General features: G+C 72.6%; 44 protein-coding genes. 18 read left to right on the top strand and 26 right to left on the bottom strand.

What is annotated here, in order from left to right; translation table 11 throughout:
• A partial coding sequence (locus ABZV94_RS20165) for a TIM barrel protein (protein ID WP_356341932.1) occupies positions 1–894 on the bottom strand: 894 nt, incomplete at its 3' end.
• Positions 895–1,022: 128 nt separating this feature from the next.
• Entirely contained in the window at positions 1,023–1,955 is a 933-nt protein-coding gene (locus tag ABZV94_RS20160; RefSeq protein ID WP_356341929.1) for a Ppx/GppA phosphatase family protein, read from the bottom strand.
• A 167-nt stretch (positions 1,956–2,122) separates the two neighbouring features.
• Between ABZV94_RS20160 and ABZV94_RS20155 the strand changes: the two genes are divergently transcribed.
• The gene (locus ABZV94_RS20155; protein ID WP_356341927.1) at positions 2,123–2,878 is read left to right on the top strand and encodes a hypothetical protein; all 756 of its coding nucleotides are present in this window, start codon (positions 2,123–2,125) and stop codon (positions 2,876–2,878) included.
• Between the two features lie 66 nt (positions 2,879–2,944).
• Here the strand turns inward: ABZV94_RS20155 and ABZV94_RS20150 are convergent, their stop codons facing one another.
• Positions 2,945–4,942: a hypothetical protein gene (locus ABZV94_RS20150; protein ID WP_356341925.1), complete on the bottom strand. Its 1,998-nt coding sequence runs from the start codon at positions 4,940–4,942 to the stop codon at positions 2,945–2,947.
• A 263-nt stretch (positions 4,943–5,205) separates the two neighbouring features.
• On the opposite strand from ABZV94_RS20150, the gene radA reads away from it, so the two are divergent.
• Both radA and disA read left to right on the top strand, forming a co-directional pair.
• Positions 5,206–6,615, top strand: a complete 1,410-nt coding sequence (gene radA / locus ABZV94_RS20145; protein WP_356341923.1) for a DNA repair protein RadA — start codon at positions 5,206–5,208, stop codon at positions 6,613–6,615.
• A gap of 80 nt (positions 6,616–6,695) precedes the next feature.
• Positions 6,696–7,820, top strand: coding sequence for a DNA integrity scanning diadenylate cyclase DisA (gene disA, locus ABZV94_RS20140; protein ID WP_059251644.1), 1,125 nt, complete (start codon positions 6,696–6,698; stop codon positions 7,818–7,820).
• An 85-nt stretch (positions 7,821–7,905) separates the two neighbouring features.
• Here disA and ABZV94_RS20135 read toward each other — a convergent pair whose 3' ends face one another.
• On the bottom strand, positions 7,906–8,745 hold the full coding sequence (locus ABZV94_RS20135; RefSeq protein ID WP_356341920.1) for a hypothetical protein: 840 nt from the start codon (positions 8,743–8,745) through the stop codon (positions 7,906–7,908).
• A 181-nt stretch (positions 8,746–8,926) separates the two neighbouring features.
• Here ABZV94_RS20135 and ABZV94_RS20130 point away from each other — a divergent pair, with 181 nt between their 5' ends.
• From ABZV94_RS20130 to cseC, 5 genes are all read left to right on the top strand, one after another.
• On the top strand, positions 8,927–9,802 hold the full coding sequence (locus tag ABZV94_RS20130) for an A/G-specific adenine glycosylase (RefSeq protein ID WP_356341918.1): 876 nt from the start codon (positions 8,927–8,929) through the stop codon (positions 9,800–9,802).
• Between the two features lie 282 nt (positions 9,803–10,084).
• The gene (locus ABZV94_RS20125; RefSeq protein WP_356341915.1) at positions 10,085–10,624 is read left to right on the top strand and encodes a SigE family RNA polymerase sigma factor; all 540 of its coding nucleotides are present in this window, start codon (positions 10,085–10,087) and stop codon (positions 10,622–10,624) included.
• Positions 10,612–11,265: a hypothetical protein gene (locus ABZV94_RS20120; protein WP_356341913.1), complete on the top strand. Its 654-nt coding sequence runs from the start codon at positions 10,612–10,614 to the stop codon at positions 11,263–11,265. The genes ABZV94_RS20125 and ABZV94_RS20120 overlap by 13 nt, the downstream gene beginning before the upstream one ends.
• A 58-nt stretch (positions 11,266–11,323) precedes the next feature.
• The gene (gene cseB, locus ABZV94_RS20115; protein ID WP_356341910.1) at positions 11,324–12,028 is read left to right on the top strand and encodes a two-component system response regulator CseB; all 705 of its coding nucleotides are present in this window, start codon (positions 11,324–11,326) and stop codon (positions 12,026–12,028) included.
• Positions 12,029–12,041: 13 nt separating this feature from the next.
• A complete protein-coding gene (gene cseC, locus ABZV94_RS20110; protein ID WP_356341907.1) occupies positions 12,042–13,394 on the top strand; it encodes a two-component system sensor histidine kinase CseC in 1,353 nt (450 codons plus the stop codon).
• Positions 13,395–13,473: 79 nt separating this feature from the next.
• Here cseC and ABZV94_RS20105 read toward each other — a convergent pair whose 3' ends face one another.
• The 4 genes from ABZV94_RS20105 to ABZV94_RS20090 all read right to left on the bottom strand — a co-directional run bounded on the left by ABZV94_RS20105 (position 13,474) and on the right by ABZV94_RS20090 (position 16,924).
• A complete protein-coding gene (locus ABZV94_RS20105; RefSeq protein ID WP_356341904.1) occupies positions 13,474–14,325 on the bottom strand; it encodes a class I SAM-dependent methyltransferase in 852 nt (283 codons plus the stop codon).
• Positions 14,322–14,750: a VOC family protein gene (locus ABZV94_RS20100; RefSeq protein WP_356341901.1), complete on the bottom strand. Its 429-nt coding sequence runs from the start codon at positions 14,748–14,750 to the stop codon at positions 14,322–14,324. The genes ABZV94_RS20105 and ABZV94_RS20100 overlap by 4 nt, the downstream gene beginning before the upstream one ends.
• Positions 14,747–15,223 carry a helix-turn-helix transcriptional regulator gene (locus ABZV94_RS20095; RefSeq protein WP_356341899.1) on the bottom strand — a complete coding sequence of 159 codons (477 nt, stop codon included), beginning with the start codon at positions 15,221–15,223 and terminating at the stop codon, positions 14,747–14,749. The genes ABZV94_RS20100 and ABZV94_RS20095 overlap by 4 nt, the downstream gene beginning before the upstream one ends.
• Positions 15,224–15,325: 102 nt before the next feature.
• Complete coding sequence (locus tag ABZV94_RS20090; protein WP_356341897.1) at positions 15,326–16,924, bottom strand: MDR family MFS transporter; 1,599 nt, start codon at positions 16,922–16,924, stop codon at positions 15,326–15,328.
• A 125-nt stretch (positions 16,925–17,049) separates the two neighbouring features.
• On the opposite strand from ABZV94_RS20090, the gene ABZV94_RS20085 reads away from it, so the two are divergent.
• Positions 17,050–17,649 (top strand): helix-turn-helix domain-containing protein, encoded by a 600-nt coding sequence (locus ABZV94_RS20085; RefSeq protein WP_356341895.1) that lies wholly within the window; start codon positions 17,050–17,052, stop codon positions 17,647–17,649.
• Between the two features lie 51 nt (positions 17,650–17,700).
• On the opposite strand, the gene ABZV94_RS20080 is transcribed toward ABZV94_RS20085, so the two are convergent.
• On the bottom strand, positions 17,701–18,252 hold the full coding sequence (locus ABZV94_RS20080) for a M23 family metallopeptidase (RefSeq protein ID WP_356341893.1): 552 nt from the start codon (positions 18,250–18,252) through the stop codon (positions 17,701–17,703).
• 454 nt (positions 18,253–18,706) lie between these two features.
• Between ABZV94_RS20080 and ABZV94_RS20075 the strand changes: the two genes are divergently transcribed.
• Positions 18,707–19,324, top strand: coding sequence for an HAD family acid phosphatase (locus tag ABZV94_RS20075; RefSeq protein WP_356341891.1), 618 nt, complete (start codon positions 18,707–18,709; stop codon positions 19,322–19,324).
• A gap of 174 nt (positions 19,325–19,498) precedes the next feature.
• On the opposite strand, the gene ABZV94_RS20070 is transcribed toward ABZV94_RS20075, so the two are convergent.
• The gene (locus tag ABZV94_RS20070) at positions 19,499–22,021 is read right to left on the bottom strand and encodes an ATP-dependent Clp protease ATP-binding subunit (protein WP_014674145.1); all 2,523 of its coding nucleotides are present in this window, start codon (positions 22,019–22,021) and stop codon (positions 19,499–19,501) included.
• Between the two features lie 447 nt (positions 22,022–22,468).
• Here ABZV94_RS20070 and ABZV94_RS20065 point away from each other — a divergent pair, with 447 nt between their 5' ends.
• Positions 22,469–23,146 carry an SCO3374 family protein gene (locus ABZV94_RS20065; protein ID WP_356341889.1) on the top strand — a complete coding sequence of 226 codons (678 nt, stop codon included), beginning with the start codon at positions 22,469–22,471 and terminating at the stop codon, positions 23,144–23,146.
• Here the strand turns inward: ABZV94_RS20065 and ABZV94_RS20060 are convergent.
• The 10 genes from ABZV94_RS20060 to ABZV94_RS20015 all read right to left on the bottom strand — a co-directional run bounded on the left by ABZV94_RS20060 (position 23,125) and on the right by ABZV94_RS20015 (position 31,841).
• Positions 23,125–23,460: an Lsr2 family protein gene (locus ABZV94_RS20060; RefSeq protein ID WP_030651523.1), complete on the bottom strand. Its 336-nt coding sequence runs from the start codon at positions 23,458–23,460 to the stop codon at positions 23,125–23,127. The genes ABZV94_RS20065 and ABZV94_RS20060 overlap by 22 nt on opposite strands.
• 203 nt (positions 23,461–23,663) lie before the next feature.
• Positions 23,664–24,197: an amino-acid N-acetyltransferase gene (locus tag ABZV94_RS20055; protein WP_030651520.1), complete on the bottom strand. Its 534-nt coding sequence runs from the start codon at positions 24,195–24,197 to the stop codon at positions 23,664–23,666.
• Between the two features lie 9 nt (positions 24,198–24,206).
• Positions 24,207–24,665: a BlaI/MecI/CopY family transcriptional regulator gene (locus ABZV94_RS20050; RefSeq protein WP_356341885.1), complete on the bottom strand. Its 459-nt coding sequence runs from the start codon at positions 24,663–24,665 to the stop codon at positions 24,207–24,209.
• A 186-nt stretch (positions 24,666–24,851) separates the two neighbouring features.
• Positions 24,852–25,031, bottom strand: a complete 180-nt coding sequence (locus ABZV94_RS20045) for a hypothetical protein (protein WP_356341883.1) — start codon at positions 25,029–25,031, stop codon at positions 24,852–24,854.
• A 48-nt stretch (positions 25,032–25,079) separates the two neighbouring features.
• Positions 25,080–25,748 carry a hypothetical protein gene (locus tag ABZV94_RS20040; RefSeq protein WP_356341934.1) on the bottom strand — a complete coding sequence of 223 codons (669 nt, stop codon included), beginning with the start codon at positions 25,746–25,748 and terminating at the stop codon, positions 25,080–25,082.
• A gap of 618 nt (positions 25,749–26,366) precedes the next feature.
• Entirely contained in the window at positions 26,367–27,164 is a 798-nt protein-coding gene (locus tag ABZV94_RS20035; protein ID WP_030651508.1) for a type III pantothenate kinase, read from the bottom strand.
• A gap of 4 nt (positions 27,165–27,168) precedes the next feature.
• Positions 27,169–28,146 (bottom strand): carboxylating nicotinate-nucleotide diphosphorylase, encoded by a 978-nt coding sequence (gene nadC, locus ABZV94_RS20030; protein WP_356341880.1) that lies wholly within the window; start codon positions 28,144–28,146, stop codon positions 27,169–27,171.
• 28 nt (positions 28,147–28,174) lie between these two features.
• Entirely contained in the window at positions 28,175–29,872 is a 1,698-nt protein-coding gene (locus tag ABZV94_RS20025; protein ID WP_356341878.1) for an L-aspartate oxidase, read from the bottom strand.
• Complete coding sequence (panC, locus tag ABZV94_RS20020; RefSeq protein WP_356341875.1) at positions 29,869–30,861, bottom strand: pantoate--beta-alanine ligase; 993 nt, start codon at positions 30,859–30,861, stop codon at positions 29,869–29,871. The genes ABZV94_RS20025 and panC overlap by 4 nt, the downstream gene beginning before the upstream one ends.
• On the bottom strand, positions 30,858–31,841 hold the full coding sequence (locus ABZV94_RS20015) for a DUF2520 domain-containing protein (protein WP_356341873.1): 984 nt from the start codon (positions 31,839–31,841) through the stop codon (positions 30,858–30,860). Before ABZV94_RS20015 ends, panC begins: the two co-directional genes overlap by 4 nt.
• Before the next feature lie 185 nt (positions 31,842–32,026).
• Here ABZV94_RS20015 and ABZV94_RS20010 point away from each other — a divergent pair, with 185 nt between their 5' ends.
• Positions 32,027–33,199: a beta-eliminating lyase-related protein gene (locus ABZV94_RS20010; protein WP_356341871.1), complete on the top strand. Its 1,173-nt coding sequence runs from the start codon at positions 32,027–32,029 to the stop codon at positions 33,197–33,199.
• On the opposite strand, the gene ABZV94_RS20005 is transcribed toward ABZV94_RS20010, so the two are convergent.
• Complete coding sequence (locus tag ABZV94_RS20005) at positions 33,196–33,429, bottom strand: hypothetical protein (RefSeq protein ID WP_356341869.1); 234 nt, start codon at positions 33,427–33,429, stop codon at positions 33,196–33,198. The genes ABZV94_RS20010 and ABZV94_RS20005 overlap by 4 nt on opposite strands.
• 162 nt (positions 33,430–33,591) lie before the next feature.
• On the opposite strand from ABZV94_RS20005, the gene ABZV94_RS20000 reads away from it, so the two are divergent.
• A complete protein-coding gene (locus tag ABZV94_RS20000) occupies positions 33,592–34,695 on the top strand; it encodes a DUF5937 family protein (RefSeq protein WP_356341866.1) in 1,104 nt (367 codons plus the stop codon).
• 30 nt (positions 34,696–34,725) lie between these two features.
• Here ABZV94_RS20000 and ABZV94_RS19995 read toward each other — a convergent pair whose 3' ends face one another.
• Both ABZV94_RS19995 and ABZV94_RS19990 read right to left on the bottom strand, forming a co-directional pair.
• The gene (locus tag ABZV94_RS19995) at positions 34,726–35,397 is read right to left on the bottom strand and encodes a response regulator transcription factor (RefSeq protein WP_356341864.1); all 672 of its coding nucleotides are present in this window, start codon (positions 35,395–35,397) and stop codon (positions 34,726–34,728) included.
• Positions 35,398–35,428: 31 nt separating this feature from the next.
• Positions 35,429–36,634 (bottom strand): sensor histidine kinase, encoded by a 1,206-nt coding sequence (locus ABZV94_RS19990; RefSeq protein ID WP_356341862.1) that lies wholly within the window; start codon positions 36,632–36,634, stop codon positions 35,429–35,431.
• Between the two features lie 118 nt (positions 36,635–36,752).
• Here ABZV94_RS19990 and ABZV94_RS19985 point away from each other — a divergent pair, with 118 nt between their 5' ends.
• A complete protein-coding gene (locus ABZV94_RS19985) occupies positions 36,753–37,943 on the top strand; it encodes an SAM-dependent methyltransferase (protein ID WP_356341860.1) in 1,191 nt (396 codons plus the stop codon).
• A gap of 55 nt (positions 37,944–37,998) precedes the next feature.
• On the opposite strand, the gene ABZV94_RS19980 is transcribed toward ABZV94_RS19985, so the two are convergent.
• Complete coding sequence (locus tag ABZV94_RS19980) at positions 37,999–39,150, bottom strand: NADH-quinone oxidoreductase subunit D (RefSeq protein WP_356341857.1); 1,152 nt, start codon at positions 39,148–39,150, stop codon at positions 37,999–38,001.
• Positions 39,151–39,181: 31 nt separating this feature from the next.
• Between ABZV94_RS19980 and ABZV94_RS19975 the strand changes: the two genes are divergently transcribed.
• Both ABZV94_RS19975 and ABZV94_RS19970 read left to right on the top strand, forming a co-directional pair.
• Positions 39,182–39,685, top strand: coding sequence for a PH domain-containing protein (locus ABZV94_RS19975; RefSeq protein ID WP_356341855.1), 504 nt, complete (start codon positions 39,182–39,184; stop codon positions 39,683–39,685).
• A complete protein-coding gene (locus tag ABZV94_RS19970) occupies positions 39,682–41,025 on the top strand; it encodes a PH domain-containing protein (protein WP_356341852.1) in 1,344 nt (447 codons plus the stop codon). The genes ABZV94_RS19975 and ABZV94_RS19970 overlap by 4 nt, the downstream gene beginning before the upstream one ends.
• Positions 41,026–41,097: 72 nt before the next feature.
• On the opposite strand, the gene ABZV94_RS19965 is transcribed toward ABZV94_RS19970, so the two are convergent.
• Both ABZV94_RS19965 and ABZV94_RS19960 read right to left on the bottom strand, forming a co-directional pair.
• Entirely contained in the window at positions 41,098–42,411 is a 1,314-nt protein-coding gene (locus tag ABZV94_RS19965; protein WP_356341850.1) for a hypothetical protein, read from the bottom strand.
• Positions 42,412–42,508: 97 nt separating this feature from the next.
• Positions 42,509–43,636, bottom strand: a complete 1,128-nt coding sequence (locus ABZV94_RS19960; protein ID WP_356341848.1) for an alpha/beta hydrolase-fold protein — start codon at positions 43,634–43,636, stop codon at positions 42,509–42,511.
• Positions 43,637–43,862: 226 nt separating this feature from the next.
• Here ABZV94_RS19960 and ABZV94_RS19955 point away from each other — a divergent pair, with 226 nt between their 5' ends.
• On the top strand, positions 43,863–45,677 hold the full coding sequence (locus ABZV94_RS19955; RefSeq protein ID WP_356341845.1) for a phosphatidylglycerol lysyltransferase domain-containing protein: 1,815 nt from the start codon (positions 43,863–43,865) through the stop codon (positions 45,675–45,677).
• 144 nt (positions 45,678–45,821) lie between these two features.
• Positions 45,822–46,591, top strand: a 770-nt coding sequence (folP, locus tag ABZV94_RS19950; RefSeq protein ID WP_356341842.1) for a dihydropteroate synthase, incomplete at its 3' end; no start/stop codon positions are given.

The raw sequence follows: 46,591 nt of genomic DNA, 5'->3' as shown, positions 1-46,591 counted from the left end.
GCCGAGTTCGTACGTCGTCATGATGCCGTGCAGGGACGCGGCCACGTTGGCGTGGGTCAGGGGCACGATCTTGGCCCTGCCCGTCGTGCCGGCCGCCGCCGCGGCCAGGTGCTTGCGCGTGAACTCCAGGGCCTCGGCGAGGTCGGCCTCGCGCTCGGCGCCGGACATCGCCCGCCGGGTGTTGACCTCGATCACGACATGCCCGTCGAAGCCGGTGTGCACCAGGCGTTCCAGCAGCTCGGCGCACGGCTGGGTGCCCCGGCCGGGGACCAGGTGCTCGTCCTTGGCGGAGCCCCGGCCGTCGGCGAGGTGGACGTGTCCGAGGCGGTCCCCCATGCGGTCGATCATGCCGAGGGCGTCGGTGCGGGCCGTCGCCGTGTGGCTCAGATCGATCGTGAAGTGCCGGTAGTCGTCGTTGGTGACGTCCCAGTCGGGGGCGTAGGCGAGCATCTCGCGGTCGCGGTAGCGCCAGGGGTACATGTTCTCGACGGCGAACCGCACGTCCGTCTCGTTCGCCATCCGCCAGATCCCGTCGACGAACTCCCGGGCGTACTGCCGCTGCCAGCGGAACGGCGGGTGGACGACGACGGTGGAGGCGTCCAGCTTCTCCGCCGCCGCGCGGGCCCGCTGGAGCTTGACCCAGGGGTCGGTGGACCAGACCCGCTGGGTGATCAGCAGGCAGGGGGCGTGGACGGCCAGGATCGGGATGCCGTGGTAGTCGGACAGGCGACGCAGGGCCTCGATGTCCTGGCTGACCGGGTCGGTCCACACCATGACCTCGACGCCGTCGTAGCCGAGGCGCGCGGCGATCTCGAAGGCCGTCGCGGTCGACTCGGGGTAGACGGAGGCGGTCGAGAGCGCGATGCGCACGTCTGCGTCCCTTGGTTCAGCCACGTCCGTCACCTTACGGCGCCGGGGGGCTCGGGTGTCGGGTGCCTATTCGCCGTTGTGAGGTATGCCATTTGTGCGGCTGCGGGTCGTTTGCGGCTTGTCGTGCGGTTCCCCGCGCCCCTTCGGGGCGCTCACGCGGAACCCATGTGGTCGAGGCGCCGCAGGATCACGCCTTCCCTCAGGGCCCAGGGGCAGATCTCCAGGCTTTCCACGCCGAAGAGGTCCATCGCGCCCTCGGCGACCAGGGCGCCGGCGAGGAGCTGGCCGGCCCTGCCGTCCGAGACGCCGGGCAGTTCGGCACGCTGTTCCACCGTCATGCCGGCCAGGCGCGGGACCCATGCCTCCAGGGACTCGCGCTTGAGTTCCCGCTGGACGTAGAGGCCCTCGGCACTGCGGGCGGCTCCGGCGATGCGGGCGAGCTGTTTGAAGGTCTTGGAGGTGGCGACCACGTGGTCGGGGGCGCCGAAGCGGCTGAATTCGCCGACCGTGCGGGCGATCTCCGTGCGGACGTGGCGGCGCAGCGCGCGGACGTCCTCCGGGGCGGGCGGATCGCCGGGCAGCCAGCCGGCGGTGAGGCGGCCGGCGCCGAGCGGGAGGGAGACGGCCGCGTCCGGTTCCTCGTCTATGCCGAAGGCGATCTCCAGGGAGCCCCCGCCGATGTCCAGGACCAGCAGTTTCCCGGCGGACCAGCCGAACCACCGGCGTACGGCGAGGAAGGTGAGCCGGGCCTCCTCCGCGCCGGCGAGGACCTGGAGGCGTACGCCGGTCTCGTCGGCCACGCGCGCGAGGACGTCGTCGGCGTTGGTGGCCTCGCGGACGGCGGAGGTCGCGAACGGCAGCAGGTCCTCGACGCCCTTGTCCTCGGCGGCCTGGAGGGCGTCCCGGACGACGGCGATCAGCCGGTCGATGCCTTCGTCGCCGATGGCACCGCTGTCGTCGAGGAGCTGGGCCAGCCGGAGTTCGGCCTTGTGGGAATGCGCGGGCAGCGGGCGCGCTCCGGGGTGGGCGTCCACCACCAGCAGATGCACCGTGTTCGAACCCACGTCCAGGACACCGAGTCTCATGTACGGAACGCTACTGCCAGAACGTCCGTCCTCGGTCCCCGATGCGGCGCCTGGCCACTTACCCTGGACGGGTGCCAAAGACGAAAAAGGCGAAGGTCAACAAAGCTGACAAAGCCGACAAGACTGACAAAGATCGTAAGGCCGCCAAAACCTCCAGGGAGGCGACGATGGGCGACGAGAAGGGGCTCGACTTCGCCCGCGCCTGGGTGGAGTTTCCCGATCCCGCGGACGAGGAGCAGGTCTTCCACTGCGATCTGACATGGCTGACCTCTCGCTGGAACTGCATCTTCGGCAGTGGCTGCCAGGGCATTCAGGCGGGCCGTGCGGACGACGGGTGCTGCACGCTGGGGGCGCACTTCTCCGACGAGGACGACGAGAAGCGGGTCGCCGAGCACGTGGCGCGGCTCACGCCGGAGATCTGGCAGCACCATGACGAGGGCACGCGGGGCGGGTGGGTCTCCGAGGACGAGGAGGGTTCCCGGCAGACGCGGCCCTTCCAGGGGTCGTGCATCTTCCAGAACCGTCCGGGGTTCCCGGGCGGGGCCGGCTGCTCGCTGCACATCCTGGCGCTGAAGGAGGGGCGGGAGCCGCTGGAGACCAAGCCGGACGTGTGCTGGCAGCTGCCGATCCGGCGGACGTACGACTGGATCGACCGGCCGGACGACACGCGGGTGCTCCAGGTGTCCATCGGGGAGTACGACCGCCGGGGCTGGGGGCCGGGCGGGCACGACCTGCACTGGTGGTGCACCTCGGCGACGTCGGCCCACGGCGCGGGCGAGCCCGTGTACGTGTCCTACCGGGCCGAGCTGACGGAGCTGATGGGCAAGGCGGGGTACGACCGTCTGGTCGAGCTGTGCGAAGCGCGGCTGGCCTCGCAGTTGCCCCTGCTGGCACCCCACCCGGCCGACCCGGAAGTTTCGTAACGCCCTCTCCCACCCACCACCCACCCGACTCGCTCGGCTGAAAGGCTCCGTCTTCCCGGCTCCTGCCTAGCTGTCCGTCGGGGTCGGAGTCTCGGTATCGGTCGGCGTGGGCGTCGGGGTCGGGGAGTCGGAGGGGGGCGGCGTGGTCGGGGTCTGCGTCGGGTCCGTCGGCGGTGGGGACTGCGTGGCGGGGGGCTCGGTGGGCGGTGTGCTCGGCGGGGGCGGCGGGGGTGTCGGCGAGGTGGGGGGCGGGGTCGGGCGGCTCGGTGCCGTGCCGTAGCCGTCGATCGTGACGACCGCGCCCGCCGGCGCCACCGCCACCTGCGCGTGCCAGTGGCCGGACGGCTCGCGCAGATGGTCGACGTACACCTTGACCGTCAACGTCCGGCCGGGCTCCAGCGTTCCGGAGGACCGGCTGAAGTAGAGCCAGCCGGCCGACGTGGACACCGACCAGCGGACCGCGGACGCGCCGGACGCCGTGAGGGTGATCAGGGTCGTGTCGCCGTCGTTGGCGGCGCTGACTTCGAGCTGTCCCGCGCCCTTGCGGCCCTTGCCGCCGACGCTGACGACCTCCACCGAGACGTCGGCCTTGCCGTCCTTGCCCAGGCGGACGCCCGGCTTCACGCTGGCGTTCCCCGCGTTCTCGTATCCGCCGGAGGTGTCGCCGCCGAGCGCCTCGGGACCCTGCGCCTCCCGCGCGGTCGCCGAGCGCCCGTCGTCCTCCCCGGCCGGACCGCCCCGGTAGGCGGCCCAGAGGGCGAGCACCGGCGCGGCGACCACCGTGGCGACGACGGTCGTCGTGACCGCCCGCGCGCGGATGCGGTCGCGGCGGGCCGCGCGGTCCTTGGGGTCCATCGGGAAGCCTCGCCGGTCGAAGCGCGGTACGGCCGCGCCCCGCGCGCGCGGGTGGCGTGCCAGGGCCGCGCGTGGGGCTTCCAGGACGGGCAGCTCGGCCGGGGTGACCGTGGCGCCGGGCCAGTGGCCGGGGACCGCGCGCTCGGCGGTGCGGCGGCAGCGCGGACAGTCGTCGACGTGCCGGACCAGCTCGCGGCGCAGGGCCGTGCTGAGGACCAGCCGGTTGTCGCCGGTGAGGTGGGCCACGCTCGGACAGCCGCCCGTCTCGACCACGGCGAGGGCCGCGCGCGTGCGCTCGACCTCGCAGGCGGCGGAGGCGAGCAGCTCCCGGGCGGCGGCGGGCTCCATGCCGAGGACGGCGGCGACCTCGTGGGTGGCGAGGTGGTGCCGGACGGCGAGTTCCAGGGCCTCACGCTGCTCGGGCGTGGTGCCGGCGGCCTCCGGCCAGGCCAGCAGCGCGAGTTCCCGGCGCCGCTGCTCCTGGACCTCCGCGGGGAGGGCGGCTGACGCGGGCGGCTCCTCGCCGGCGGGCCGGACGGATCCGGCGGCCCCGGCGGCCTGTGCCGACCCGGCGGACACACCGGCCCAGGAAGGCCCCTCGGTCCCCGCGCTCCCGCCGGCCGCGGAGCCGGGCGCCCAGGACGTCCCGGCGGCGCCCGGCGTTCCCGGGGCCCCGGCGTCCCAGGCGGTGCCGGTCGGCCCGGCGCCGCCCCTTGGGCTTCCGTTCCCGGCGGCTCCGGACGCCCTCCGGCCGCCCCCGTCCGCCCCTTTCCCGGCGCCCCCCGCTCCACCACGCACCGCCCCGCCACGCCCCGCCGCGTGCGTGGCCTGACGTTTCTGCTTGGCCTCGGCCAGCTTGCGCAGGCAGGCCCAGCGGGCCAGGGCGTACAGCCAGGCCCTGCGGTCGCCGGGGGCCCCGGGGGCGCGGTGGCCGCGCCGTTCGGCCAGGGCGAGCACGTCGCCGAGGGCGGCGGTGGCCGTGTCGTGGTCGCACAGGACGGACAGGCAGTAGGTGAACAGGCCGTCCAGGTACGGCTCGTAGCGCGCCGGCGTGCGCTGGGCGACGGTGCGCGCGGCGGCGCGGTCGCGCGCTTCCTTCTCCTCACGGTTCTCGCGCGCTTCGCGTCGTGCGTCACGGGGCTCACGTGCCCCGCGATGCGCCCGGTGCGCGCCTGTCGTGCGGGTGGTCGTCTCCGGACTGCTGCTCATCACCCGTGCGACCGTAGGCGGCGGCGGAGTGCCCCTTCCGGCACCTTGAGCACTTTTAATCCGTACGGGTGAAACGATCCCTCATAAGGGGACAGGAACCCTTTATTCCGCGGCTGGATCCCGGTGGTCGGTGGCCGAGAAGGGTTCACCCACACGTGCTCCCCTCTCTACTTCACCCTTCTTCGCCCTCCTTCACCCGCCTTCACCCTCCTTCACCCCCGACCGCCGACCCGGTTGTCAGTGCCCCGGGCTACGGTTTCCGCATGGCTGCCCGTACCAAGACGACCAAGGACCGCCCGTCCTACCGCTGCACCGAGTGCGGCTGGCAGACGGCCAAGTGGCTCGGCCGCTGCCCGGAGTGCCAGGCCTGGGGCACGGTCGAGGAGTACGGCGCGCCCGCGGTGCGGACCACCACACCGGGCCGGGTGACCACTTCCGCGCTGCCCATCGGCCAGGTCGACGGCCGGCAGGCCACCGCCCGCTCGACCGGCGTGCCGGAGCTGGACCGGGTGCTCGGCGGCGGCCTGGTGCCGGGGGCGGTCGTCCTGCTCGCGGGCGAACCCGGTGTCGGCAAGTCCACCCTGCTGCTGGACGTGGCCGCCAAGGCGGCCGGCGCCGAGCACCCCACCCTCTACGTGACCGGCGAGGAGTCGGCGAGCCAGGTGCGGCTGCGCGCCGACCGCATCGGCGCGCTCCACGACCACCTCTACCTGGCCGCCGAGACCGACCTGTCCGCCGTCCTCGGCCACCTGGACGAGGTCAAGCCCTCCCTGCTGATCCTGGACTCGGTGCAGACGGTGGCCTCCCCGGAGATCGAGGGCGCCCCCGGCGGCATGGCCCAGGTCCGCGAGGTGGCGGGCGCGCTGATCCGGGCGTCCAAAGAACGGGGCATGTCCACGCTGCTCGTGGGCCACGTCACGAAGGACGGCGCCATCGCCGGCCCCCGCCTGCTGGAGCACCTGGTGGACGTGGTGCTGCACTTCGAGGGCGACCGGCACGCGCGCCTGCGCCTGGTCCGGGGCGTGAAGAACCGCTACGGGGCGACGGACGAGGTCGGCTGCTTCGAACTGCACGACGAGGGCATCACGGGCCTCGCCGACCCCAGCGGCCTGTTCCTGACCCGCCGGGCCGAGCCGGTCCCGGGCACCTGCCTGACCGTCACCCTGGAGGGCCGCCGTCCGCTGGTGGCCGAGGTGCAGGCGCTGACCGTCGACTCGCAGATCCCCTCCCCGCGCCGCACGACGTCCGGCCTGGAGACCTCGCGCGTGTCCATGATGCTGGCCGTCCTGGAGCAGCGCGGCCGGATCAGCGCGCTCGGCAAGCGGGACATCTACTCGGCGACGGTCGGCGGCGTGAAGCTGTCGGAGCCCGCCGCCGACCTCGCCATCGCGCTCGCCCTGGCCTCCGCCGCCAGCGACACCCCGCTGCCGAAGAACCTGGTGGCGATCGGCGAGGTGGGGCTCGCGGGCGAGGTCAGACGGGTCACGGGCGTGCAGCGCAGGCTCGCCGAGGCGCACCGGCTGGGCTTCACGCACGCGCTCGTACCGACCGATCCGGGAAAGGTGCCGCCCGGCATGAAGGTCCTGGAAGTCGCCGACATGGGCGACGCGCTCCGGGTCCTGCCGCGCTCCCGTCGCCGAGAGGCCCCACGGGAGGCGGAGGACCGCCGGTAGACTTTGCCCAGGTCTCGCCCGTCCGTACGAACCGAGTGCGGCTGCGGGAGCGCGTCAGAACCTGCGACCGGAGGAGTGCAGTGGCAGCCAACGACCGGGCAGCAGCTCCCGGAAAGTCCGGTGGGAGTGCCGGTTCCGATGGCCTGATGCGCGCCTCGCTGAGTGCCGTGGCACCCGGTACGGCCTTGCGTGACGGCCTGGAGCGGGTCCTGCGCGGCAACACCGGCGGGCTGATCGTCCTCGGCTCCGACAAGACGGTCGAGGCGATGTGCACGGGCGGCTTCGTGCTGGACGTCGAGTTCACCGCGACCCGGCTGCGGGAGCTGTGCAAGCTGGACGGCGGCATCGTGCTGTCGTCGGACCTGTCGAAGATCCTGCGCGCCGGCGTCCAGCTGGTCCCGGACCCGACGATCCCGACCGAGGAGACGGGCACGCGGCACCGCACGGCGGACCGCGTGAGCAAGCAGGTCGGCTTCCCCGTGGTCTCCGTCTCCCAGTCGATGCGGCTGATCGCCCTCTACGTGGACGGCCAGCGGCGCGTCCTGGAGGACTCGGCGGCGATCCTGTCCCGCGCGAACCAGGCGCTGGCGACCCTGGAGCGGTACAAGCTCCGGCTGGACGAGGTCGCGGGCACGCTGTCGGCGCTGGAGATCGAGGACCTGGTCACGGTCCGGGACGTGTCGGCGGTCGCGCAGCGGCTGGAGATGGTCCGCCGTATCGCCACCGAGATCGCCGAGTACGTGGTAGAGCTGGGCACGGACGGCCGTCTCCTCGCCCTTCAGCTCGAGGAGTTGATCGCCGGGGTCGAGCCCGACCGCGAGCTGGTCGTCCGCGACTACGTCCCCGAGCCGACGGCGAAGCGGTCCCGCACGGTCGACGAGGCGCTGGCCGAGCTGGACGCGCTGACCCACGCGGAGCTGCTCGAACTCGGCACGGTGGCGCGGGCGCTGGGCTACACGGGCTCTCCCGAGACGCTCGACTCGGCGGTGTCCCCGCGCGGGTTCCGGCTGCTGGCCAAGGTGCCGCGGCTGCCGGGCGCCATCATCGACCGGCTCGTGGAGCATTTCGGGGGCCTGCAGAAGCTGCTCGCCGCGAGCGTCGACGACCTGCAGACCGTGGACGGGGTCGGCGAGGCCCGCGCGCGGAGCGTGCGGGAGGGTCTGTCGCGGCTGGCTGAGTCGTCGATCCTGGAGCGCTACGTCTGATTCCGGGGCCGGGCGCCTACCAGCCCGGTGCCGGATGCCGTAGGGCGACCGCGTGGGGGGCGTTCGCCCGACGAGACACCCGTCCTCAGTCCGCCGACAGCACGAACGACGCCTGGGCCTTTCCGAACCCCGGGGTCCTGGCCTCCAGCAGGTACGTGCCCGGCTTCGCCGAACCCCCGGAGGGCGTCGCGCAGTGGGCCGCGCTCGGTGTGCGGTCCCACTTCACGGTGTAGGTGATGCTCTGGCCGGCGGGCACCCGGAACACCAGGCTGCCGGCGCCCTTGGGGCAGTCGGCCGAGGACCAGAACGTGTCGTCGCCGTCCGCCGGTGTGACCGTCAACACCGCGTTCTTCGGGCCCAGATCGACCTTGCAGTCGGCCGACGAGCTGTTCTTGGCGGTGAGTTCGAAGGTCGGTGTCTGGTCCGGCGAGTAGGAGTTGTGCACACTGCGCAGGCTCAACGCCACCGCTCCGGCCGTGCAGTCGGGCAGCGTGGAGGACGCCGGAAGCGCGTCGCCCGTACCGACGGCGCCGCCGCCGGACGCCGCACCCGAGCCGCCACCGCTGCCCGAGGAGCCGCCGGCCGAACCGCCGTCCCCGCCGTCTCCCCCGTTGCCGCCGGAAGCGGAACCGGAGCCGGAACCAGAACCGGAGCCGCTGCCGCTGGAGTCCCCGCCGCCCGACTCGTCGCGTCCACCGGGGTGTTGGGTGATGGCGGAACCGGACTCGCTCGGTCCGGGCGTGATGGTGTGCGTGGGATTCTTGCCGTTGGACCCGTCCGCGCTCTTCCTGCCGCCCCCGCCGCCGGCGGTGACGATCCACGTGATCACCAGCGCCAACAGGGCGACGACGGACAGCAGTACGGCCCTCCGACGCCAGTAGATGGAGGAGGGAAGCGGCCCGACCGGATTGCGCAGAGATCCCACGGCGCAAACTGTACGAGAGATCGCCGCGCTTGCTTGCGCCACCCGCCGCGCCGGCGCCAACTTTTCCGGATCATCATCCCGGTAACTACCGCGGACGGCACGGTTCTTCATGTTCCGCCACGCTGAGTGACGGCGCCGTCACCCATCGGGCCCGCCAACCCGTGGCAGGATCGGAAGGGCCATGACTGAGAAGCTGCACGCCCCCGTGATCGCCTGGTTCGACGCCCACGCCCGCGACCTCCCCTGGCGCCGCCCGGAGGCGGGTCCGTGGGGCGTGATGGTCAGCGAGTTCATGCTCCAGCAGACCCCGGTGAGCCGGGTGCTGCCCGTCTACGAGGAGTGGCTGGCCCGCTGGCCGCGTCCGGCCGACCTGGCGAAGGAGGCGCCCGGTGAGGCGGTGCGCGCCTGGGGCCGGCTCGGCTACCCGCGCCGCGCCCTGCGGCTGCACGGTGCCGCGGTCGCCATAACGGAACGGCACGGCGGCGACGTGCCGACGGATCACGCCCAGCTGCTCGCGCTGCCCGGCATCGGTGAGTACACGGCCGCCGCGGTGGCCTCGTTCGCGTACGGGCAGCGGCACGCGGTGCTGGACACCAATGTGCGCCGGGTGCTCGCGCGGGCGGTGACCGGGGTGCAGTACCCGCCGAACGCGACCACGGCCGCCGAGCGGCGCCTGGCGCGGGAGCTGCTGCCGGAGGACGAGCGGACCGCCGCGCGCTGGGCCGCCGCCTCCATGGAGCTGGGCGCGCTGGTGTGCACGGCGAAGAACGAGGGGTGCCCGCGGTGCCCGATCGCCGCGCAGTGCGCCTGGCTGCTCGCGGGCAAGCCGGAGCACGCGGGGCCGCCGCGCCGCGGGCAGACGTACGCCGGTACGGACCGGCAGGTGCGCGGCAAGCTGCTGGCCGTGCTGCGCGAGGCGCACGCGCCGGTGCCGCAGGCGGTGCTGGACCGGGTGTGGCACGAGCCGGTGCAGCGGGCGCGCGCGCTCGACGGGCTGGTCGCGGACGGTCTGGTGGAGCCGCTTCCGGGTGGCCTCTACCGGCTGCCGCTCGGCTGACGCACAGCCAAGTCACAGTCACCGGGTGTCCGTTACCGAGACGACGGACGGACCGGGGGGCAAATCGCCCCATAATGGCGCAAATACCTCGCTCGCTCTACCCCGTTCCCCTGTCCGTTACACAACCGACGGATAGCCGATTGCCAGCCGCAGGCTGGTCCGCACAGCCTCGTGACAACCACTCCGTAGCTTCTTCTGCGTGCCCGGCGGACCACCGGGCTCGGGGAGAGCGGGACTTCGGGCAAGAGCCGGAAGCACAACGGGGAACGGAGGCGGTTGATCATGGCCCAGGGCGAGGTGCTCGAATTCGAGGAGTACGTCCGCAGCCGGCAGGACGCGCTGCTGCGCAGCGCCCGTCGGCTGGTCCCGGACCCGGTCGACGCCCAGGACCTGCTGCAGACGGCGCTGGTGCGGACGTACGGCCGCTGGGAGGGCATCGCCGACAAGCGGCTCGCCGACGCCTACCTGCGCCGAGTCATGATCAACACGCGGACCGAGTGGTGGCGCGCGCGCAAGCTGGAAGAGGTGCCGACCGAGCAGCTGCCGGACGCCCGCGTGGAGGACTCCACCGAGCAGCACGCCGACCGGGCTCTGCTGATGGACGTCATGAAGGTGCTCGCACCGAAGCAGCGCAGTGTCGTGGTGCTGCGACACTGGGAGCAGATGTCCACTGAGGAGACGGCCGCTGCCCTCGGCATGTCGGCCGGTACGGTCAAGAGCACGCTGCACCGGGCGCTCGCCCGGCTCCGTGAGGAGCTGGAGGCCCGCGATCTGGACGCACGCGCTCTGGAGCGTGAGGAGCGGGAGCGTTGCGCGGCCTGACCGGGGCCGGGCCCGACCGGGCCCGACGCAGTACACAGGCGGTGATCGCGGTGGGGGCCGCGCTCGCCGCCCTCGCCCTTTTCCTCGCCGCGTGCGGCAGCGGGGGCACGGGGGCGCGGGACGAGGGCCCGGCACACGCCTCGGCGATGGCCGGGGCCGTCGCCTCCCCCTCCCCCAGCCCGTCCGAGAACTACCGGCGGGTGGACCCCGTCGCGCTGGTCAAGGGCGATCCCGAGGTGTCACCGGCGGTCAAGCGGGAGCTGAAACCGTGCAACGGCGATGAGTACCCGGTCGACGTCTCCTACGGCAATCTGACCGGAGCACCCGTGGACGACGTCGTCATCAACGTGCTGACCTGCGCCGACGCGGTCGGCATCGGCTCGTATGTGTACCGGGACGACAGCGGCTCGTTCCGGAACGTCTTCAAGAGCGAGGAGTCCCCGGTCTACGCGGAGATCGACCAGGGAGTCCTGTCGGTGACCCGGCAGTACTACGAGAAGGGCGACCCGATCTCCAGCCCGTCCGGTGAGATCGTGACCCCGTACACCTGGAAGGCGGGACGGTTCGCCCAGGGCAAGCCCACGCGCAACGAGTACAGCAAGTCCGCCGGCGGGGGGCCGACGCCCGTACCGGACAGCTGACCGCCCCGCCCGCACCCCTGACCGCCACACCTACCCCACGAGGACTGAGAGCACCGGGATGGCAGACCAGACCCACGTCCTGTTCGTCGAGGACGACGACGTCATCCGCGAGGCCACCCAGCTGGCCCTGGAGCGGGACGGCTTCGCGGTCACCGCGATGCCCGACGGGCTGTCGGGCCTGGAGGCGTTCCGGGCGAACCGCCCCGACATCGCGCTGCTGGACGTCATGGTGCCGGGCCTGGACGGCGTCAGCCTGTGCCGCCGGATCCGCGACGAGTCGACCGTACCGGTGATCATGCTGTCGGCGCGCGCCGACTCCATCGACGTCGTCCTGGGTCTGGAGGCGGGCGCCGACGACTACGTGACCAAGCCCTTCGACGGTGCCGTGCTGGTCGCCCGGATCCGCGCCGTGCTGCGCCGCTTCGGGCACGCCGGCGGAGCCGCGCAGACGGAGGAGGACGCGTCGACGGCCGGTGGCGGCACGCTCGCCTTCGGGGACCTGGAGATCGACACGGACGGCATGGAGGTGCGCCGGGCCGGGCAGCCGGTGGCGCTGACGCCGACCGAGATGCGGCTGCTGCTGGAGTTCTCCGCCGCGCCGGGCACCGTGCTCTCCCGCGACAAGCTGCTGGAGCGGGTGTGGGACTACGGCTGGGGCGGCGACACCCGGGTCGTGGACGTGCACGTGCAGCGGCTGCGGCAGAAGATCGGCCAGGACCGGATCGAGACGGTCCGCGGCTTCGGCTACAAACTGAAGGCCTGAGCGGAGCGGCGGCATGCGGGGGATTCTGCGGCACCCGGTCCGGCGCATGGAGCGCGCGGGCCTGCGCACCGGCCTCAGGTGGAAGGTCAGCGCGGCCATCGCGCTGGTGGCCGGGCTGGTGGCGATCGTACTGAGCCTGGTCGTGCACAACGCGGCCCGCGTCTCGATGCTGGACAACGCACGCGAACTGGCCAACGACCGGGTCCTGATGGCCCAGCGCAACTACGAGCTGAACCGGGGACCCGTCTTCCCCTACGTCAAGGTCGACGACCCGGAACTGCCGGCCGCGCTGCGCGAGAAGGTCGAGCGGGGCCGCCGGGCGAGCGATGTCTCCGAGCACCACGGGGTGGCGGACATCTGGGCGGCCGTGCCGGTGAAGGACGGGCATGTGCTGTCCCTGCACAGCCATCTGCCCAACCGCAGCACCGACATGCTGCAGGACCTGGACCAGGCCCTGATCATCGGCTCGGTCGCCGTCGTGCTCGGCGGCAGCGCGCTGGGCGTGCTGATCGGCGGGCAGCTGTCCCGCCGGCTGCGCAAGGCGGCGGCCGCCGCGAACCAGGCCGCGGCCGGCGAGACCGACGTCCGGGTGCAGGAGGCCATCGGCGGGGTCGTACGGGACGAGACCGACGAACTCGCGCGCGCGGTGGACGCCATGGCGGACGCGCTGCGGCAGCGTCTGGAGGCCGAGCGCCGGGTGACCGCGGACATCGCGCACGAGCTGCGCACCCCGGTGACGGGGCTGCTGACGGCCGCCGAGCTGCTGCCGCCCGGCCGGCCCACGGAACTGGTCCTGGACCGGGCCAAGGCCATGCGCACCCTGGTCGAGGACGTCCTGGAGGTGGCCCGGCTGGACGGGGCCTCGGAGCGGGCGGAGCTCCAGGACATCATGCTCGGCGAGTTCGTCACGCGCCGGGTGGCGGCCAAGGATCCGGACATCGCCGTACGGGTGGTGCACGAGTCGGAGGTCACCACCGACCCGCGGCGGCTGGAGCGGGTGCTGTTCAACCTGCTCGCCAACGCGGCCCGGCACGGCCGGCCACCGGTCGAGGTCACCGTGGAGGGGCGGGTCATCCGGGTCCGCGACCACGGGCCCGGCTTCCCGGACGAGCTGCTCGCCGAGGGGCCGAGCCGGTTCCGCACCGGCAGCAAGGACCGCGCCGGACAGGGCCACGGCCTCGGCCTGACCATCGCCGCGGGCCAGGCGCGGGTGCTGGGCGCCCGGCTGACGTTCCGCAACATACGGCCGGCGGGAGCGCCCGCCGGCGTTCGCGCGGAGGGTGCGGTGGCCGTCCTGTGGCTGCCGGAGCACGCCCCGACCAACACGGGCAGCTATCCGATGCTGCCCGCGTCCGGCGGCGCCTGAGACCTGTCGTTCGGACCGGCTCGCGGAAAGACCGGGACGGCCCGGCGAGGACCGGCCGCCCGGCGCGGCGTCCGGGTGGTCAGGTGCTCGCCACCACCAGTTCCTCCGCTCTCGACGGCCGCAGCCCGTCCGGCCGTCCGGCGAAGTACCGGCGGGCGAGTTCCTCCGCCGGTACGTGGCGGGCCTCGCGGAACCCGGCCTCGCGGGTCAGGGCCACCATCCGCTGAGGCGTGAAGTAACCGAGGAACGGGGTGCCGGAGGCGCGCGCACCCCGCTCCGCCGCCTCGTGGAAGGGCCGCAGCTCCGGCTCGACGTCCTCGGCCGGCCGCAGGAACGTGGTGGCGAGCGTGGAGCCCGGCGCGAGCGTCGCGACCTGCCGGAAGCTCGCGGTGATGGCGTCCCGCGTGAGGTACATGGTCACGCCGGTGCAGGCGACGACCGCCGGGCGGCCCGGGTCGAGACCGGCCGCGAGCAGCCGCCCCCACCAGTCCGCCTCGAAGTCGACCGGCACCAGCCGCAGCCAGTCGGGCACCTCGTAGCCGAGCGCGGCGAGCCGGCGCCGCTTCCACTCCTGCGGCCCGGGCCGGTCCGCCTCGAACACCCGCAGCCTCGCGGCGATCTCCGGCCGGCGCTGGGCGAACGTGTCCAGCCCGGCGCCGAGGACGACGTACTGGTCGACGCCCCGCGCGGCCTGCTCCACGACGAGGTCCTCGACGAACCGGGCGCGGGCCGCGATGGACGCCCGCACCGGCCGGGTGTCCCGCTCGTCCATGTCGGGGCGGGACCGCCAGTCGTCGCCGGGGTCCGCCAGGCGCAGCCCGATCTCGTCCTCGATGACGTGCGGCGGCGGATCGGCCCGGACGTGCAGCGCCCGCCACAGGGCTACCCGCACCGCCGTGTGGTCGGGCAGCACGGCCGGCTCCGCGGTCACCCGAAGTCCTTGGAGAAGTCCAGCTCCTCGCTGCGCTCGGTCAGCGAGTACCAGTTGCCGCTGTCGTCGCGGAAGATCGCCTCGATGCCGTACGGCCGCTCCTTCGGCTCCTGGATGAACTCCACCCCCCGTGCCTTGAAGGTCTCGTAGTCGGCCCGGCAGTCGTCCGTGTGGAACGCCCCGGCGCCCAGCACTCCCTTGGCGACCAGCTTCTTCATCGCCTCGGCGGACTCCGGGTCCAGGCCGTCCAGGCTCATCAGGGCCAGCTCCAGGTCGGGCTGGTCCTTGGCGCCGACGGTGATCCAGTGCATGTGGCCGAGGGCGAGGTCGGTGCGCACCTCGAAGCCGAGCTTCTCGGTGAAGAAGGCCTTCGTCCGCTGCTGGTCGGTGGTCCACACGGTGCTGATGGCCAGGCCCTTGATCATGGCTGCGCTCTCCTGTCGCGAGGCTGTTGTTCCTGCTCGTCACCGTAGGCAGGACCGGGCGCGGGGCGCTTCTTCGATGTTGCGGTGTTGAAACCGCCGGCCCAGAGCATGGCGTAGCAGCCGGGTATGAGGGCGGCGCCGCGGCCGACGTGCCGCGCGCGGTACTCGCTCGGCGTGAGCCCCGTGCGGGCCTTGAAGCGGGCGGAGAACGTGCCGAGGCTGCTGAAGCCGACCAGGGTGCAGATCTCGGTCACCGTGAGGTTGACGGTGCGCAGCATCTCCTCGGCGCGCTCGATCCGCCGGTGGGTGAGGTACTGGCCGGGCGCCTCGCCGTACGCCTCCTTGAAGGCGCGCAGGAAGTGGTACCGGGAGTACCCGGCGTGCGCCGCCACCACGTCCAGGTCGAGGCCGGGGTCGGCCCAGTCCCGGTCCATGGCGTCCTTCGCCAGACGCAGGCGGCGGATTTTGTCCATGGGCCGATGGTGACACGGGGGTCTGACATCGGGGCCGGCACGGAGACGGCCGAAGGCCCCGGCGCTGCGGACACGCACCGGGGCCTTCGGGCTCAGGCGGACTCAGACGGCCTCGACCACGGCCACCGGCGCCGCCTCGGCACCCTCCGGGGCGGCCTTCGGGCCGCCCTTCAGCGGCACCTCCTTGACGAACAGCGCCGCGATCAGCACCAGCACCGAGACCGCCGCGCCGAGCAGGAAGGCGGCGTGGGTGCCCGAGGACACCGCGTGCTGGTAGGCCTCGCGGACCACCGCCGGGAGCTTCTCCAGGCTCTTCGCGTCCAGCTGCGCCGACTTCTCGGTGATGTTCTTGCCCGCCGCGCCGGTCCGCTCGGCCATGACGTCCTGGACGCGGTGGTTGAACAGGGCACCCATGATGGCCACGCCGAAGGAGGAGCCCAGCGTGCGGAACAGGGTCGTCGAGGAGGACGCCACACCCATGTCCTTCATCTGGACGCTGTTCTGCGCGACCAGCATGGTGATCTGCATCAGGCAGCCCATGCCCGCGCCGACCACGGCCATGTAGACACCGGAGGTCAGACGGGTCGTCTCGGTGTCCATCAGGGACAGCAGGTACAGGCCGACGGTCATCAGAACGCCGCCGACGATCGGGAAGATCTTGTACCGGCCGCTGCTGGTGGTGACCCGCCCGGCGACCATCGAGGTCACGAGCATCGCGCCGAGCATCGGCAGGAGCAGCAGTCCGGAGTTGGTGGCGGAGGCGCCCTGCACGGCCTGCTGGTACAGCGGCAGGAAGAGGGTGGCGCCGAACATCACGAAGCCGGTGATGAAGCCGATGACCGACATCAGGGTGAAGTTGCGGCTCTTGAAGATGTGCAGCGGCACGACCGGCTCGGCGGCCTTGGTCTGCCAGAACACGAACCCGACCAGCGCGGCCACGCCGATGCCGGTCAGCTCCATGATCCGCGCGGACGCCCAGGCGTACTCGGTGCCGCCCCAGGTGGTGACCAGCACGATGGAGGTGATACCGACGGTCAGCAGCAGCACGCCGAGGTAGTCGATGCCCGCCTTGGACCGCTTCTTCGGCAGGTGCAGTACGGCGGTGACGAGCGCGAGGGCGACCGCGCCGAGCGGCAGGTTGATGTAGAACGCCCAGCGCCAGCCCCAGTTGTCGGTGATGGTGCCGCCGACGAGCGGACCGCCGATCATCGCCAGCGCCATCACGCCGGCCATCATGCCCTGGTACTTGCCCCGCTCCCGCGGCGGGATCAGGTCGCCGATGATCGCCATGACGCCGACCATCAGGCCGCCGGCGCCCAGGCCCTGCACGGCCCGGAAGCCGATCAGCTGGCCCATGTCCTGGGCCATGCCGCTCAGCGCCGAGCCGGCAAGGAAGATCACGATCGAGCTGAGGAAGGCGCCCTTGCGCCCGTACATGTCGCCGATCTTGCCCCAGATCGGGGTGGAGGCCGCGGTGGCCAGGGTGTACCCGGTCACCACCCAGGAGAGGTGCTCCAGGCCGCCCAGTTCACCGACGATCGTCGGCATCGCCGTGCCGACGATCATGTTGTCCAGCATCGCGAGCATCATCGCGATCATCAGTGCGAGCAGCACCACCCGCACACTCCGGGGCTGTTTGCCCTCGGCCGCACTCTGGGGCTGTCCGCCCTCCGCCACGACACTTTCGACCGTGTCCGCCATCGTCTTCCCATTCCCCCTGCGGCAGCTACTTACTTGCCGCCCGGCTAGTTACTACACTGCGGAAGGTAGACCCGCAACTAGCCGGTCGTCAAGTAAGTTTTCGCGGGAGCGCGAGGAGTACGAGGATGGGCCTCACCATGGACGGCACCAAGCAGCAGCGCCGCGGCAACACCCGCCAGCGCATCCAGGACGTGGCGCTCGAACTCTTCGCCGAGCAGGGCTACGAGAAGACCTCCCTGCGGGAGATCGCCGAGCGCCTCGACGTGACGAAGGCGGCCCTGTATTACCACTTCAAGACCAAGGAAGAGATCATCGTCAGTCTCTTCGCGGATCTGACGCAGCCGATCGAGGACCTGATCGAGTGGGGCGGGCGGCAGCCGCACACCCTGGAGACCAAGCAGGAGATCGTCCGCCGCTACAGCGAGGCGCTGGCCGGCGCGGAACCGCTGTTCCGCTTCATGCAGGAGAACCAGGCGACGGTCCGGGAACTGCGCATCGGCGACACCTTCAAGGACCGGATGCGCGGCCTGCGCGACATCCTCATCGATCCGGAGGCGGAGCTGGTCGACCAGGTCCGCTCGGTCAGCGCGATGTTCACGCTGCACGCCGGGATGTTCGTGATGCAGGACCTCGAAGGCGACTCCGAGAAGAAGCGGGAAGCCGTTCTCGAAGTCGCCTTGGACCTCATCGCGCAGGCGCACGAGCACGCCCGCGAGAAGGACTAGGGTCTTTTCGTTTGGATCAGCCCGGCACGATCCGAAACGAGTGGCCCTGGGTCAGACCTTCACGCCGTGGGCGCGCAGGAACGTGACCGGGTCGATGCCGGAGCCGTAGTTCGGGGTCGTACGGATCTCGAAGTGCAGGTGCGGACCGGTGGAGTTGCCGGTGGAGCCGGACAGCGCGATGTGCTGGCCGGTGCGGACGACCTGGCCGATCCGGACGTCGACCCGGGACAGGTGCGCGTACTGCGAGTAGGTGCCGTTGCCGTGCTTGATGACGATGGCGTTGCCGTACGCAGGGCCGTCACCGGCGCCGTTGGGGCCGGCCTTGACGACGGTGCCGCCGTGCGCGGCGACGACCTCGGTGCCGGTCGGCACGGCGAAGTCCTGGCCGCTGTGCTTGTGCGCCCAGTGGTTGCCGGCCTGTGCGAAGCCCGCCGAGAGCGTGTACTTCTTCACCGGGTCGACCCAGGAGCCGGCGGACGCGGTGGCGGCGCTCGCGACCCCGGTGCCCAGCACGGCCGTGGCGCCGAGTCCGGCAGCCAGGACGGTCACACGGGCGCGGAGCGAGGACGTACGGGAAGAACGGGACGTGAAGCGCTGGAACATCTGGACCTCGTGAACTCGGGGACTCTTCTGCCACCCGGCGTACAGACGTCCATGGAGACGTTTCACCGAAGCGGCCATCCCTTGGTAACCGAGCACCCCATCAAGCCCAAAACGCCCCAAGTACGGCATCCAGTAGTAGACGCCGCTAAAGCCACCCACTTTCTTGACAACCGCGCTCCCCGGCCCGCACGGCCCTGACAACGCAGTTCTCCACGACGGACCGGCGGGGCAAAAGTCCCTTTTTAGTCGCTTTTGCCCGTCTGACACATCCCACTATCACTGCTAGTACCGGACATTTCGCCTGTGCCGCATATCACCGGCACCCCTTGTCGGCGAATGCAGAAATGTGACGCAGGCCTCTAGGCACCTACCGTCCAGTAACCCTACGGTTCCCCTCGCGCCATCCTCGCCTCAGATCATGCCCCTGACATTCAGAGACGCGAGAGGACCCCTGATGACCAGACGCCCCTGGGCGCGCCGCATCTCCGTGACCGCCGTCTCCGCGGCGGCCCTGGCCGCACTGGCCGCTCCGGCCGCGACAGCCGCCCCGGCCGAGGCAGCGGCCTCCTCCTCCGCCAAGGTCGACCACGCCACCTGGCAGAAGGACTGCCAGGCGGTCATGGACCAGGCCCTCCCGTACCTGAAGGACCGCATCGCCGCCGCCGGGCCCGGCGAGAAGCAGGCGATCGTCTTCGACATCGACAACACGACGCTGGAGACCGACTTCGGCTTCAGCTACCCCCAGCCGGCCAACCGCCCCGTCCTGGACGTCGCCCGCTACGCCCAGGAGCACGGCGTCTCCCTCTTCTTCGTCACCGCCCGCCCCGGCGTCCTGTACTGGCCCACCGAGTACAACCTCGAACACGACGGCTACGACGTCTCCGGTCTGCGTGTCCGCGGCCTGGTCGACCTCTTCAGGGACGTCGCCGCCTACAAGACCGCCCAGCGCGCCGACATCGAGAACGACGGCTACACGATCATCGCGAACATCGGCAACAACGCCACGGACCTCTCCGGCGGCCACGCCGAGAAGACCTTCAAACTGCCCGACTACGACGGACAGCTGTCGTAGGACAAGCGGTACGCGGCTCACCGGCCCGCTGCTGACGGCGGGCCAGGGGGCCGGAGCCCCCAGGGCCTCGGCGTCTCCGCTACGGGCCGTAGCTCGGCACACCGGGAACGCCGAAGGGGCCGGTGCCCGAAGGCACCGGCCCCTCAGTCCGGCTGAACCGCCGGAGGCTGACGCTTACTCCTTGCTCAGGTTGGGCCCAGCCCCACCCGCGGCCTGCTCGATCGGCGGGACGTCCGGCAGCGCCGACTTCTCCTCACCCCGGAAGGTGAAGGTGGCGGCGTCGCCCTCGCCCTCGGTGTCCACGACCACGATGTGACCGGGGCGCAGCTCGCCGAAGAGGATCTTCTCCGAGAGCGTGTCCTCGATCTCGCGCTGGATCGTGCGGCGCAGCGGCCGGGCGCCCAGCACCGGGTCGTAACCCTTCTTGGACAGCAGCTCCTTCGCGGACTGGGAGAGCTCGATGCCCATGTCCCGGTCCTTCAGGCGCTCGTCCACCTTGCTGATCATCAGGTCGACGATCCGCAGGATGTCCTCCTGCGTCAGCTGCGGGAAGACGACCACGTCGTCGACGCGGTTGAGGAACTCGGGCCGGAAGTGCTGCTTCAGCTCGTCCGACACCTTGTTCTTCATGCGCTCGTAGTTGGTCTTCGTGTCACCCGCGGCGGCGAAGCCGAGGTTGAAGCCCTTGGAGATGTCCCGGGTGCCGAGGTTGGTCGTCATGATGATGACCGTGTTCTTGAAGTCCACGACCCGGCCCTGGGAGTCGGTCAGACGACCGTCCTCCAGGATCTGCAGCAGCGAGTTGAAGATGTCCGGGTGGGCCTTCTCGACCTCGTCGAAGAGGACGACCGAGAACGGCTTGCGGCGCACCTTCTCCGTCAGCTGGCCGCCCTCCTCGTAGCCCACGTATCCGGGGGGCGAACCGAAGAGACGCGACACCGTGTGCTTCTCGCTGAACTCCGACATGTCGAGGGAGATCAGCGCGTCCTCGTCACCGAAGAGGAACTCGGCGAGCGCCTTGGACAGCTCGGTCTTACCGACACCGGACGGACCGGCGAAGATGAACGAACCACCCGGACGCTTCGGGTCCTTCAGGCCCGCACGCGTACGGCGGATCGCCTTCGACAGCGCCTTGACGGCGTCGTTCTGGCCGATGACCCGCTTGTGCAGCTCCTCCTCCATGCGGAGCAGGCGGCTGGACTCCTCCTCGGTCAGCTTGAAGACCGGGATGCCGGTGGCCGTGGCGAGGACCTCGGCGATCAGCTCGCCGTCGACCTCGGCGACGACGTCCATGTCGCCGGCCTTCCACTCCTTCTCCCGCTTCGCCTTGGCGGCCAGGAGCTGCTTCTCCTTGTCGCGCAGGGAGGCGGCCTTCTCGAAGTCCTGCGAGTCGATCGCGGACTCCTTGTCCCGGCGGACGGCGGCGATCTTCTCGTCGAACTCGCGCAGGTCCGGCGGAGCGGTCATCCGGCGGATGCGCATCCGGGAACCGGCCTCGTCGATCAGGTCGATCGCCTTGTCCGGCAGGAAGCGGTCCGAGATGTACCGGTCGGCCAGGGTGGCCGCCTGGACCAGGGCCTCGTCGGTGATGGAGACGCGGTGGTGCGCCTCGTACCGGTCGCGCAGGCCCTTGAGGATCTCGATCGTGTGCGGCAGGGACGGCTCGGCGACCTGGATGGGCTGGAAACGGCGCTCCAGGGCCGCGTCCTTCTCCAGGTGCTTGCGGTACTCGTCCAGGGTGGTGGCACCGATGGTCTGCAGCTCACCGCGGGCCAGCATCGGCTTCAGGATGGAGGCCGCGTCGATGGCGCCCTCGGCGGCACCCGCACCGACCAGCGTGTGCAGCTCGTCGATGAACAGGATGATGTCGCCGCGGGTGCGGATCTCCTTGAGCACCTTCTTCAGGCGCTCCTCGAAGTCACCGCGGTAGCGGGAGCCGGCGACCAGGGCGCCGAGGTCCAGCGTGTAGAGGTGCTTGTCCTTGAGCGTCTCGGGCACCTCGCCCTTGACGATGGCCTGGGCGAGGCCCTCCACGACGGCGGTCTTGCCGACGCCGGGCTCACCGATCAGGACCGGGTTGTTCTTCGTACGGCGGGACAGCACCTGCATGACCCGCTCGATCTCCTTCTCGCGCCCGATGACCGGGTCGAGCTTGGACTCACGAGCGGCCTGGGTGAGGTTCCGGCCGAACTGGTCCAGGACCAGAGAGGTCGAGGGGGTGCCCTCGGCCGGGCCGCCGGCGGCGGCGGTCTCCTTGCCCTGGTAACCGGAGAGCAGCTGGATGACCTGCTGCCGCACCCGGTTGAGGTCTGCGCCCAGCTTGACCAGGACCTGGGCGGCGACGCCCTCGCCCTCGCGGATCAGGCCGAGCAGGATGTGTTCCGTGCCGATGTAGTTGTGGCCCAGCTGAAGGGCCTCGCGGAGCGACAGCTCCAGGACCTTCTTGGCACGGGGGGTGAAGGGGATGTGCCCGGACGGGGCCTGCTGGCCCTGACCGATGATCTCCTCCACCTGCTGGCGGACCGCCTCAAGCGAAATGCCGAGGCTCTCCAGGGCCTTAGCGGCGACACCTTCGCCCTCGTGGATGAGACCCAGGAGGATGTGCTCGGTGCCGATGTAGTTGTGGTTGAGCATCCGGGCTTCTTCCTGAGCCAGGACGACAACCCGCCGCGCGCGGTCGGTGAACCTCTCGAACATCGTTAATCGCTCCTCAGAGCGGTCAGGCAGTGGGGGGAACTTCCCCTCCCTGTCCTTCCGCAGCTTAGTCCCGCAAGCGGGGACCGCTCATTCCAACTGCCGACACCGTCGATGGCCTCCTGACCCGTGACGCCGACATCTGCTCCAACCCGATGGTGCGAGACGATGTTCCCGCAGGCCAGGCAGTTACCCCAGTCGCCAGTACGCCGATGGCGAACGTGAGACGGCCTTTCCTGCGTGTCGCCCCCTCCCACTAGGCATGTCTTACCCGCAGGGACTGACACTCCATGCGGCGCGCACCGGTTCCCTCCGCTATGGGCGAACAACCTTGCGCCTCCCCGGGCCCCCACGCGCCCCCTTTTCCGGCACGCTGCGCAGCCGACGGGCCACTGAGCGTAACCCGAAGGGGGGTCCGCCGTTGCTCCTGGCATGGTTGGCTCGGTCCCCATGACCTCCACGGTCCCCCTTCCCCGCCGGCCCGTCGATCCGGGCGCCCCTGACGCCGGTCCCTGCGCCGGCCCGGAGGCCCGGGCCCGGCACTGGTACGAGAACGATCTGGGCTGGCCGACCGTGCCCGGCCGGCCGCTGCGGCTGCGCACGGGGGTGCGGTTCGACGTGCTGGACGTGCCGGCCGAGGCGGGCGCGAAGGCGCTCCGGCATCTCGCGCCGGGCTCCCCGGTGGCCCTGCGGGGCGACCGGATGCAGCTGCTGCTGGCCGTGGGCAGCGCGGAGGAGCTGCCCGCTGTGCTGGCCTGGCTGGAGTGGGGCACGGTGGCCCTGGACCTGCGGGTCCTCGGGGCGGGCGACACGATGGAGGCCCCGTCGCCGCCCGCGGGCACCGCCGCCGTCCGGCCCTGGTCCGGACCGGCCGCGGTCCCGAGCGAGCCGTCCGTGCAGGGGGCCGCTGTGTGGCTGCGGCCCCCCGGTCCGGGACGCGAGGCCGGGGCCTCCCTGCCCGCCATGCCGGCCATGCCGGCGTCGCCCCCCGTGGGGCGCGAGGGGAGCGCCCCCGATCTCGTGCGACTGGTGGACACGGTGGCAGCGCAGTGTCACCGGGTCCGGCTGCGGCGCGCGTGCGCCGCGCGTCCCGCCGGCCGGCGGGATCAGCCGTTGGCCTTCTCGTAGGCCTCGCGGATGGACGCGGGAACCCGGCCGCGGTCGTTGACCTCGTAACCGTTCTCCTTCGCCCAGGCGCGGATCGCCGCGGTGTCCTGGTTGCCGCCGGAAGCGGCACGCGCCTTTCCACGCCCGCCGGAGGCACGGCCGCCGGTACGACGCCCGCCCTTCACATAGGGCTCCAGAAGCGTGCGCAGCTTGTCCGCATTGGCAGTCGTGAGATCGATCTCGTACGTCTTGCCGTCCAGCGCGAACGTCACGGTCTCGTCCGCCTCGCCGCCGTCGAGGTCGTCGACAAGAAGGACCTGAACCTTCTGTGCCACCGCTTTTCCTTTCATCGATAACGTTGAGGGCCAGGGGTGTGCGGCGTCCGCCGTTTCGCCGCCCCTGTTATATGCAGTACTGCAGTACGTCGGAAAGCAAACCGCTTTTGCCGGAAAAACACAAACCCTCGGGAGTGACTCAGTGGGCCACCCCCGCCCGGAAACATGCGCGTTTCGGACATAGGCCACCGGGGCAATGACGATCACAGATGCAGAAGCATCCGGCTGTTGCCCAAGGTGTTCGGCTTCACTCGTTCGAGACCGAGGAACTCCGCGACGCCCTCGTCATAGGAACGCAACAGCTCCGCGTACACATCGGTGTCGACCGGCGTCTCCCCGATCTCCACGAAGCCGTGCTTCCCGAAGAAGTCGACTTCGAAGGTCAGGCAGAAAACGCGGCGAACGCCGAGCCAGCGCGCGGTCTGAAGCAACTTCTCCAGCAACTGATGACCGACGCCGGCGCCCTTGAGGCCGGGCTTCACCGCCAGTGTGCGGACTTCCGCGAGGTCCTCCCACATGACGTGCAGCGCTCCGCAGCCGACCACCTCGGCGTTGTCGTCGCGTTCCGCGACCCAGAACTCCTGGATGTCCTCGTAAAGCGTGACCGTGGCTTTGTCGAGCAGGATGCGGTCGCGGACGTAGGCGTCGAGGAGGCGGCGCACGGCGGGGACATCGCTGGTCCGGGCCCGGCGGACGGTGATGGCTTTTGCGGAGACTTCGGGACGCTCTGCTGACATGAGCGGACGCTATCGCCCGTCGGTCTGCTCCGGCGCGCCGGGGTTCTCCTCTTGCCGGGCTTCGGCGGGTTCCTGTTGGCGGGCTTCGGGGGCTTCCCGGGTTTCTTCCGGCCCCTGGACGATGCGTACGGCGTCCCTGAGGGCCTGGCGCTGTTCCTCGCTCATCATGCCGAAGAAGGCGACGAGAGCGGCGGCCGGGTTGTCGCTCTGCGACCAGGCGTCGTTCATGAGGGCGGCGGCGTACGCGGCTCGTGTCGACACGGCCTCATATCGATAGGCCCGCCCTTCGGCCTCGCGACGCACCCAGCCCTTCTGATGGAGATTGTCCAAAACGGTCATCACGGTGGTGTACGCGATCGAGCGTTCCTGCTGGAGGTCTTCCAGGACTTCTCGAACGGTCACCGGGCGGTTCCACTTCCACACCCGCGTCATGACCGCGTCTTCGAGTTCTCCCAAGGGGCGAGGCACAACTCAGAACAATAGTGGTAGATCCCGGCAATGGCGTGCCGGACGTGCACTAGGGCTACGAATGCGAACAAAAAGGGCGTACGACTCGTGGGGCGCCGGGGCGCGGGGAGTCGTACGCCAAGGCCCGGCCGGGGCCGGCCGGGCCTGCTGATCTGCGCTGATCCGGGGTGCTCGGGCGCAGTGCGCTCAGGCGTCGCCGCCGGCGGAGGCCTTGGGGGCGCCCTCCATGCGGGCGAGGGCGGCGTCGACGGCCGCGTCCTCCTTGGCCTTGGCGGCCCCGCCCTGGGTCTTCACGATCACCCTGACCACACCGATGAAGAAGACGGCCATGACGACCGGCGGCACGAGCGCGGAGACGTAGTCCATGGCTCCAGAGTAGCCAGGCCGGAACGCCCGAAAGGTCAGGGGGCGTCCCTAACCCGCGGCGAGCCGGCGCGGTGCGGACTCCGCCGGGGGTGCCGGCTTGCGGCGCGGGAAGACCTCTCCCGGCGTCGGGATGGGCCGCTTCGGCTCGGCCGGTTCCGGAGCCGGCCGCTCCGAGGGGCCGGGCGCCGGCTTCCCCCCGGGCTCCCGAGCGGGCTCCTGCGGGGGCCTGGACGGGCTGTCGGCCTCCCCTTCGCCCTGCCGGGCCCCGGACTCCCCCACGCCGCCGGCAAGGGCCAGCAGGCGCGTCCTGGCGGGCGGCACGGCCGGCGCCGGCACCTTCCGCCCGCCCTGCGCGAACCGCGCCCGTACGTCCTGCTCGGCCAGCGCCTGACAGCGGTCCAGCAGCGCAGCCGCCACGGGGTTCCCGCGCAGTGCCCGGAGCGCGGCGAGATCGTCCGGCGTCGGCCGGTGCCCGGCTCCGAGGACCTCCTCCAGAAGGGTGAGGTAGCCGGCGGCGGTACCCGGCAGGGCGGCCCGGTAGCGGCCCAGGTCGGCCACCAGGAAGGCACGCAGTCTGGCCCCCTCGCACATCGCCTCGTCGAGCGACTCGGCGAGCCGGAAACAGTCCTGCACGTCCTCGGCGGAGGCGTGGCCGGGGTGAAGGGCGAGGGCGAGGGCGCGGCGGAGCACACGCAGCTCCTCCACGCCGAACGCCATGCCGCCGCGGGATCCGTATGGCGTGGGCATGCGGCGACGCTACCCACTAATCGGACAAAAGTGACGAATCCGGAATGTATTTCCCCGCGTGTCGCTCCGGCTTTCCCTCGTCCGGTTCCACCAGCCACGGCGTCCGCCGGGCCGGGGCGTGATCGGCGGGGCGCTGACGGCGAGGGCGGCGGCGTTTCCGGCCGGCCGCGCATTCCATCGGCGCGGTCAGAACGCCGGCGGGTCGAGCCGTCGGCGTCTGCGGCCGGCGCCACTGACTGGCCGACAACGCCGGCAGGGTCGCCAAGGCAGACCGGTGGTGTGGCCCGGCGGGCCGGGGCGTCATCGGCGGGGCCGCTGACGGCCAGGCCGGCGGCGTTCCCGGCCGGCCGCGCATTCCATCGGCGCGGTCAGGGACGTCGGCGGGTCGAGCCGTCGGCGTCTGCGGTCGGGGTTCGGCACTGCCGCCCGGCGGGCCGCTGCGGTTCGCCGGAACCGGTGGGGTCCCAAGGCCGCCGGGCGCGGCTGCCAGAGGCCCCGTGGGCTGTCGCCGGGCGGGGCCGGTCCGGGCCCCGGTGAGAGTCGTCGCTGCTGGGAGGGCCCGGCGCCTGGGTGGGCGCCGGGCCCCTGTCACAGGCGGGACACGTTTCGTTCGTAGACCAGGCGGAGGCCTATCAGGGTCAGCCACGGCTGGTGTTCGTCGATCACCGAGGACTCCCCCAGCACCATCGGCGCCAGACCGCCCGTGGCGATCACCGTCACGTCGTCCGGATCGTCGGCCAGCTCCCGGGCCATCCGGCTGACGACCCCGTCGACCTGCCCGGCGAACCCGTACACGATGCCCGCCTGCATCGCCTCGACCGTGTTCTTGCCGATCACGCTGCGCGGCCGGGCCACCTCGATCTTGCGCAGCTGTGCGCCCTTCACGCCGAGCGCCTCCACGGAGATCTCGATGCCGGGCGCGATCACCCCGCCGACGTACTCCCCGCGCGCGGAGACCGCGTCGAAGGTGGTCGCCGTACCGAAGTCCACGACGATCGCCGGGCCGCCGTACAGCTCCACGGCCGCGACGGCGTTGATGATCCGGTCGGCGCCGACCTCCTTGGGGTTGTCGGTGAGGATCGGCACGCCCGTCTTCACGCCCGGCTCGACCAGGACGGCGGGTACGTCGCCGTAGTACCGCCGGGTGACCTCGCGCAGCTCGTGCAGCACCGACGGGACGGTCGCGCAGATCGCGATGCCGTCGATGCCGTCGCCCAGCTCCTCGCCGAGCAGCGGGTGCATGCCCATCAGGCCCTGGAGCAGCACCGCCAGCTCGTCCGCCGTGCGGCGCGCGTCCGTGGAGATGCGCCAGTGCTCGACGATGTCCTCGCCGTCGAACAGCCCGAGGACGGTGTGCGTGTTGCCGACGTCGATCGTGAGGAGCATGGCGTCACTCCGCCTCGCGCAGGTCCAGGCCGATGTCCAGGATCGGCGAGGAGTGGGTCAGCGCGCCGACGGCCAGGAAGTCCACGCCGGTCCCGGCATACGCGCGCGCGTTGGCGAGGGTCAGCCGCCCGGACGCCTCCAGCAGCGCCCGCCCGCCGACGATGCCGACGGCCTCCTCGCACTCGCCGGGCGTGAAGTTGTCCAGCAGGATCAGGTCGGCGCCCGCGTCCACGACCTCGCGCAGCTGGTGCAGGGTGTCGACCTCGACCTCGATCGGCACGTCCGGGAAGGCGTCCCGTACCGCCTTGAAGGCCTGGGCGACACCGCCGGCGGCGACCACGTGGTTGTCCTTCACCAGGGCCGCGTCGGACAGCGACATGCGGTGGTTGACGCCCCCGCCGCAGCGGACGGCGAACTTCTCCAGCGAGCGAAGGCCCGGCGTCGTCTTGCGGGTGTCCCGCACGCGCGCCTTGGTGCCCTCCAGTGCGTCCGCCCACGCGCGCGTGGCGGTCGCGATGCCGGACAGCCGGCACAGGAGGTTCAGCGCGCTGCGCTCGGCGGTGAGCAGGTCACGCGTGCGCGTGGTGACCGACAGCAGCTTCTGCCCGGCCTCGACGCGGTCGCCGTCCTCCACGTGCCGCTCGACCTCGAACTCGTCCGTGCAGACCACGGAGAGCACGGCCTCGGCGACTCGGAGGCCGGCCACGACACCCGCCTCGCGCGCGGTGAAGTCGGCGGTGGCCACCGCGTCCTCGGGGATGGTCGACACGGTCGTCACGTCCACACCGCCGGCCAGGTCCTCCTGGATGGCGACGTTGGCGATGTCCTCGACCTCGATCGGGTCCAGTCCGGCAGCGGCCAGCAGTTCGGCGAGCGCGGGGTCCAGCCCGCACTCCAGGTACTCCTCGTCGCCCTCGGCGCCGCAGGTGCAGCCGTCGCCGCAGCCGCCGGTCGAGGCGAGGGGAAGGTCGTCGGTGCTCACGTCTGTCACTGCTCCTGGGGCGCTGGTGTTACCGGACAGGGGGGAAGTCTGCGGTGTCGGTGGTGCGTACGGCCAGCGACCGGTCCGGATTGAGCCGTACGACGATGTGCCGCCGCCAGTTCGCGTCGTCGCGCTCGGCGCGGTCCTCGCGCCAGTGGCAGCCGCGGGTCTCCTCGCGCAGCCGGGCGGCGGCGACCAGGACCCGGGCCACGCACAGGAGGTTCGTCGCCTCCCAGGTGTCCACGCCGGGCTCGGCGGTCTTGCCGTTCTCCTCCAGCGCGCCCCGGGCCTCGGCGTGCAGCTTCTGGAGCTGGTCGGCGGCCCTGGCGAGGGACTCCTCGGAGCGCAGCACGCCCGCGCCCTCCGTCATGGTCCGCTGGATGGCGAACCGGGTCTCGGGGGTGAGCAGCGGGTGGGCCGGCCTCTCGGGGTCGGGGACCGGCACGGGCACGCGCGCGTGGAGGCCGTCCGCCGCGCGGGCGGCGGCGATGTCGGCGGCGATCCGCTCGGCGTAGACCAGGCCTTCGAGGAGGGAGTTGGAGGCGAGCCGGTTGGCGCCGTGCACGCCGGTGCAGGCGACCTCGCCGCACGCGTACAGGCCCGGGACCGTGGTGCGTCCCCGCGCGTCCGTGCGGACGCCGCCGGAGGCGTAGTGGGCGGCCGGGGCGATCGGGATGGGCTCGGTGACGGGGTCGATGCCGTTGGCGCGGCAGGCGGCCAGGATGGTCGGGAAGCGGTGCTCCCACATGTCGGCGCCGAAGTGCCGGGCGTCGAGGTACATGTGCTCGGCACCCTGCTCCAGCATCCGGCGCAAGATGCCCTTGGCGACGATGTCCCGGGGCGCCAGTTCGGCCAGCTCGTGCTGGCCCACCATGAAGCGCACGCCGTCCCCGTCGACCAGGTACGCGCCCTCGCCGCGCACCGCCTCGGAGACGAGCGGCTGCTGGCCCTCGGCGTCCGCGCCGAGGAACAGCACGGTCGGGTGGAACTGCACGAACTCCAGGTCGCTGACCTCGGCGCCCGCGCGCAGCGCCAGCGCCACGCCGTCGCCGGTCGACACGGACGGGTTGGTCGTCGCCGAGAACACCTGGCCCATGCCGCCGGTCGCGAGGACCACGGCGGGGGCGTGCACGGCACCCACGCCGTCGTGCTGGCCCTCGCCCATCACATGCAGGGTGACCCCGGCCGTACGGCCTTCGGCGTCCGTCAGCAGGTCCAGGACCAGCGCGTTCTCGATGGTGCGCAGCCCACGCGCGCGTACGGCCTCCACGAGCGCCCGGGAGACCTCCGCGCCGGTCGCGTCGCCACCCGCGTGCGCGATCCGGCGCCGGTGGTGGCCGCCCTCGCGGGTGAGGTGGATGTCGCCCTCGTCGTCGGTGTCGAAGTGGGCGCCGGTGGAGATCAGCCGCCGCACGGCGCCGGGGCCTTCGGTGACGAGGATCCGCACGGCCTCCTCGTCGCACAGGCCCGCGCCGGCCACCAGGGTGTCCTCCAGGTGCTGCTCGGGGGTGTCACCCTCGCCGAGGGCCGCGGCGATGCCGCCCTGCGCCCAGCGCGTGGAGCCGTCGTCCAGGCGGGCCTTGGTGACGACGACCGTGGTGAGCCCGGCGGCCTCGCAGCGCAGCGCCGCGGTGAGGCCGGCCACTCCGGAGCCGACGACGACCACGTCCGCGGAGATGCTCCACCCGGGGGCGGGTGCGTGCAGTCGTATGCCTGTGCTGGTCACGAGGCGGCTCCGAAGGTGAGAGGAAGATTGTCGATCAGCCGGGCCGTACCGACCCGGGCCGCGACGGCGAGGACGGCCTCGCCGGTGAAGTCGTCGCCGATCTCGGTGAAGTCGGCGGGGTCGACCAGCGCCAGGTAGTCCAGCCGGAGCGGCGGGTCGAAGCGGGCGGCCTCGTCCAGGACCTGGCGGGCGGCGGCGCGGACGGCCGCCGGGCCGGCGGGCGCGGCGGTGGCCACCGCGTGCGCGTCGGCCGCCGCGCGGGACTCGCCTATGGCGCTCAGCGCCTCGGCACGCGCGTGCGTGGAGGGCACTTCCCGGGCCCGTGCGCGCAGCGCCTCCTGTGCCGCGTGCCGGTCCCGGCCGGCGAACAGCGCGCGGGACAGCGCGAGGGCGGTGCGGCGCTCGTCCGGCGAGAGGTAGCGGTTGCGGCTGGACAGGGCGAGCCCGTCCTCCTCGCGGACGGTCGGTACGGCGACGATGTCGACGCCGAAGTCGAGGTCCCGCACCATGCGCCGGATCAGGGCCAGCTGCTGGGCGTCCTTCTGGCCGAACAGGGCGGCGTCGGGGCGGGTGAGGTGCAGCAGCTTGGCGACGACGGTGAGCATCCCGTCGAAGTGCCCGGGCCGCGAGGCCCCCTCCAGGCGCTCGCCCATGGGACCCGCGGAGACCCGCACCTGGGGTTCGCCGCCCGGGTAGACCTCGTCCACGGAGGGCGCGAACACGGCGTCCGCGCCCGCCTGCTCGGCGAGCTTGAGATCGGCGTCCAGGGTGCGCGGGTAGCGGTCCAGGTCCTCGCCCGCGCCGAACTGCAGCGGGTTGACGAAGACCGTGACGACGACCTCGCCGTCGGCGCCGGCGACCTCCCGCGCGGTGCGGATGAGCGTCGCGTGGCCCTCGTGCAGGGCGCCCATGGTCATCACGACGGCGCGGCGGCCGCGGCGCACACGGGCGTGCAGTTCGTCGGCGGTGCTCAGCAGGGCGGTGCTCATCGGTCGTTCCCCTCGGTGCCGGTCGTGCCGTCGGAGCCGTTCGTACCGTCGGTCCCCTCGCCTCCGCGGCCCGCGTGGCCTCCGTCGGCGAGTACCCCGAGGAGGTCCTCGGCGAGTTCCGGCTTCAGCAGGCCGTGGGCGAGCGCGCGGTCGGCGGTCGCGCGGGCCATCGCCAGGTAGCCCGCCACGGTCTGCGGGGCGTGCCTGCGCAGCTCGGCGACGTGCGCGGCGACCGTACCGGCGTCCCCGCGCGCGACCGGGCCGGTCAGGGCCGCGTCACCGGAGCGCAGGGCGTTGTCCAGGGCGGCTCCGAGCAGCGGGCCGAGCATCCGGTCGGGCGCCGCCACTCCGGCCGCGCGCAGCAGTTCCATGGACTGGGCGACCAGGGTCACCAGGTGGTTGGCGCCGAGTGCGAGGGCCGCGTGGTACAGCGGGCGGTTCTGCTCGCTGATCCACTCCGGTTCACCGCCCATCTCGATCACCAGGGCCTCGGCGGCCAGCCGCAGCTCCTCGGGCGCGGTGACGCCGAAGGAGCAGCCCGCGAGCCGCTGGACGTCGACCGGCGTGCCGGTGAAGGTCATCGCCGGGTGCAGGGCCAGCGGCAGCGCGCCCGCGCGCAGGGCCGGGTCGAGGACCTTGGCGCCGTACCGGCCGGAGGTGTGCACGAGCAACTGCCCCGGCCGTACCGCGCCGGTCTCGGCGAGGCCGGCGACCAGGCCGGGCAGGGCGTCGTCGGGGACCGTGAGCAGCACCAGGTCGGCGCGCTGGAGCACCTCGGCGGGCGGTACCAGCGGGACGCCCGGGAGCATGGTCTCGGCGCGCCTGCGGGAGGTGTCGGAGACTCCGGAGACGGCCACCGGGCGGTGCCCGGCGAGCTGGAGGGACGCGGCCAGCGCGGGTCCCACGCGACCGGCGCCGACGACGCCGACGGTGAGCCGCGCGGGGCGGTCCTTGAGGTCTGGCTGGTGGACTGTACTCACGCGACGGCGGCCTTCCCGTTCCAGTCCGCTCTGGGTACCGGACGATTTCTCGTCATGTTAACGCTATCGGGTGGGGCGGCGGCCGGTTGTCCACAGGCTGTGGGTTTCACCACGTCCCCTCCTGCTCTTCCTCGCGGGAAAAACCCGGCTGCCGTGCGGGGGCCGTGCGGGGGATGATCCACGGCATGACTGATGTGGCTGAGCAGGACGACGGACGGTCGGCGCAGGAGCGGTCGCGGAAGCGGCGCAGGGCCGCCCAGCTGGGAGCGCGGCGCGTCCTGGCGCACGCGACCCCGCGGGGCTCGATCCGCGATCGGCTCGCGCTGCTCCTGGAGGCCGGCGCCGAGGTCTACGACCTGGACGAGCCCGGGGACGTCTACGGCGACGAGATCGTGGCCGCCCTGGAGCGGCGGGTCGCCGCGCTGCTCGGCACCGAGGCCGCCGCGTTCTTCCCGACGGGCACCATGGCCCAGCAGGTGGCCCTGCGCTGCTGGGCGGCCCGCACCGGGAACCCGACGGTGGCGCTGCACCCACTGGCCCACCCGGAGGTGCATGAACGGCAGGCGTTCAGCCAGGTCAGCGGGTTGCGTCCGGTCAGGGTGGGCGGTGAGCACCGGCTGCCCACAGCCGCCGAGATACGCGACCTGGAAGAGCCCTTCGGGGCGCTGATGCTGGAACTGCCCCTCAGGGACGCCGGTTTCGTGCTGCCCACCTGGGAGGAGCTGACCGAGGCCGTCGAAGCGGCGCGGGAGCGCGACGCCGTCGTGCACTTCGACGGCGCGCGCCTGTGGGAGTGCACCGAGCACTTCGGGCGTCCGCTGGCGGAGATCGCCGGCCTGGCCGACAGCGTCTACGTGTCGTTCTACAAGTCCGTCGGCGGCTTCGGCGGCGCCGCGCTCGCCGGTCCGCGGACGCTGGTGGAGGAGGCGAAGACCTGGCGGCACCGGTACGGCGGCACGATCTTCCAGCAGTTCCCCACCGCCCTGTCCGCGCTCGTCGGCCTGGACCGCGAAGTGCCCCGGCTGCCCGAGTACGTGCGGCACGCGCGCGTGGTGGCCGCCGCGCTGCGCGAGGGCTTCGCGGCGGCCGGGGTGCCCTGGGCCCGCGTCCACCCGGAGGAACCGCACACCCACCAGTTCCAGGTCTGGCTGCCGTACGAGCCGGAGGCGGTCGCCGAGGCGGCGCTCCGCCAGGCCGAGGAGACCTCGGTGATGCTCTTCGCGAACCCCTGGAACGCCGGCGGGCCCGGCCTCGCCTTCACGGAGGTGGAGGTCCGGGCCGCGGGACTGGAGTGGACGGCGGACGACGTCCGCGCGGCCGTACGGGACTTCGTGGACCGCCTGCCCGGCACGGCCTAGAGGGCGCGGGCGCGGGGGCGCAGCCGGCGGGCCAGGGTGCCCAGCCGGTGGGTCAGGGTGCGCCGGAGCCGCCCGTGCGCGGGGCGTCCGGCGAGCACCGCGCGAAAGCGCCGGTAGTCGCGCACCTCGCGGACGAGGCCGAGTTCGTGGCGGCCCGGGGCGGGCGGCTCGGGCTCGCCGCGCAGGCGGGCGCGGTAGCTGTCGAGGAGGTACTGCTGGGTGATGCTCATGGCGGATCGCCTTCTCGGGACGTGGCTGATCGGTGACTGATCGGGCTCCGCGGCTGCCCCGGTGTCCTCCACGCTGCCCCCGCCCGGCGCGGATGTCCCGTGGATTGACGGCTGCCGTCAATCCACGGGGGCGCTGTCAGTGGCCCGGTGCACCATGGGGGCATGAGCGTGACCATCGACATCACCGGACTGCCCCTGGAGAGGGTCTCCGTCGTGCCCTCTCCGCTGGCGGAGCTGGGGATGGCGCTGCACGCGCTCAGCGGGCCCGGGCACCACCCGGAGCTGCGGGGCTGGGCGACCGCCGTCTCCTCCCGGCTGGAACCCTGTCTGGCCGACCGGCTGTGCGAGGCGGACTTCCTGTGGCGCATGACGTTCTCGGACGTCTTCGCCCCGTTCGCCGGCCTTCCCGGCGGGCGCGCGCTCCCCGGCGCCACGCTCGCCGAAGAGCTGGACCAGCTGGACAAACTGACGGACGAGCAGTTCGTCAACGCCGCCCTGGAGTTCACCTGCCAGCTGCGCTACGACATCCAGGAGCCCGGCCCGCTCGACGACCCGGAGCTGCGCCGCCGCTCCCTGGAACTGGCCGCAGCGCGCGGCACCGTGCAGGAGCGGTTCACGCGCCGCCTGCTGACCGATCCGCCGGCCGTGCGCGGCTGGTTCCGCCAGCTGATGCTCGACTGCGACGACGCCTTCTTCGCCGACACCTGGGCCCGTGTCCAGCCCCAGCTGGCCGCCGACGCCCGGCACAAGACCGAGCTGCTGCGCCGCAAGGGCCTCGGCGAGGCCCTCGCGTCCCTGTCCGGGGCCGTCTCGCTGGACGCGGAGGCCGGGCTGGTCACGGTCGACAAGCTGCTGGAGGGCCGCACCGCCACCGGCGACGGCGGCCTGGTGCTGGTGCCGACCAGCCTCGGCTGGCCGCACGTGATGGTCCTGCACCGGTACGGCTGGCAGCCCTCGATCATGTACCCGGCGAGCGGTTCCCGGCCGCAGACGCCCTCCGTCGAGCAGCTCACGCGCCGGCTGGAGGCGCTGGCCCACCCGGTCCGGATGCGGCTGTGCCGGCACCTGGCGCGCGCCCCGCACACCACCAGCGAACTGGCCGACGCGCACGGCATGTCGGCGCCCGAGATATCCCGGCACCTGACGGTGCTGAAGAAGGCGGGGCTGATCACCGACTGCCGCCGCGGCCGGTACGTCCAGCACCAGCTGGACCTGACCGCGGTGGCCCGGCTGGGCAGCGACTTCATCGAGGGCGTCCTGCGCTGAGGAGGCGGGTCCGGGACCGGGCCGGCGCGGTCAGCCGTGGCCGCCGGCGCGCACCAGTCCCGTCTCGTACGCGAGCACGACCACCTGCACCCGGTCGCGCAGGCCGAGCTTGGTCAGGATGCGGCCCACATGCGTCTTCACGGTCGCCTCGCTCAGCACCAGCCGGGCCGCGATCTCGCCGTTGGACAGGCCCTGCGCGACCAGCACCATGACCTCGCGCTCCCGCTCGGTGAGGCGTTCCAGCTCCTTGCGCTGGGGTCCCTTGCCGGCGGAGGGCAGCATCGGCGCGAAGCGGTCCAGCAGGCGCCGGGTGGTGGACGGTGCGACGACCGCGTCGCCGCTGTGCACGGCGCGGATGGCGGCGAGGAGATCACCGGGCGGCACGTCCTTGAGCATGAAGCCGGAGGCGCCCGCCTTGAGCCCGGAGAAGGCGTACTCGTCGAGGTCGAACGTGGTCAGGATGAGGACCTTGGGCGCGTCGGGCTCCGCGCAGATCCGCCGGGTTGCCTCCACGCCGTCCAGCTTCGGCATCCGGACGTCCATGAGGACCACGTCGACGGGGGTGGACCGCACCACCTGGAGGGCCTCGACGCCGTCGCCCGCCTCCGCGACGACCTCCATGTCCGGCTGGGCGGCGAGCACCATCCGGAACCCGGTGCGCAGCAGCACCTGGTCGTCGACGAGCATCACGCGGATCGTCATCGGGCCTCTTCCGTTCGGGATCAGGGGTCGGTCAGTGCGCCGGTTTGAGCGGCAGCAGAGCGCTGATGCGGAATCCTCCGCCCGGGCGCGGCCCGGCGTCCAGGGTGCCGCCGACCATGCCGACGCGCTCGCGCATGCCGATCAGGCCGTGGCCCTGCCCGTCGGCGCCGCCCTCCTCGTACAGCTCGTGCGGGGCGCCCTTGCCGTCGTCCTCGACCAGCAGGCCGAGACCGTCGTCGAAGTAGACCAGGCGGACGCTCGCGCCCGCGCCCGGGCCGCCGTGCTTGCGGGTGTTGGTGAGCGCCTCCTGCACGATCCGGTAGGCGGTCAGCTCCACGCCGCTGGGCAGCGGCCGCGGGGTGCCCTCCACCTTGAAGTCGACCGGGAGGCCGGAGCTGCGGCACTGCTCGACGAGGTCGTCGATCTGCTCGACGTCGGGCTGCGGGACGTACTCCCCGGTCTCCTGGTGTTCGCCGGTGCGCAGCACGCCCAGCAGGCGGCGCATCTCGGCGAGGGCCTGACGGCCGGTGGAGGAGATCGTCTCCAGGGCCTTCCTCGCCTGGTCGGGCGCGGCGTCCATGACGTAGGCGGCGCCGTCGGCCTGCACCACCATCACCGACACGTTGTGCGCGACGACGTCGTGCAGCTCGCGCGCGATACGGGCGCGCTCGGCGGCGACCGCGACCTTCGCCTGCGCCTCGCGCTCCTTCTCCAGGCGGGCCGCGCGCTCCTCCAACTGGGCGAAGTAGGCCCGCCGGGTGCGCATGGAGTCGCCGAGCACCCAGGCGAGGGCGAAGGGCACCGTCTGGAAGACCGCTATGGCGACCTGCCCGAGAAAGCTGGCGTGCTCGGCCGGCCAGCGGATCTGGGCCACGGTCGCCGCGCAGAGGCTGACGGCGAGCGCCAGCCGTGAGGCCCAGCGCGCGCCGACCGTCGCGACCGTGTAGGTGATCACCAGCATGGCGAAGTCGGGGACGGTCGTCTCGATGTCCAGGATCAGCTGGGCCAGCCCGGTCACGAGGGCGAGCAGCAGCATCGGCTCCGGGAAACGGCGGCGCAGCGCCACGACGACGCACAGGACGGTGGACACGGCGATGCCCCCGGCGATGGTGCCGTGGTGACCCGGCACCCGGTCGAGATTGACCACGCTCAGCGCGGACAGCCCGAACAGGACGACGGCCCAGAAGCAGTCGACCCAGGTCGGGTGGCGGCGGAGGAAGTCATAGAGGCGCTGCACGTAACCCAGAGTAGGGAAACCAGATGCGTGCAGGGGTCAACCGAAGGGCCGATCCGCGCCCGGCGCGCGTACTCCCCAAGGTGGATGCCGTGATCAACGGTGTGCCTAGTCTGGTGCGGTGACGGAAGGGACCACGGCGGAGGGCTTCCGCCGGAACAGCGGGAATCCCGGCCCGCGCGGCTGGCGCGAGGCGGCACAGGCGGCCCTGTACGGGCCCGGCGGCTTCTACCGGCGCCCGGAGGGCCCGGCGGGTCACTTCCGCACGTCCGTGCACGCCTCCCCGCTGTTCGCGCGGGCCGTGGCCCGGCTGCTGTGCCGGGTCGACGCGGCGCTCGGGCGGCCCCCGGTGCTGGACTTCGTCGACATGGGCGCCGGGCGGGGCGAGCTGGCCGCCGGCGTGCTCGCCGCCCTGCCGGCCGACGTGGCCGCACGCGCGCGGGCGTACGCCGTGGAGGTCGCCGACCGCCCGGCCGGCCTGGACGGACGGATCACCTGGCTGAGCGACATGCCGGACGCGGTCACCGGGCTGCTCTTCGCCAACGAGTGGCTGGACAACGTGCCCGTGGACGTCGTGGAGGTGGACTCCGCGGGCGTGCCCCGGCTGGTGCTCGTCGCGCAGGACGGCTGCGAACGGCTCGGGGAGCCCGTGTCGGGCGCGCCGGCCGACTGGCTCGCGCGCTGGTGGCCGCTGCCGGCCGAGGAGGGGCTGCGTGCGGAGATCGGGCTGCCCCGGGACCGGGCCTGGGCCTCGGCCGTGGACCGGGTGGTGCGGGGGCTCGCGGTGGCCGTGGACTACGCGCACACCGTGGACGCACGCCCCCCGTTCGGCACCCTCACCGGCTTCCGCGAGGGCCGCGAGACGGCCCCTGTCCCGGACGGTTCCAGCGACATCACGGCCCACGTGGCACTGGACGCGTGCGCGGCGGCGGCCGGCACGCCCTCCGGCACCGCGTCTGCGCCCTCGTGCGCGGCGCAGACACTCCCACGCACGGCGCAGGGGATGCGCGAAACGGCGCGGGAGCTTCCCGGCGCGCGTCTGCTCACGCAACGCGCTGCTCTACGCGCCCTCGACATCACCGGCGCACGCCCCCCGCTCGCGCTCGCCTCCACAGACCCCCCGGCCTATGTGCGTGCCCTCGCGAGCGCCGGCGAGGCGGCCGAGCTGACCGCGCCGGGCGGCCTCGGCGACTTCGGCTGGCTGCTCCAGCCGGTCGGCATCCCGGACCCCCTGGAGCCGGACCTCCTGGAGCCGGACCTCCTGGAGCAGGACCCGCGGGAGCCGGGCCCGCGGGACGCGCCCCGGCCGTGAGGCGGTGAGGCCCCTGAGGCCTACGAGACCGCTGAGGCCGTGAGACCCATGAGCCTCACTTGTCGATGTCGCCGACCACGAAGAACATCGACCCCAGGATCGCCACCATGTCCGCCACGAGCGTCCCCGGCAGCAGCTCGGTCAGCGCCTGGATGTTGTTGTACGAGGCCGAGCGCAGCTTCAGCCGGTACGGGGTCTTGTCGCCCTTGCTGACCAGGTAGTAGCCGTTGATGCCGAGCGGGTTCTCGGTCCACGCGTACGTGTGCCCCTCGGGCGCCTTCAGCACCTTCGGCAACCGCTGGTTGATCGGCCCGGGCGGCAGCTCGGCGAGCCGGTCCAGGCAGGCGTCCGCGAGGTCCAGCGCGTTGTGGGTCTGCTCCAGCAGGATCTCGAACCGCGCGAGGCAGTCGCCCTCGCTCCGGGTGACGACCTTCAGGGTGTCCTGGAGGTCGCCGTAGGCCAGGTACGGCTCGTCGCGGCGCAGGTCGAAGTCGACGCCCGAGGCCCGCGCGATGGGCCCGCTCACGCCGTAGGCGTGCACGGTCTCCGGCGCGAGCACGCCCACCCCGCGCGTGCGGCCCCGGAAGATCTCGTTGCCGAGCACCAGGTCGTCGAAGACGTCCATGCGCGAGCGCACGGCGGCGACGGCCTCGCGCGCGCGTGCGGTCCAGCCGGCCGGCAGGTCCTCCTTGAGGCCGCCGACGCGGTTGAACATGTAGTGCATGCGCCCGCCGGAGACCTCCTCCATGACGTTCTGGAGCACCTCGCGCTCCCGGAACGCGTAGAACACCGGCGTGATCCCGCCCAGCTCCAGCGGGTAGGAGCCGAGGAACATCAGGTGGTTGAGCACCCGGTTCAGCTCGGCGAGCAGCGTGCGCGTCCACACCGCCCGCCCGGGGACCTCCATGCCGAGCATCCGCTCCACCGCGAGGACCACGCCCAGCTCGTTCGAGAACGCCGACAGCCAGTCGTGACGGTTGGCGAGCACGATGATCTGCCGGTAGTCGCGCGCCTCGAAGAGCTTCTCGGCGCCCCGGTGCATGTAGCCGATCACCGGCTCGGCGCGCACGATGCGCTCCCCGTCCAGCACGAGCCTGAGCCGCAGCACCCCGTGCGTGGACGGGTGCTGCGGTCCGATGTTGAGCACCATGTCGGTGCTCTCCGCCGCGCCGCCGATACCGACCGTGGTCTCCGTCGTAGGAGTCATGGGCCCAGTTTCCCCTACGTACGCTGGGCTCATGGAAACGGGGACTCCCGAAGGGACCGGGGCGGCGACGGACCAGCCGGTGTGGCGCGGGCTGCGGCCCGGGCTGCTGCGGGTGCGCCGGCTGCTGCTGGTGGTGTGGACGGTGGTGCTGGCGGTCGCCGCGGGGCTCCTCCCGGGTCTTCTCGTGGGGCCGGGGTGGGCGGCCTGGGCGCTGCTGCCGCCGGCCTGCGCCGCGGGGTGCTGGTGGCTGCTGGAGCGCAACTGGCGCTCGTGGCGGTACGCCGAGCGCGCCGACGACCTGCTGATCAGCCGCGGTGTCCTGTGGCGTGAGGAGACGGTGGTGCCGTACGGGAGGATGCAGTTGGTGGAGGTGACCTCCGGGCCGCTGGAGCGGCGCTTCGGGCTGGCCACCGTGCAGCTGCACACGGCCGCCGCCGCGACCGACGCGACCATCCCCGGCCTCGACCCGGCCGAGGCGGAACGCCTGCGCGACCGGCTCACCGAGCTGGGCGAGGCACGATCGGCGGGCCTGTGACCACCCCGGACGGCACCGACGGCATACCCGGCGGCACACCGCGCCCGCCCGTCACCGAGCGCCGGCTGCACCCGGTCACGCCCTTCCGCCGGGCGTGGGCGCCGCTCGCCGTGCTGGCCGGCTGGGCCGCGCACGACCCGAACGGCGCGCAGGAGCAGCTCACGCGGCTGACCGGCACCGTGCTCCTGCTGGGGCTGGCGGTACTGGTGCCGGCGGCCGGCCTCTACGGCTTCCTGTCCTGGTGGTTCACGCACTACGCGGTCACCGACACCGAACTGCGCATACGCACCGGGCTGCTGTTCCGGCGCACCGCGCACATCCGGCTGGAACGCATCCAGGCCGTGGACGTCTCCCGGCCGCTCCTGGCGCGCATGGCGGGCGTCGCGAAGCTGCGGATCGACGTCGTCGGCGCCGAGCGCAAGGACGAGCTGGCCTTCCTGGGCGAGCGGGAGGCGCGCGCCCTGCGCGCGGAACTCCTCGCGCGCGCGGCGGGTTTCGCGCCCGAGACGGCGCACGAGGTCGGAGAGGCACCGGCGCGTGTACTGCTGCGCGTGCCCCCGCGCGAGCTGGCACGCTCCCTGGTGCTGACGGGCGCCACCTGGGGCTCACTGTGCGCCGCGCTGGTGCTCCCGGCCGTGCTGTGGCTCGTCACCCACAGCCTGTGGACGGTCGTCGGGACCGCCCTGCCGCTGGTCGGCGCGGCCGGCGCGAGCAGTGTGGGCCGGTTCGTCACGGAGTTCGACTGGACGGTGAGCGAGTCCCCCGACGGGCTCCGCATCGACCACGGGCTGCTCGACCGTACGCACGAGACGGTGCCGCCCGGCCGGGTGCAGACGGTACGGATCGTGGAGCCGCTGCTGTGGCGGTGGCCGGGATGGGTGCGGGTGGAACTGGACGTGGCCGGGTCCGCCAACTCCGTGCTCGTCCCCGTCGCCCCGCGCGCGGTCGCCGCGTCGGTCGTCGCGCGCGTGCTGCCCGGCGTGACCGTGCCCCGGGAGCTGTCGCGGGTGCCGCGCCGGGCCCGGTGGTGCCTGCCGTTGTGGTGGCGCGGGCACGGACTCGCGGTCACCGGCGCGGTGTTCGCCGCCCGCAGCGGCCTGCTGTGCCGCCGGCTCTCGCTCGTTCCGCACGCCAAGGTGCAGAGCGTACGGCTCACCCAGGGGCCCTGGGAGCGCCGCTGGGGGCTCGCCGACGTCCATGTGGACACCGGCGCCGACAAGACCGTGACGGCCCGGCTGCGAGGCGCGCAGGAGGCCGCGCGGCTCCTGGACGAACAGGCCGAGAGGTCCCGCACGGGCCGCCGGGACGCCCTGCCGGACCGCTGGATGACCACCGGCTGACCGACGCTTCGGGCCCGGCTCCCCTCGTGGGGAGGCCGGGCCCGGTGGCCGGTGCGTTCGGCTGACGTCGGATCAGGAGGCCGCGCTGCGCAGCCCCTCCACGTCGATCTGCTCGGTCTCGTCGTGCGCGGTCAGGTCGATGACCTGGCCGACCCCCCGGGAGCGCGCGTCGGCGGCCTTGAACCCGGCCTCGGACTCGGCCTTGTGCACGGCGAGCGCCTCGGGCCCGACGACGTCGGCGAGGTCCTCGTTCTGCACGGAGTCCAGCGTGGCCTTCGGCGCGCCCTTCTGGGTGCCGAAGAAGTCGAAGCCGCCCTCGATCACCGGACGCCGCGCGGGCGCCGCCGGTACGACGGCCACCGCGGTCGGCACCGTGAAGTGCCCGGCGGGCGGGCGGCCCACGGGACGCGCGAGTTCGGCCGCCGGCGAAGTCCCGGCGTCCTCCTTCACACCGTCCGCGGCGGGTTCTCCTTTGGCGACCGCGGCCCCGGCGGCGGCACCCTCGGGAGCCGGCTGCGCCTGCGGCCCGGACGTCTCCGGCGCGGCGGCGGGCTCCGCGGCACCGGGCTCCGCGGCACCGGGCTCGGCGGAGTCGCGGGCCTCGGTGGCCTCGGTGGTCTCGGTGGGCTCCGTGGCGGTGGACCCGTCCGGCTCGGCGGACCCCGGCCGCGCGGCCCGGACCTCCGCCGCCTCGGGCTCGTCCCCCTCGGCGTCGGCCTCGACCCCGGCCTCCGTCTTGCCGGGAGCCTCCCGGTCGAACCGTGCCAGAGCCGTCAGCGCCCGCCGGTAGAGCTGAGCGCCCTCGGGCGAGAACACCGCGGGCCGCTCCTCGGTGCCGGGCGCCTGCGCGCTCGCGGCGACCGCGGGCTCGGCGCCGCGCGCCGGCGGCAGCGCGGGCGACGACGAAGCCGCGGGCGCCGGCTCGGGTTCCGCCGCTTCGAGCTCCAGCAGCCGCCGGCCCTCCAGGGCGCTGGCGCGCTCGGTCTCCGCCGTGGCGTACCGGCGCAGCAGGGCCGCGTGCTCGTTGCGCAGGCCCGCCAGCTCCGCCCGCTTGGCGCGCAGCCGCTTCTCCAGCTTGGCGCGCAGCTCGCGGGACTCCTCCAGGTCGGTCTCCAGTTCGGCGACCCGTTCCTCGTACCGCCACTCGTCACCCGCACGCGCGCGCGTGAGTTCGGCGACCTGCTTGCCGGCCTGCGCGTCCCAGCGGCGCATCACGACCGCGCCGACGACCGCCGTCGCGGCGGCCGCCGCGGCCAGCGCGCGCAACACGCCGGCCTCGGAGAACACCCAGGGACCCAGCGCGCAGGCGACGGAGACGCCGGCGATCGCCGACGGGGGCAACAGCCGGTGCAGAGGCGGGGAATGGCGGTGGCGTCCACGTGGCATGGCCAGAAACTTACCGCGCGTAGGCGAATCGTGGGCCCCCGCCCCGTAAAAACACGGCCACACCGCGTGCGTCACGGGGCGTCAGGGCCACGGCGGCTCAGTGGTCGGTGAGCCGCCCGCTGAGCCACTGGAGCGTCGGCGGGATCTCGCGCCGCCAGGTGTTGAAGTTGTGGCCGCCGCTGCCGAGGATGATCGACGAGATCCGGGTCAGATTCGTGGCCTGCACCTTCTGGATGAACTTCATGGTGGAGTTGTAGTTGTGCTCGCCGACCTTGCTGCTGGTGACGAGCAGCGAGGTGTCCGGCGCCTTCTCGTGCTCCAGCAGCCAGAACAGGTCGGCGCGGTCGCGCAGTTTCTCGTCGCCGTGGAAGAGGTCACCGGTGGTGGGGTCGATCGGCGCCGTGTAGTACGGCGAGAGACCCGCGCCGGCCGCGTACACGCTCGGGTGGTGCATGGCGAGCTTGAGGGCGCAGTAGCCGCCCGTGGAGTCCCCGACGACGCCCCAGCTGCCCGGTCGCCTGCCGGCCCGGTAGTGCCCGAGGACGGCTTCCGGCAGATCCTTGGCGAAAAACGTTTCCGCTTGCGGGCCGCCGGGCACGTCGACGCACTCGGTGTCCCGCGGCGGCGCCACGGTCGGGCGCAGCATCACCAGGATCATCGGCTGCACCCGGCCGTCCTTGGCCAGCCGCTGCGCCGTGCTCGGGTAGTTCAGCTTCTCCACCAGCGCCCGCGCGGTGCCCGGGTAACCGGTCAGCACGACCGCCACGGGGAACGTACGCGTGCGGTACTGCGGCTGGAAGTACTCCGGCGGCAGGTAGACGTACGCCGGTGTGACGATGCGGGTCGTACGGCCCACGATGTCGACCTTCTGTATCTGCCCGCCCATCTCGGGCCGCGCGGCGCTCACGCCCGGCACGTCGGAGGTGGAGACGACCTGGAGCGGGCCGCCGGTGCTGCCGTTGGCCGAGTGGTCGACGACGACCCCCTGGTCGGTCTCCTGGCCGAACAGGTCCGCCCAGCTGGCGTAGAAGCCGAAGGCCTGGTTGGCGGCGAGCCCGACGGAGGCGAAGAGGGCCACCTGCGTGAACAGCAGAAGCCCGACCCGTCCGCTGACGGCCCGCCAGTTCGGACGGGCGAGGCGCGGCCACAGCCAGACCGTGCCGATGAACAGCACGACGGCGACCAGAATCGCCAGCACCAGCACTTTGTTGCTCGTGAGACCCATGGGCTGTTCCTGCCTGTGCTTTCCGCCCGTGTCGTGCCCACGCGAGGTTGCGAGGGCTTGCCCGGGGCTTTCCTTGGCCTTTGACCCGACTTTCCGGTAGGGAGTGAACCTCTCCCCCCGAGACACCGTCCTAGAGGGCGCAATGTCGCCGGATGCCCGATCGGGCCCGGGTTCAAGGTCTCTCGCAGAACTACGGGATGCGATGTCTGTCAGGATAGATGGGGAAATGTCGGGCGGGGTTCCGGGCCGATCAAGCCGGGCGCGGCGCATACTGCGCGGCCCGCGCCCCGAGGCCGTTCCCGCTGTGGTCGGCAGGGCCGCCGCGCTCGTGGGCGTCCTGGACATTGCCGCGGGTGTGTTCCCGCGCTTCCGTCACAGCCGTATGCACACCATGGCGGAGGTTCTGCCGGGCTCCTTCGGGCCGTTCGCGGCGGCGCTCTCGCTCAGCGCGGGTGTGCTGTTGCTGCTGCTCGCGCACGGGTTGAAGCGGCGCAAGCGCCGGGCATGGCGCGCGGCGGTCGCGCTGCTCCCGGCGGGTGCGGTGGCGCAGTTCGCGTACCGCCACTCGCTGGCGGGCATGCTGATCGCGGTCGCGCTGCTGGTGCCGCTGCTACGCCACCGGGACCAGTTCGCCGCCCTGCCCGATCCGCGCAGCAGGTGGCGGGCGCTCGCCAACTTCGTGCTCATGAGCGCCGGCTCCCTCGCCCTCGGTCTGGTCATCGTCAGCGTCCACCCGCACCGGACGATCGGCGATCCGAGCCTCGCCGACCGGCTGACGCACGTCATCTACGGCCTGGTCGGCTTCGAGGGCCCGGTCGACTACCAGGGCAACACGTCCTGGACGGTCGCCTTCTCCCTCGGCGCCCTCGGCTGGATCACCGCCGTCACCACGATCTACCTGGCCTTCCGCCCGGAGCACCCGGCCGCCCGCCTCACCGAGGAGGACGAGGTCAAACTGCGGGCGCTGCTGGCCAAGCACGGCGGGCGCGACTCGCTCGGCCACTTCGCGCTGCGCCGCGACAAGGCCGTGGTGTTCTCGCCGAGCGGCAAGGCCGCGGTCACCTACCGGGTCGTGTCCGGCGTCATGCTCGCCAGCGGCGACCCGATCGGCGACGTCGAGGCCTGGCCGGGTGCCATCGAGCGCTTCATGGACGAGGCCAGGGCCCACTCCTGGACGCCCGCGGTCATGGGCTGTTCGGAGACGGGCGGCGAGGTGTGGACCCGTGAGACCGGCCTGGACGCCCTGGAACTGGGTGACGAGGCGGTGGTGGACGTGGCGGATTTCTCGCTCGCCGGACGCGCGATGCGCAACGTGCGCCAGATGGTCAAGCGCATCGAGCGGGCCGGCTACGAAACGCGGGTACGGCGCATCCGTGACGTCGGCGAGGCCGAGCTGGAACGGATCCGCCGGGCGGCGGAGGACTGGCGCGGCACCGACACCGAGCGCGGCTTCTCCATGGCGCTCGGCCGCATCGGCGACCCGGCCGACGGCGACTGCCTGATCGCCACCGCCCACAAACAGGACGACACGCCGGGTGAGTACGGCGACCTGAAGGCGATCCTCCACTTCGTGCCGTGGGGCAAGGACGGGGTGTCGCTGGACCTGATGCGCCGCGACCGCAGCGCCGACCCGGGCATGAACGAACTGCTGATCGTCGCCGCCCTCCAGGCCGCCCCGAGGCTCGGCATCACCCGGGTGTCGCTGAACTTCGCGATGTTCCGCTCCGCCCTCGCGCGCGGCGAGAAGATCGGCGCCGGTCCGGTGCTGCGCGCCTGGCGCGGGCTGCTGGTGTTCCTCTCGCGCTGGTTCCAGATCGAGTCGCTGTACAAGTTCAACGCCAAGTTCCAGCCGCGCTGGGAGCCGCGGTTCGTGGTCTACCGGGCCTCCGCCGACCTGCCCCGCATCGGCTTCGCCGCCATGCAGGCGGAGGGCTTCGTCAACCTCGCCGTGCCACTGCCGCGCTTCCTGCGCCGGCGCCGGTCGACGGCCCAGCGCCCGTGCGCGCACGCGGTGACCGAACGGGACGTCCGAGCGGCGTGAGCCGCCCACCTGCCGACCGAGCCGCGACACGCCGAGCGGTACGGCACCAGGACCGGCCCGGGCGGAAGCCCCACCCCCTCCAGCACGGGGCTGCCGCCCGGGCCGCGACGCGTTCCGGCACGGCCCTGGGCCTACGCTGAACGTATGAACAACCTCAGCGGGCGCGGCCGAGTCGCCGGCCTTCCGGCATGGGACCGCTGCGCGGTCATGGGGGTCGTGAACGTGACCCCCGACTCCTTCTCCGACGGCGGCCGCTGGTTCGACACGACCGCCGCCGTCAAACACGGCCTGGATCTGGTCGCCGAGGGCGCGGACCTGGTCGACGTCGGCGGCGAGTCCACCCGCCCCGGTGCCACACGCGTGGACGAGGCCGAGGAGCTGCGGCGGGTCGTCCCCGTGGTGCGCGGCCTGGCCTCCGAGGGCGTCGTCGTCTCCGTCGACACCATGCGCGCCTCCGTCGCCGAACAGGCCCTCGCGGCCGGCGCCGCCCTCGTCAACGACGTCAGCGGCGGCCTCGCCGACCCCGCGATGATCCCGGTGGTCGCCGACGCGGGCGCCCCCTTCGTCGTCATGCACTGGCGCGGCTTCCTCGAGGGCGGCAATGTCAGGGGCGTCTACGAGGACGTCGTCGGGGAGGTCGTGGACGAACTGCACGCGCGCGTGGAGGCCGTTCTGGCGGGCGGCATCGCCCCGGACCGCATCGTCGTCGACCCGGGCCTCGGCTTCTCCAAGGAGGCCGAACACGACCTCGCCCTCCTCGCCCACCTCGACCGGCTGCGCGCCCTCGGCCACCCGCTGCTGGTCGCCGCCTCCCGCAAGCGGTTCCTCGGGCGGGTCCTCGCCGGACCGCAGGGGGCGCCCCCGCCGGCCCGCGAGCGCGACGCGGCCACGGCCGCCGTCTCCGCGCTCGCCGC

Origin of the sequence: Streptomyces sp. NPDC004658 (assembly GCF_040609555.1) — a bacterium.
Classification (GTDB): Bacteria; Actinomycetota; Actinomycetes; order Streptomycetales; family Streptomycetaceae; genus Streptomyces.
This window is presented reverse-complemented; position numbering and strand designations above follow the sequence as displayed.

Excerpts from the sequence above, each read along its gene's own strand:
- ABZV94_RS19975 (WP_356341855.1), top strand. The coding sequence starts at position 39,182 with ATGGAAACGGGGACTCCCGAAGGGACCGGGGCGGCGACGGACCAGCCG.
- ABZV94_RS19955 (WP_356341845.1), top strand. The coding sequence starts at position 43,863 with ATGTCGGGCGGGGTTCCGGGCCGATCAAGCCGGGCGCGGCGCATACTG.
- ABZV94_RS19965 (WP_356341850.1), bottom strand. The coding sequence starts at position 42,411 with ATGCCACGTGGACGCCACCGCCATTCCCCGCCTCTGCACCGGCTGTTG.
- panC (WP_356341875.1), bottom strand. The coding sequence starts at position 30,861 with ATGAGCACCGCCCTGCTGAGCACCGCCGACGAACTGCACGCCCGTGTG.
- ABZV94_RS19980 (WP_356341857.1), bottom strand. The coding sequence starts at position 39,150 with ATGACTCCTACGACGGAGACCACGGTCGGTATCGGCGGCGCGGCGGAG.
- cseB (WP_356341910.1), top strand. The coding sequence starts at position 11,324 with ATGGCAGACCAGACCCACGTCCTGTTCGTCGAGGACGACGACGTCATC.
- ABZV94_RS20045 (WP_356341883.1), bottom strand. The coding sequence starts at position 25,031 with ATGGACTACGTCTCCGCGCTCGTGCCGCCGGTCGTCATGGCCGTCTTC.
- ABZV94_RS20055 (WP_030651520.1), bottom strand. The coding sequence starts at position 24,197 with ATGTCAGCAGAGCGTCCCGAAGTCTCCGCAAAAGCCATCACCGTCCGC.
- ABZV94_RS20035 (WP_030651508.1), bottom strand. The coding sequence starts at position 27,164 with ATGCTCCTCACGATCGACGTCGGCAACACGCACACCGTCCTCGGGCTG.
- ABZV94_RS20070 (WP_014674145.1), bottom strand. The coding sequence starts at position 22,021 with ATGTTCGAGAGGTTCACCGACCGCGCGCGGCGGGTTGTCGTCCTGGCT.
- ABZV94_RS20100 (WP_356341901.1), bottom strand. The coding sequence starts at position 14,750 with ATGATCAAGGGCCTGGCCATCAGCACCGTGTGGACCACCGACCAGCAG.
- ABZV94_RS20065 (WP_356341889.1), top strand. The coding sequence starts at position 22,469 with ATGACCTCCACGGTCCCCCTTCCCCGCCGGCCCGTCGATCCGGGCGCC.
- ABZV94_RS20125 (WP_356341915.1), top strand. The coding sequence starts at position 10,085 with ATGGCCCAGGGCGAGGTGCTCGAATTCGAGGAGTACGTCCGCAGCCGG.
- radA (WP_356341923.1), top strand. The coding sequence starts at position 5,206 with ATGGCTGCCCGTACCAAGACGACCAAGGACCGCCCGTCCTACCGCTGC.
- cseC (WP_356341907.1), top strand. The coding sequence starts at position 12,042 with ATGCGGGGGATTCTGCGGCACCCGGTCCGGCGCATGGAGCGCGCGGGC.
- ABZV94_RS20160 (WP_356341929.1), bottom strand. The coding sequence starts at position 1,955 with ATGAGACTCGGTGTCCTGGACGTGGGTTCGAACACGGTGCATCTGCTG.
- ABZV94_RS20085 (WP_356341895.1), top strand. The coding sequence starts at position 17,050 with ATGGGCCTCACCATGGACGGCACCAAGCAGCAGCGCCGCGGCAACACC.
- ABZV94_RS20000 (WP_356341866.1), top strand. The coding sequence starts at position 33,592 with ATGAGCGTGACCATCGACATCACCGGACTGCCCCTGGAGAGGGTCTCC.
- ABZV94_RS19995 (WP_356341864.1), bottom strand. The coding sequence starts at position 35,397 with ATGACGATCCGCGTGATGCTCGTCGACGACCAGGTGCTGCTGCGCACC.
- ABZV94_RS20150 (WP_356341925.1), bottom strand. The coding sequence starts at position 4,942 with ATGAGCAGCAGTCCGGAGACGACCACCCGCACGACAGGCGCGCACCGG.
- ABZV94_RS20010 (WP_356341871.1), top strand. The coding sequence starts at position 32,027 with ATGACTGATGTGGCTGAGCAGGACGACGGACGGTCGGCGCAGGAGCGG.
- ABZV94_RS20040 (WP_356341934.1), bottom strand. The coding sequence starts at position 25,748 with ATGGCGTTCGGCGTGGAGGAGCTGCGTGTGCTCCGCCGCGCCCTCGCC.
- ABZV94_RS19960 (WP_356341848.1), bottom strand. The coding sequence starts at position 43,636 with ATGGGTCTCACGAGCAACAAAGTGCTGGTGCTGGCGATTCTGGTCGCC.
- ABZV94_RS20155 (WP_356341927.1), top strand. The coding sequence starts at position 2,123 with ATGGGCGACGAGAAGGGGCTCGACTTCGCCCGCGCCTGGGTGGAGTTT.
- ABZV94_RS20130 (WP_356341918.1), top strand. The coding sequence starts at position 8,927 with ATGACTGAGAAGCTGCACGCCCCCGTGATCGCCTGGTTCGACGCCCAC.
- ABZV94_RS20080 (WP_356341893.1), bottom strand. The coding sequence starts at position 18,252 with ATGTTCCAGCGCTTCACGTCCCGTTCTTCCCGTACGTCCTCGCTCCGC.
- ABZV94_RS20005 (WP_356341869.1), bottom strand. The coding sequence starts at position 33,429 with ATGAGCATCACCCAGCAGTACCTCCTCGACAGCTACCGCGCCCGCCTG.
- ABZV94_RS20090 (WP_356341897.1), bottom strand. The coding sequence starts at position 16,924 with ATGGCGGACACGGTCGAAAGTGTCGTGGCGGAGGGCGGACAGCCCCAG.
- ABZV94_RS20095 (WP_356341899.1), bottom strand. The coding sequence starts at position 15,223 with ATGGACAAAATCCGCCGCCTGCGTCTGGCGAAGGACGCCATGGACCGG.
- ABZV94_RS20075 (WP_356341891.1), top strand. The coding sequence starts at position 18,707 with ATGACCAGACGCCCCTGGGCGCGCCGCATCTCCGTGACCGCCGTCTCC.